Raw genomic sequence first — 57,671 nt, forward strand, 5'->3', positions numbered from 1 at the left:
CGCCGCCATCGTCGCCGCGATGGCCTACATGGACCGCAATCCGCCCGCACCGGGCGCCCCCACCGGCCTGTCCTGGAGCCGCTGGTGGAAAACGGTCAAACAGGGCCGCTGAGCCGTTGTGCCGCAGCCGAGTTCCGTGAGCCGGGCGGTGTGGTGCGGGGCCGGAATCTCGTTGACGGGCGCTGGAATCGCGCTCTGCAACCGGGTTACGGTGCGGCAGTTGGTGAATACCGCGGTCGAGGTGATCGAGCCGGTCACCGTGTGTGTTCCGGCTCGTGACGAGGCCACGCGGCTGCCCGGGTTGATCGCGGATCTGCGGGCGCAGCGCGGAGTCTCGCGAATGAGTGTCGTGATTCTCGATGACGCGTCGGGCGATGACACTTTTGTGACGGCGATCGATGCGGCCGGTGGGGATCCCCGAATCACGGTGTTGCGCAACGACACCGAACCACCATCCGGATGGACCGGCAAAGCCGCCGCATGTGCGCGATTGGCCGAATCGGTGGATACGCCGGTGTTGGTGTTCGTCGACGCGGATGTGCGGCTGGCACCGGGAGCGGTCGCCGCGGCCGTCACCGAATTACGCAGGCAGCGAGTCGCGTTGGTGTCACCGTGGCCCGTGCAACGGGCCGAGTCGGTGGCCGAGACCTTGGTGCAGCCGTTGCTGTGCTGGTCTTGGGCGGCCACGCTGCCGATCGCACTGGCCAATTGGAGCCTGCGGCCGTCGACTTCCGTTGCCTGTGGCCAGTTTCTGGTGTTCGATACCGCCGCCTACCGAGCCGTCGGCGGACACGCCGCGGTTGCCGCGAGCGCCACCGAAGACCTCGACATCGCCCGAACACTGCGCCGGGCAGGACAACCCACCACCCTCGTCGCTGCGGGCCGCCTGGCGAGCACCCGAATGTACGAGGACGCTGCTCAACTCGACGCCGGATACACCCGCTGGCTGTGGTCCGCCTACGGCGGCACCATCGCGGGCGGAGCCGCCGTGGGAACACTTGCCGCTCTGGCCTATTGGGTCCCGCCCTTGGCGGCGCTAGGCGGTCGTGGGGCCGTCCGCCGTGCCGGTGCCGTCGGCTACGCGGCGGCCGTCACCGGCAGACTGCTGGCCCGCTCCACCGAAACCAGCGGACCACTCTCCCCCACCGATGTCCTTGCGGCCCTGGCCCACCCGTTCTCGGTAGTCGCCTACTTACTGCTGTGGGCCCGCTCCCATCGCGCCCGACGACGCGGCGCGCTGCGCTGGAAGGGTCGCGCGCTCAACACATAACGCCTTCCTATGGAACCTCGGTGATCCCCACCGTCGGCAGGAAGAAGCAGGACTTGCCACCGTTCTCGACGGTCCCGAAGACCGCGGCGAGCACCGTGCCCTGCCCGGTGTCGACGGGCACGGCGCGCACGCCACCCATCGGCAGCGCGGCGAAGAAGAAGTCCTGGATGGCGCGTTCGGCGATGGGGCGCAGGGCGATCGGGACTTCGGCGGGGATCATCGCGCGCAGGATGGTGGACAGCGGGCCCATCGAGGCGAGGCCGCCGCGGCCGCTGGTCACGTTCAGCCAGGCCACCTGCATGCCGGTGGTGTCCGGTCCGTCCTGGTTCAGGCCGTAGGGGACGAAGGTGAACATGGTCTGTCCGGCCTTGACGGCGGACAGGTCGAGTCCGGGGATGGTGACCGAGGTCTTGGGCCACGGGCCCGGCACCGCCCCGGCCACGGCCGGGGCGAGACCGAGGGAGTTGCCGTTGAGGCAGTACGCGGCCGCGGTCGGGTAGAGGAAGGGCTGCATGCCGAACGCGCGCAGGCCGTCGATCGCGGTGTTGTAGACGCCGAACAGGTCGCCGGGGGCGACGGTTCCGGTCTGGGTGGGACCGGGCTGGACCGGGGCCGTTGCGGACGGTGTCGGCGCCGCGCCCGCGCTGGGGGCGGCGAGCGCCAGCGCGCAGGTGGCGGCAGCGGACAGCATGGTCAGACGGCGCGGTACGGCCATGGAGACCTCTTCTCATCGTCGACGCGAATCGAAGGCTGACGGTACTCCGGCAAACGCTGTGAACTGGCTGTATTGCCTGCGGCAAGCTCTCGGCGTGTCATCGGGCGTCGGCCGTGGCCCCCGGTTGACGGGTTTCACAGGACGAGTTCGTGGGGTCCGCACATCGAGGCTTGCGCTAAGCCGTATGCTGCTTCCCGGCGGAGCCGCCCGAGTACGTGAGCGCCCGCCCCATGAAGTCGACACCTGACAGGCCGCCTTCGATCAGGCTGAGCCAGCGCATGTCCGGCTATCCGAAATACCCGGCGAATCGAGCCGAGACAAGATCTACGCTCACGATGATCGCTTCCCTTGTCTAAGGGTTCCCCTGCTGGGCATGATAATTCGGCTCGACCCTGACATCATCCGGTGTCCGGATCGGCGACAACCATCCAGAGCGACCGAGAGACCTGGCTCGTCGACGTCGCAGCAACCCCCCGGCTCACCGGGTGCGGGTGCTTCCGCCGGGACCGATGGAGGAACCGAAGTGATCATCTCCGCTGTCCGAGGCGCCCGTTGGGGCCGCCGACATATCGACCAATGCAAGGTGACGACCGCGAGCTGTCGGGGCTGACCCGCAGCCAGTCTGTTGCACCCGTCGCTGGCCGGGTGATGTGACCGCGGCCCGAGGTGGCGCGGTCTCGTTCGTTCTTCCGAAGGACCCCGACCATGAGTGAGCGCAGCGAGCGAACACCAGGCACAGCTGCAGTCATGACGGAGCCGAGCGCCGACGAGGCGCAGTCATGACCGCGTCCACCGCACCCGATGCCGCCGCTGTCCCCAGCACTACCGACGGCGATCCGGTCGCTACCGAGACTCGCGCAACCACCGCGTTCGACCTGGTGCCGGACGGATCCGCCACCGGCTCAGGCGATTCCGCGCCGACTGTCGCCAAAACCTGGCACCCGTGGCGCTGGGTGATCAGCGCCGTCGCGCTCATCCTGCTCGCCCAGTTCATCCACGGCCTGGTCACCAATCCCGGTTGGGATTGGCCGACTTTCGCGAAGTACATCACCGCGAAGTCGGTGCTGGCCTCGCTGAAGGTGACCCTGGAACTCACCGCGTGGGGTACCGCGCTCGGCTTCCTGCTCGGCACCGCGCTGGCCATCGCGCGGCTCTCGAACAATCCGGTGCTCCGGGTCATCTCGTGGAGCTATATCTGGGCGTTCCGGTCGATTCCGCTCATCGTGCAGCTGCTGTTCTGGTTCAACATCGCCTACCTGTACAACACGCTGTCGATCGGAATCCCGTTCGGTCCTTCGTTTTTCACCTTCGAGGTGAACGGCGTGATCAGCGGATTCAGCGCGGCGGTGATCGGTCTCGCGCTGCATCAGGCGGCGTACTCGGCCGAGATCATCCGCGCGGGCATCATCTCCGTCGACGCCGGTCAGCTGGAAGCCGCTGCCGCGCTGGGTATTCCGAAGGTGCGCCAGTTCCGCTCCATCGTGGTCCCGCAGGCCATGCGCTCGATCCTGCCCAATGCGACCAACGAGGTGATCAGCCTGTTCAAGGGCACCTCGATCGTGTCGGTGATGGCGATCGCGGAGCTGTTCTACCAGGTCCAGGTGATCTACGGCCGCAACGGCCGGGTGGTGCCGCTGCTGCTGGTCGCGACCGCCTGGTACATCGTGCTCACCACCATTCTCTCGGTGGCGCAGTACTACATCGAGCGCCACTACGCCAAGGGCACCCAGCGCACGCCACCACCGTCACCGGCCCAGCGGGCCTGGCAGAAGCTGCGCGAGGTCGCCGAATCCGGTTCCACCGCACCGCGAGGAGCGACCCGATGACCACCGCACTCGCCGTCGAAGTCCGCGGCGTCCGTAAAGCCTATGGCGCGCACGAGGTGCTGCGCGGCGTCGACCTGACCGTGCGCTCCGGCGAGGTGGTCACGGTGATCGGCCCGTCCGGTTCCGGCAAGTCCACGCTGCTGCGGGTGGTCAACCACCTGGAGTCGCTGGACGCGGGCACCGTGCACATCGACGGTGAGCTCATCGGATATCGGCTGCGCCGCAACACCTTGCACGCGCTGCCCGACCGTGAGGTGCGTAAGCAGCGCTCCCGCATCGGGTTCGTCTTCCAGCAGTTCAACCTGTTCCCGCATCTGACCGTGCTCGACAACGTCACCATCGCACCGCTTTCCGCGCAGCGCCGGGACCGCAAAGAGGTCGAGGCCGAGGCGCGGGTGCTGCTGGACCGGGTCGGCATCGGCGAACTGGCCGACGCGTACCCGCGCAGGCTCTCCGGTGGCCAGCAGCAACGCGTCGCGATCGCGCGGGCACTTGCCCTGCGCCCCAGGGTGATTCTGTTCGACGAACCCACCTCCGCGCTGGATCCCGAACTCGTCGGCGAGGTCCTGGATGTAATCCGCGACCTCGCGCACGGCGGCACCGCGTTGGTGATCGTCACCCATGAGATCGGCTTCGCCCGCGAGATCGCCGACACCGTGGTGTTTCTCGATGCGGGCGCCATCGTCGAACAAGGGCCGCCCGAGGCCGTCCTCGACAATCCGCACCACCCGCGCACCCGCGCGTTCCTTTCCCGAGTCCGTTGATGAACAGGTTCCCGATGAAGCTCTCCGCCCTGGCCACCGCCGCCGCGACCGCGGTCGTACTGCTGGCCACCGGCTGCACCGATCCCGAAGCAGAGTCCGCGGCCCAGCCCGCCGGTGCGATCACCTTCGACCTCTCCGCCGCCCAGACCGGCCGGGTGCGCACCACCAAGGTGGACAGCATCGCCGCCGAAGTGCCGCAGGCCATTCGGGATCGCGGCACCTTCGTGGTGACCGGCGCGTCCGGTACCGCGCCGCCGCTGCGCTTCTACGCCGACGACGACAAGACCGTGGTCGGCTCCGAGGTCGATTTCGCCTCGCTGGTCGCCGACATCCTCGGCTTGAAACTCGAACTGCAGGTGGCGGATTGGTCACAGAACTTCGTACGCATCGATTCCGGTGAGGTCGACGCCTTCATCGCCAATGTGACGGTGACCGAGGAGCGCAAGGAGAAGTACGACTTCGCCACCTACCGCAATGACACCGTCGCGCTGGAGGTGCCCAAGCAGAGCACCCTCGAATACAAGGATCGTAAGAGCCTGGCGGGCAAGCGGATCGGCGTCGGCAGCGGCACCAACCAGGAACAGCTGCTGGTGAAGTGGAACGAGCAGAACCGCGCGGAGGGCTTGGCGCCCATCGACATCGCCTACTTCCAGCAGACCAGCGACTACTACCTGGCGCTCGCCTCGCAGCGGCTGGACGGCTACATCGGCCCGAACCCGACCGCGATCTACCACTCCGCCACCGCGAACCAGACCAAGATCCTCGCCACCTTCTCCGGGGCGGGCGACGCGCTGCAGGGCGAGATCGCGGTGCTCACCAAGAAGAACAACGGGCTGATCACCGCGGTCCAGCACGCGCTGAACTACGCCATCCAACACGGCACCTATCAGCAGGTGATCGATCGGTGGGGCCTGAAGACCGAGCAGGTCACCGAGTCGCGGATCAATCCGCCCGGCCTACCGAAGCAGCGGTGAGCCGGTGACCCAACAACTTTCGCGTCCCGACCTACGGGTGCACCAGGTAGCACAGGACGATCCGCTGGCCGCGCCGCTACTGGCCGAGCTCGCCGTCGAATACAGCACCCGCTACGGCCGCAGCCCCGGTGAGATGCACGCGTCGCTCCGTGACTATCCGGCAACGGAGTTCGCGCCGCCACACGGCGCCCTGTTGGTCGTCACCCGTGACAGCGAACCGGTGGCGGGCGGCGCGTTCCAGCGCTACGACGCGGAAACGGCTGAGCTCAAACGGATCTGGACCTCCCGCGAGCATCGCAGGCAGGGGCTCGGGTTGTTCGTTGTCGAACAGCTCGAAGCCGAGATCGCGCGACGCGGCTACCGGCGCATCTACCTGACCACCGGTCCACGCCAACCCGAGGCCGTCGGCCTCTATCTGGCCGCCGGATACACCGCGCTCTACGACCCGGCCGTGCCCGCTGAGGAGATCGGTCCGCATCCCTTCGAGAAGTACCTGCCCGCGCTCACCGACGAACTAGGAGCAACCGCATGAAGTTCCTACTGTTCACCCTGGTCACCCGGGTGCCGGATCCGACGACGGGCCGCCTGCCCGGCACCAGGGAGCGGCTGCTGAACGTCGTCGAACAGGCAAGGCTGGCCGAGGATCTCGGTTACGACGGGTTCGCCGTCGGTGAGCGGCACGAGGATCCGTTTCTGTCCGCCGCACCGCCGGTGATCCTCAGCCACATTGCCGCGGTCACCTCGCGCATCGCGCTGTTCACGGCGGTCACCACGCTGAGCCTGCTCGACCCGGTGCGCGCCTTCGAGGACTATTCGACGCTGGACAATCTGTCCGGCGGCCGCCTGGAGCTGATCATCGGCAAGGGCAACGGGACCGCGCAGGCCGAGCTGTTCCACGTCACCACCGACGACCAGTGGGACCGCAATCGCGAAGGCTACGACCTGTTTCGGGCGCTGTGGGCCAGCGACAGCGTCACCTGGTCGGGCCGGTTCCGGCCGGAACTGCAGAACGCCAAGGCACTGCCGCGGCCGTGGCAGCCGAAGATTCGGATCTGGCACGGCAGCGCGACGAGTCGAGATTCGGTGGAACTGGCCGCGCGCCACGGTGATCCGTTGTTCTCGGCGAACGTCACCAACCCGATCGAGCCGTACGCCGAACTGGTCCGCCACTATCGGGAGCGCTGGGAGTTCTACGGGCACAACCCGGCCGACGCACTGGTCGGGGCGGGCACCGCTGGATTCCATGTCGCCCGCAGCTCCCAGCAGGCCCTGGAGACTTACCGGCCGATCTTCGAGGCGCGACTCGCGTTGGCGCGCAAGCTCGGCCTGCCGGTGGTGTTCGAGACCCTGGACGACTTCGTCACCCGCAGTTCGGCGCTGGTCGGCAGCCCTGAGCAGGTGATCGACAAGGTCGGCAGGCAGCACGAGCAGTTCGGCCACGAGGTGATCCACCTGTCCGCCGAGCGCGACGGCCGCCCCGAGATCGACTATCTCGACAGCCTCGCGCTGTTCCAAACCGAGGTGGCGCCGGAGCTGCGCCGCCGAATTCCCAGCCGTCCGTTGGCAACTGGCGCCGATACCGCCGAGCTCGATCCGCGCGACGAACCCGTCCGCACCGAAACATCTGGAGTTACCTCGTGATCCGAACCCGCCACCGAATCGTCGCGCTGGCAGGCGCGCTCGCCGCGGCCACCACCGTGGCCGCCTGCGGCACCGATTCGGCCGCACCCGGCGGCGACGCCGGACCGCCGAAGCCGGGCGGCGCCCTGCGCTACGGCCTGTCGCAGGCGCCGACCTGCTCGGACCCCGCACAGTCGAGCACCAACCAAACCCTGTACGTGACAAGGCAGATCGTCGATTCGCTGACCGATCAGGATCCGAAGACCGGCGAGCTGAAGCCGTGGCTGGCGCAGAGCTGGGAGGTCTCGCCGGATGCGAAGGTATTCACCTTCCACCTGACCGACGGCGTCACCTTCAGCGACGGCACGCCGCTCACCGCGGACTCCGTGCAGAGGACCTTCGATTCGGTCATCAAGCTCGGCGCGGCCAAAGCCGCGCTGGCCTCGAGCTACCTCACCAACTATGTCGGCACCACCGCCGTGGACAAGCTGACCGCGCGGGTCGAGTTCAGCAAGCCCAATGCGCAGTTCCTACAGGCCTCCTCGACCACCCAGCTCGGGATTCTGGCCGATGTCACCACCGCCAAGCCCGCCGAGCAGCGCTGCCTCGGCGACAACATCGCCAGCGGGCCGTTCACCTACGCGAACTACCGCCAGGACGCGTCGGTGACGCTGGCCAAACGCGCCGGTTACCACTGGGGTTCGGCGGTGTTCGCGCATCGCGGCGAGGCCTACCTGGACAAGATCGAATTCACCGTGGTGCCCGAATCCGGTGTGCGCACCGGCAGTCTCGCCTCGGGGCAGCTCGACGCCGTCAGCGACGCGCTGCCGCAGGACGCGCCACAGATCGAGGCCGCGGGCGGGCGGGTGCTGAGCACCGCCAATCCCGGTGTGCCGTTCGGCTTCCAGACCAACGTGACCCGCGGACCGCTGCGCGATCCCGCGGTGCGCCAGGCGCTGCTGCCCGCACTCGACCGTAAACAGTTGGTGGACACCGTGCTCGGGCCGCAGTTCAAGCCCGCGACCAGCCCGCTGGCCAGCAGCACGCCCGGCTACCAGGATCTTTCCGCGCGACTTGGCTACGACCCGGCGAAGGCCAAGGGCATTCTCGACCAGGCGGGCTGGACGCCCGGCGGTGACGGCATCCGGGCGAAGAGCGGTGAGCGGCTGTCCTTCTCGGTGGTGTTCAGTCAGGTATTCGGCGGCAATCAGGCGATCATCGAGCTGGTGCAGCAACAGCTGCGACAGGTCGGGGTCGAGCTGAAGCTGAATCTGGTGTCGACCGCCGAGCAGACGGCACGGCAGGGCACGAAGGACTTCGACACCACCTACGGCAACACCACCCGCGCCGACGGGGACATCCTGCGCACCTCGTTCGGCCTGGATGGCCGCAACCTCAATGCGCGGGAGGGCATCCCCGCGCTCGACGACGCGCTGAACGGACAGCTGAGCACGACCGACGCCGGCATCCGCACCGGCCTCATCCATACCGCACAGCAGCAGGTGCTCGACGCCGGACTGCTGATTCCGACGGTGGAGCTGTCCCAGGCCATCGGCGCGGGCAGCACCACCCAGGATCTGAAGTTCGAGGCCTCGGCGCGACTACAGTTCTTCGATACCTGGCTGAGCGGGCGGTAACGATGGCGCGCTATCTGGCTCTGCGGGTCCTGCAGGCGATCTGGGTGCTGTGGGCGGCGTTCACCATCTCCTTCGTGGTGCTGTACCTGCTGCCCGCCGACCCGATCTCCATCGCGGCCGACGGCGGCGGTATCGGCACACCGGTGGACAAAGCTGCCATTGCCGAGCTGCAGGCCCGCTACGGGCTGGATCGTCCGCTGTGGGAACAATATTGGACCGCACTCGGCCATGCGGTGCGTGGCGATCTCGGTCACTCGATCTCCACCGGGCAGCCGGTGACCGGTGCCATCGGTGACGCGCTGCCCGGGACGCTCGGATTGGCTGGGCTCGCCCTGCTTTTCGCGACCGTCGGCGGTGTGGCACTGGCCTTCGCCTCGACGTATACGAGGCGGCCGTGGCTGCGCACCGCACTCACCACGCTGCCCTCGCTCGCGGTGTCGGTGCCGACGTTCTGGACCGGATTGCTACTGCTGCAACTGTTCTCGTTCCGATTGCGGCTGGCCCCGGCCTTCGGCGGTCATGGCTTCTCCGGCACGGTGCTGCCCGCACTGACCCTCGCGCTGCCCATCGGCGCAGTGATCGCGCAGGTGCTGACCGCCGGGCTGGCGTCGACCTGGCGGCAGCCGTACGTCGATGTGGCGCTGTCGAAGGGTGGTTCGCGCTGGTGGGTGCAGCGTAAGCACGTGCTGCGCCCGGCCAGCGTGCCCACCTTCACGATCGCGGGGGTGCTGGTCGGCAACATGCTCGCCGGATCGGTGGTGGTGGAGACGGTCTTCGCCCGGCAGGGTGTCGGTCGTCTCACCCAGACCGCCGTACTGGCCCAGGACATTCCGGTGGTGCAGGGCATCGTCCTGCTCACCTCGGTCGTCTTCGTCACCGTGAATCTCGCGGTGGACCTGCTGTATCCGCTGCTCGACCCGCGCATCGTCACCCGATCGCGCCGGGCGGCCGCGGACGAGGAGACCGAGGATCGGATCGGCGGCACTGCCGAAGGGGTGGCAATTCATGGTTGACGTCATCGATGAGCGGCGCGGCACGGTGCCGCGCCTGCGCACACCGGTGCCTCGGTGGAAGTGGTTGCGCGACAACGCGGTACTGGTCCTGTCCGGTGTGGTTGTGCTGCTCGCAGTCGGATGGGCGTTGTTCCCTTCGGTGTTCGCCGGCGGCGATCCGTTGGTCGGGGTGCCCGCGCAGAAGTTCCAAAGTCCCAGTGCGCAGCACTGGTTCGGCACCGACAATCTCGGCCGCGACCTGTACACGCGCATGGTGCACGGTGCCGGGCTCTCGCTGACCGCCACGCTCGCCGCAGTAGGCATCGCGCTGATCACCGGGTCGGTGCTCGGCCTGCTGTCGGGCGCGGCCGGTGGCATCGTCGACGCCGCCGTCATGCGCGTCGTCGATGTGCTGCTTTCGATTCCGGCGCTGCTGCTGTCGCTGGCCCTGGTGACCGCGCTCGGCTTCGGCACCCGGAATGTGGCGATCGCGGTGGGTGTTTCACTCGTCGCCAACTTCGCGCGCGTGATGCGATCGGAGGTCTTGCGGGTACGGCACGCGGTATTCGTCGAAGCGGCGCAGGCTTCGGGAGTCCGCTGGTACACGGTGCTGCTGCGGCACGTGCTGCCCAACTCCTACCAGCCGGTGCTCGCGCTGGCCGCCGTCGAATTCGGCATGGCCGTGCTCTCCATCTCGGCCCTCAGCTTCCTCGGTTATGGCGCGAAACCGCCCACCCCCGAGTGGGGTTCGCTCATCTCCGAGGGCCGCAACTATCTCGCCACCGCCTGGTGGATGACCACCCTCCCCGGACTGGTCATCGTCGCGGTTGTCGTGGCCGCCCAGCGCCTCGGGCGCGCCGTAGGAAGGAACGAATAGCTGATGACCACCACCGCTTCTTCGCCGCGCGCGGCACCCACCGACGAACGGTCCGACGCGCTCTCGCGGGCCGAAACCGCAGGGCCGGAATCAGGTCCGCTGCTGCGGATCGACAACCTGCGCGTGCGCTACCGGTCCGATTCCGGCGACGTCAACGCATTGGCCGGCGTCTCGCTGAGTGTGGCCCGCGGTGAGGTGGTGGCCCTGGTCGGTGAATCCGGTTCCGGCAAGTCCACTCTCGCGCAGGCGGTGATCGGCCTGCTCGGGGCGAACGCCGACATCACCGGCGGAACCATCGCGTTCGACGGGCACGTCATCGACACCCGGTCCGACCGGGCGTTGCAGCGGCTGCGTGGTGCGCGGATCGGTTTCGTGCCGCAAGATCCCGGATTGTCGCTCAATCCCGTGCGGCGCGTCGGCGATCAGGTAGCCGAGTCGCTGCTGGTCCACCGGCTGGCCGACAAGCGGTCGGCGCGCGAGCGCGCGATCGAGCTGCTGGCCGAGGCCGGTATCGATCGACCGGAACTGCGGGAAGTGCAGTACCCCCACGAACTTTCGGGCGGGCAACGGCAGCGGGTGCTCATCGCGTCCGCGCTGGCCTGCCGGCCGGAGCTGGTGATCGCGGACGAGCCGACCAGTGCGCTGGATGCCACGGTGGCGCGGCGGGTGCTCGATCAGCTGGCGGCCCAGATCGCGGCCAAGGGCACCGCGGTGCTGTTGATCACCCATGATCTCGCGGTGGCCGCCGAGCGCGCCGATCGGATCGTCGTGCTGAACGGCGGCGAGATCGTGGAGAGCGGACCGACGGCGACAGTGCTTGCCGAACCACGGCATCCGTACACCAAACGGCTGCTGGCCGCGTCGCCGAGTCTCGCGCCCGCGGGCGCCTATCGGACGCCCAAGCCGCGCGAGGGCGCGCCGCTGCTGGCGCTGCGCGAGGTGCACAAGCGGTTCCGCGCGCAGGCCGGTGGGTCGGTGACGGCGGTCGCCGGGGTCGGGTTCGAACTCGGCCGCGGCGAAACCCTGTCGCTGGTCGGCGAATCCGGCTCGGGTAAGTCGACCACGGCGCGAATCGCGTTGCGGCTCACCGAACCCGACAGCGGCGGAGTCACCTTCGACGGGCACGAGCTGACCCGGGTGCGCGGCACTCGGCTGCGGGCACTGCGCAAACGGTTCCAGGTGGTGTACCAGAACCCGTACTCCTCACTGGATCCCCGGTGGCGGGTCGGCACGATCATCGAGGAACCGTTGCGCGCGTACGGGGTCGGCGACCGCGCGGCCAGGCAGGCCCGCGTCGCCGAACTGCTCGACCAAGTGGCGCTGCCCGCGCACTTCGCGCAGCGCCGCCCCGCCGAATTGTCCGGCGGACAGCGGCAACGCATCGCCATCGCCCGCGCGCTCGCCCTGCATCCGGACCTACTGGTGCTGGACGAGCCGGTCTCCGCCCTCGACGCCTCGGTGCAGGCGCAGATCCTGGAGCTGCTCGACCGCTTGCAGGCCGAATTGTCGCTGAGCTACCTGTTCATCTCGCACGACCTCGCGGTGGTCCGCCGGATCAGCGATCACGTCGCCGTCATGCGGCACGGCCGCATCGTCGAATCCGGGCCGACCGCCGCGATTTTCGACAACCCGCAGCACGAGTACACCCGCGAGCTGCTGTCGGCCATCCCCTCCCCCGCCGTCGCGAAAGGACCATCCTGATGTCGGAATCGACCTATCGGCACAGCCGGATACTCGTCCGCACCGACCGGCCCGCGCACTGCCGGAGCAGGCCGGAGCGGGGTTCGCTGCCCACTCGGGCGAAGCGTTGGTGGCGCACGCATCTGCACGTGCCGGAACACACCGCGGCCACCGACCTGTGGCAGCACGCGTTCTTCTTCGCGCCCGACGCCGCCGGTGTGCACCCGGCGGCGCGACAGTGCCTCGACTGGAAGGAAACCTACTGATGGCCGAATCCGAGTTCTTCCTCGGCCTGGAACTCGCCGGGACCGGGATCCACCCGGCGTCCTGGCGGCGCGACGACTCGCGGGCCGAGGATCTGTTCACCGGCGAGTACTGGGTGGACGCGGTCACCGCGGCCGAAAAGTCCGGTGTCGATGCGGTATTCGTGCCGGACTCGTTCGGGCTGCAGCCCGGCGGGCCCGGTGTCGCGCGCGGCAGGCTCGACGCAGTGGCGATCGCCGCCAGGGTCGCGGCGGCCACTCGGCACATCGGTCTGCTGCCGCAGGGCGCGGTGACGCATACCGAGCCGTTCCATCTGGCCAAGGCCATCCAGAGTCTCGATTTCGCCTCGTTCGGGCGCGCCGGTTGGGAGGTCACCGTATCCGAAGGGGTGGAGCAGGCACGGGCATTCGGGCGCAAGGGCGAACAGGACGCGGTGGCGCTGTGGCATGAGGCGGACGAGGCGATCGAGGTGGTCGCCCGGCTGTGGGACAGCTGGGAGGACGGCGCGGAGATCCGCGATGTGCCCACCGGGCGCTTCATCGATCGAGACAAGCTGCATTACATCGACTTTGCCGGGGACAACTTCTCGGTGAGGGGGCCATCGATCACACCGCGCTCGCCGCAGGGGCAGTCGATCGTCGCGGTGCGGGCCGATGCTGACGCGAGCACGGGTGTCGCGGTGCGTCGTGGCGACCTGATTCGGATCACCGCAGGCAATCTCGACGCGGCGCGGGTCTTGCGCACGGCGCTGCGGACGGCCATCCGAGCCGCGGACCGCGATCCCGACGCCGTGCGAATTCTGCTGGATGTCGACGTCCATCTCGCCGAGGCACCGGACGCCGCGCAGGCTGAGGTGGCCCAGTTGGATCAATGGTCCGACGCTGCCCCGACCGGCCTGCGCCACATCGGAACTCCGGCAGCGCTGCGCGAATTGCTGGGTGCCATCGGCGCTTCCGGCGCGGCCGACGGTGTCGTGCTCCGCCCGCTCGCGGTATCGGCGACCGTTGGCCACCTTGCCGCGTTGGCACGTAAGCCGCTGTCCGCCAGCACGTTGCGCGACCGGCTCGGCTTGCCGCGGCCACGCAGCCGCTACGCCGACACCACCACGATCCAGGAAGGTACGCCGTCGTGACCGGCAAACCACGCAAGCAGATCCATCTCGCCGCCCACTTCCCCGGCGTCAACAACACCACCGTGTGGGCCGACCCGGCGTCCAAGAGCCAGGTCGATTTCGAATCGTTCGTGCACCTGGCGAAGACCGCCGAGCGCGGCCTGTTCGACTTCTTCTTCCTCGCCGAGGGGCTGCGGCTGCGCGAACACCTCGGGCGCATCCACGATCTCGACGTGGTCGGCAGGCCGGACACCTTCACGGTACTCAACGCGCTGGCCGGGGTGACCGAGAAGCTCGGCCTCGCGGGCACCATCAACAGCACCTACAACGAGCCGTTCGAGCTGGCCAAGCAGTTCGCCTCGCTGGACCACCTGTCCGGCGGCCGCGCCGCCTGGAACGTCGTCACCTCCTCCGACGCGTTCACCGGCGCAAACTTCCGCCGCGGTGGCTATCTCGAGCATGCTCAGCGCTACCAGCGCGCCGCCGAGGTGGTCGAGGTGACCCGCAAGCTGTGGGACAGCTGGGCCGCCGACACCCTGGTGGTCGATCGGGCCGCGGGGGTGTTCGCCCGCGAGATCCCCGAAACCTGCCATCGCGGTGGGCAATTCGATATCGCCGGCCGCTTCGTGCTGCCGCCGAGCCCGCAGGGGCATCCGGTGTTGTTGCAGGCGGGCGATTCCGGCGACGGCCGCGAGTTCGGCGCGGCCGCCGCCGACGCGATCTTCACCGGGCACGGCACGCTCGAAGCGGGACAGCGCTTCTACGCGGACGTCAAGGGCCGGTTGGCGAAATACGGCCGGACACCGGACGAGCTGAAGATCCTTCCCGCCGCCACCTTCGTGCTCGGCGACAGCGCACAGGACGCCGAGGATCGTGCCCGCCACATCCGGCGCCAGCAGGTCGGCCCGCAGACCGCCATCGCGTTCCTCGAACAGGTCTGGGGCCGTGACCTTTCCGGCTATGACCCGGACGGTCCGCTGCCCGACGTCGAACCGACCGACAATGTCACCATCACCCGCGGCCGGGTGCGCCACGCCAAGGACCCGCGCGAGGTCGCCGACGCGTGGCGGGCCAAGGCCGAGGCCGAAAACCTCAGCATCCGTGAGCTGATCATCGAGGTCACCGCGCGCCAGCAGTTCGTCGGCACGCCCGCCGCCGTCGCCGAGCAGATCGACACCTACGTCCAGTCCGACGCCAGTGACGGTTTCATCCTGGTCCCGCATCTCACCCCGGCCGGGCTGGACGAATTCGTCGACCGGGTCGTCCCGGAACTGCAGGAGCGCGGCAGTTTCCGCACCGAATACACCGGCACAACCCTGCGCGAACATCTCGGGCTGCGCCATCCGCACCAGCACACCACCGCCCACGAAGGAGCACGAGCGTCATGACGACAAGCATCAGCACCGTTTTCGAAACCGAGTGGGCGCATTGGCATCACGCCAGGGAGGACCAGTTGCGTGACCCGCTCGGCTTCCTCAGCCTGACCGGATTGCATTGGCTCACCGACCAACCCGAGCGGCTGCCGGACGTGCCGGGCACCTGGTGGGTCACCGACGACAAGGTGTTCATCACCGCGCAGCCGGCCGACCGGCTGGAGTTCGACGGCGTCGGCATCGCGGGTGTGCAGATCATCACGCCCGCCGAGGGGGCGCCGGGACTCAGTGTGCTGCACGAACATCGGGTGCTCGAGGTGATCCGGCGCACCGGGCTGTACGCGGTGCGCGTGCACGATCCGGCCGCGCCGACGCTGTCGAGTTTCGACGGCATCCCTACTTACGCTCCGGATCCGCGCTGGGTGGTGCAGGGCCGGTTCACGCCGTTCGACGAGCAGACCACGGTGACCACCGGTGCCGTGGTCGACGGGCTCGAACACCACCACACTGCTTCCGGCACCATCGAATTCACCATCGGCGAGGCCACCGAGCGGGTCATCGCGTTCGGCGATCCGAGCGACCTTCGCCTGCTGTTCACCGATGCGACCAGCGGCATCACCACCTACCCGACGGCACGCGCGCTCGCGGTCGGCGCACCGGACGCGGATGGCACGGTGCGCCTCGACTTCAACCGCGCGGCCAACTTGCCTTGCGCCTTCACCGATTTCGCGACCTGCCCGCTCGCGCCCGCCGAGAACCGGCTGCGCGTGGCGATCGAGGCGGGCGAGCAGCATCCACGGCTAGGGAGGAATTCATGACCGTGCCACTCTCGATCCTCGACCTGTCTCCGGTCAGCGCCGGGTCGACCGCGCAGCAGGCGCTGCGCAACACCATCGATCTGGCGCAGCACGCGGAACAGTGGGGCTACCACCGCTATTGGCTGGCCGAGCACCACTTCGTCTCGGTGGCCAGTTCCTCGTCGATCACCCTGATCGGCCTGGTCGCGGCGGCCACCTCGCGAATTCGGGTGGGGTCGGCGGCCGTTCAGGTCGGCCACCACACCTCGGCGTCGATCGTGGAGGCGTTCGGCACCATCGACGCGCTGTATCCCGGCCGGCTCGACCTCGGTCTGGGGCGGTCCGGTCACCGGCGCAGCCAGTACGGCTCGGAGCCGTCGCACTCCAAGGGCAGTCACCCCAAGGTGGACACGGCCACCGGACGGACCGAGGTCAGGGACGGTGTGGTGGTTCCGCCGCCGTTCGATCCCGGCCGGATCGCGGACCGGTCGAAGTTCCTCGCCTCGGCCGCCGCGCTCCAGCAGGAGGGCGCGCAACCGCTGGACTTCGCCGAACAGGTCGACGAGGTGCGCGCACTGCTCGGCGGCCACTTCGTGAGCAAGGACGGCGTTGCGCTGCATGCCGTTCCGGGTGAGGGCGCACAGGTCGAGCTGTGGCTGTTCGGCAGCTCGGGCGGGGAAAGCGCCGTGCTGGCCGGGCAACTCGGACTGCCGTTCGCGGCGGCCTACCACGTGTCGCCCGGCACCGCCCTGGACGCCGTCGAGTCCTACCGCGCCGCCTTCCGCCCCTCCGCACAGCTGGCCGAACCGTACGTGGTGATCTCGGCCGACGTGGTCGTCGCCGGCGACGACGCCACCGCCCAGCACCACGCGTCCACCTACGGCCACTGGGTACACAGCATCCGCAGCGGCGCAGGCGCAGCCGACTACCTCGACCCCACCACCGCCGCCCCACTCACCCCGGAGCAGCACCGCCTGGTAGCCGACCGCCTGGCCTCCCAATTCGTCGGCGCACCAAGCACCGTCGTGGAACGACTCGAGGCACTCCAACGAGTCACCGGCGCCGACGAACTCCTCATCACCAGCATCACCCACCACCACGCCGACCGCCTGGAGTCCCACCGCCTCCTCGCCGACGCCTGGGGCCTACGCGCCGCCCGCGCCGCCTGACCCCGCACCCCCGGCCCGCTGTCGGCGAAATCTGCACTTTCTCTTGGGATCTGCACTCGGAATAGGGCCCTATTTCGAGTGCCGATCCCGAGAGAGAGTGCGGCTGGTGTTGGGCTCAGTCGGGGGGCGTTGGTTGGTGTAGTCGGCAGGGCGCACAGGTTGTGGGGGTGGGCTTGGGCATATCGACATACTTCTGCCAATCGGCCGGAAACATACAAGCGTGCATGTATATTTCTGGCCGATCAGGAGAGGGAGGATATCGATGAGGATTGCTCCAGGCCGCCGGTGGATCAGGGGTTTTGTCGGAGTGCTTGCGCTGCTTACGGTTTCGCAGGTGCTGGTGGCACCTGGGGTGCCGGCCGCACCTGAGGGGGCGGTCGCGTGGACGGCGCTACATGATGGTCCGCAGCAATATCCGGCGATGCATATCGACTGGGACGTGCCGATCACCATGAGCGACGGCACCGTACTCAAGGCGAATGTGTATCGCCCGGCGGATGCGAACGGACCGGTCAGCACGCCGCTGCCGACGATCGTGAATCTGACGCCCTACACCAAGCTGTTGTCGATGGTCGCGCAGACGGCGCTATCGGTGCCGGTGCTGTCCGACGCGGTGGTCGGGTTCCTGCGTGACTTCCAGTTGCCGGGTACGCCTTTGGAAGCGCTCACCGACGCGACCCGGGTGGCGGGCGGCGGGTTCGGGCGTGCTTTCGCGGTGGACCCCAACCTGATTCGCAGTGGGTACACCCAGGTGGTGGTCGATGTGCGTGGAACCGGGTTCTCCCAAGGGATCTGGGAGCCGTGGGGTCCGAAGGATCAGCAGGACACCCCCGAGGTCATCGCCTGGGCGGCGGCGCAACCGTGGTCGGACGGCAAGGTCGGGATGACCGGCGCCTCCTACTCCGGGATCAATCAGGTGCAGGCGGCCGAAAAGCAGCCGCCAGCACTGAAAGCCATCGTTCCGGTGGTGCCGGGCAACGATCTGGTGCGCGACATGATCGCGCCGGGCGGCGCGGCCATCGGGATCTTGCTCCCCTACCTGCTCGCGGTGAACGCGCTCAAGCTCATGCCGGATCTCGTGTCGCTGGTGCAGGGCAAGTTCGATATGCAGTGGCTGGCCGACCGGCTGGCCAGCCCGATGTCGTTCATGGACGTGGGTATTCAGACCGTTGGCACCGATTCGTTCGACGCGATTCAGCCACAGCTGCACAGCGTCCTCGACCCGGACAGTCCGCTCCGCCAGGCCTGGCTCGGGCATCCCGAACGCATCACCGTGCCCACCCTGGTGATCGGCGGCTGGCACGACAACTTCGCCAACGGCGAACCCCGTATCTACCAAGACATTCCGCTGCCGCCCGGCCAGAAGCAGCTGATCATGGGCAACAGCTACCACGTGAACGCGGGCTTCGACATGCGCGGCAGGTCCGGCGAGCCGCCGCGCATCGATGTGCTCACACGTGCCTGGTTCGACAAGTGGCTCAAGGGCATCGACAACGGCATCGATGGCTACGGCCCGGTGACGATGTGGCAGCAGGGGGCGGGCTGGACCAGCAACGAGCAGTTCCCGCGGGCCGAGGCGAGCCATCGGCGACTGTATCTGTCGGCGGCACCGAGCGGTACTACGAACACCAGCGTGCATGACGGAAGTCTCACGGCCGAACCGACTTCGGAGACGTCCCGGCTCACCGTCGCACCAGGTCTGGCCAGCCTCTGCTCGTCCGATTCGGTTCAGGGCACCGCGGGCATCCTCGTCTTCACCGGCTGCGGCAAAGACGCCAGGGTGCAGGAGCTCAGCGGGCTGACCTTCACCAGCCCGCCGGTGGCCGAGCCGACGACCATCTCCGGACCGATCGCGGTGCACCTGAACACCGTGCACGACGCCACCGACGGCTACTGGACCGCGACGCTGAATGATGTTGCCCCCGATGGCCGTTCGGTGACGTTGACCACCGGTCAGCTGATGTCCTCGATGCGCGCCGTCGACGACGACAAGAGCCGCCGCTCACCCGACGGCGCCTACACCGATCCGTTCCCGCTGATGTCCCTCGCCGCCCGGCAGCCCATGGTCCCCGGCCGGCCCACCCAGCTCGACCTCGGCCTCGCCCCGACCGACGCGATACTGCAACCTGGACACCGGCTTCGGGTGGATATCTTCGCGGGCAACTACCCGAAGGGCCTGCCCATCCGACCAATGCTGGACGCGACCGAGCTCAAACCCCAACACCTGCAACTGGATCCGGCAGCACCCAGCTACGTCAACGTCCCGCTCGCCGGAACCCCCGGCTGGTAATCCCCACCGCCGCACGCCCTTCGGCTTCCCGCACCTGGAATCGCATGCGATTTCCGGTGCGGGAAATCAGGAGGCGTGCGGCGGTGTGTGTTCAGCGCTGATCGGGCGGCGGTGACTGTCAGGCGCTGATCGGCGCCGCGGTGACGCCATAACCGAGATTGGTGAGCACCTCGGTGGTCGCCTTGGCGAAGTTCAGCGTGATGAAGTGCAGGCAGGGCGCACCCTCATCGATGAGCCGCTGCGCCATCTCGGTGGCGATCTCGATGCCCACCTCGCGCACCGCAGCCTGATTCCCGTCGGGTGCATCGCCCGCAGCCTTGTTCAGTCGCTCGAGCACCGACGACGGCAGCGCGCGGCCGCACAGTTCCTCGGCCCTGGCCACCGTGCGCAACGAGGTGATCGGCATCAGCTCGGGAATGATCGGCTTGGCGCCCTCGATCGGATCGAACTTCACGATCCGGTCACGCAACCGCAGGTAGTGGTCGACATCGAAGAACATCTGGGTGATCGAATACTCCGCGCCCGCACGCAGTTTCGCGGCCAGGTACGCGGTGTCGGAGTCCAGATCCGGCGACCGGTGGTGGCCCTGCGGGAACGACGCGACGCCGACATGGAAGTCGCCCAGGTCGCGCACGATGCGCACCAGCTCCTCGGCGAAGGCGACACCTTCGGGATGCTGCTGCCATTCGCCGAGCGGATCGCCGGGCGGGTCGCCGCGCAGCACCAGGATGTTGCGGATGCCCGAATCGGCGTAAGAGCCGACCAGCGAACGCAATTCGGACAGGCTGTGCTCCACGGCGGTCAGGTGCGCCACCGGCAGCAGGGTGGTCTGTTGCGCGAGCTCACCGGTGACCCGCACGGTGCGGTCACGGGTGGACCCGCCCGCGCCGTAGGTCATCGAGACGAACGCGGGATGCATCCGCTCGAACTGGCGCACGGCCCGCCACAGCCTGGCCTCGTTGGCTGCGTCGCGCGGCGGATTGAACTCGACGGAGAACGGCACCGAGGCGCTGGAATGGGCCCGCAGACTCTGGACAACCGAAGGTGTGGCAGAGACGTCCGGGTGCGTCCGGGGCGGACGGCCTGGGGTCGAGCGTCCCCGCGCATTGTCGAAAGTCACCGGTTCAGTGTAGTGGTGACCGGCGGCAGGCCTCACTGGTCGTACCGACGAGTACGCGTATTCTTCGGACCGAACCAGTAGCGCTTCGCGCCTACCCACCGCATTACTTTGGAGGCTCCCCTGTCCGCCGGACCTGGTATCCAGACGCCTCACCGCACCTCGGCGGCCGACCTCATCGCAGCGCAGCCAGGGACGCCTGCCTTCGTCACCGCCGTGGAAGACGCGCTGACCAGGTTCTTCGCCACCCGGCGCGGCATGGTCGAGGAGCTCGGCCCGGTCTTCATCGAGGCCGCGGACGCGCTGGAACTGTTCGTGCTGCGCGGCGGCAAGCGCACCAGGCCCGCGTTCGCCTGGACCGGCTGGCTCGGCGCGGGCGGCGACGCCGACGGCCCGGCGGCCGATGCGGTGCTGACCGCGTGCGCGGCGTTGGAACTCGTGCAGGCCTGCGCGCTGATCCACGACGACATCATCGACTCCTCGCGCACCCGCCGCCGCTTCCCGACGGTGCACGTCGACTTCGAGCAGCGCCACCGCGACCGCGGCTGGGCGGGCGACTCCGCGCACTTCGGCGCGAGCGTCGCGATCCTGGTCGGCGATCTGGCGCTGGCCTGGGCCGATGACATGGTGCACGCCTCCGGACTCGACCCGGCGGCGATCGCCCGGTTCGCGCCGGTGTGGGCGAGCATGCGCACCGAGGTGCTCGGCGGCCAGCTCCTCGACATCCACGGCGAGGCGGGTGCCGACGAGTCGGTCGAGGCCGCGCTGCGAATCAACCGGTACAAGACCGCCGCCTATACCGTCGAACGCCCGCTGCACCTGGGCGCGGCCATCGCCGACGCCGACCAGGGCCTGGTCGACGCCTACCGTTTGTTCGGCACCGACATCGGCATCGCCTTCCAGTTGCGCGACGACCTACTCGGCGTGTTCGGCGATCCCGCCGTCACCGGTAAACCGTCCGGCGACGACCTGCGCGAGGGCAAGCGCACCGTGCTGCTCGCCGAAGCGCTGGCCAGGGCCGACAAGGCTGATCCGGCCGCGGCGAAACTGCTGCGCACCAGCATCGGCACCGATCTGGGCGCGGCAGAAGTCGCGAAGCTGCGCGACGTCATCACCGAACTCGGCGCGGTCGACGAGGTGGAACGCCGGATCAGCGAGCTCACCGACGCCGGGCTGGCCGCCATCGAAACCAGCACGGCGACACCGGCCGCGAAAGAGCGGTTGCGGGCCATGGCGTTGGCGGCGACCAAGCGCGCTGCGTGAAAGTGGTTGTGGCGGATCGGGTCACACCGATCGACGCCGAGCCGGCGCGTGCCGCGAAGAGGGGAATCTCATGAAAGACGTTGCCGCATCGACCGATCGGCTGCCGATCGATCAGGGAGTGCCGAACGTCACCTCCGATCAGGTCACTACCCGTCCGATGAAAACCGTTGCCGGACCGACGGATCGCGTGGTCGTGGTCGGTGCCGGGCTGGCCGGGTTGTCCGCCGCGCTGTACCTCACCGGTGCCGGACGCAACGTCACCCTGATCGAGCGGGCCGATCATCCGGGCGGACGGGTCGGGCGCTATCAGGGTCCTGATTACGAGATCGATTCCGGCGCAACCGTGTTGACGCTGCCCGAGCTGATCACCGACGCGCTGGCCGCAGTCGGCCGGACACCAGAGACCTGCAAGCCCGCGCTGCGCATCCAGCAGCTGACACCCAGTTATCACGCCAAGTTCGCCGACGGCGCGACGCTGCGGGTGTTCGCCGACCCCGACGCCATGGCCGAGGAGGTCGCGCGGGTCTGCGGCCCGGCGGAGGCGCGGCGCTATCGGCGGCTGCGGGATTGGCTGGCGCGGATCTACGCGGCCGAGTTCTCCGAGTTCATGGACACCAACTTCGATTCGCCGCTGGACATGGTCCGGATACCCGAAAAGCGCCGTGCGCTAGCGGCTTTGGTGCGCCTGGGCGGGTTCGGCAGGCTCGGTCCCCGGGTCGACCGGATCCTGCGGGATCCGCGACTGGCCCGGTTGTTCACCTTCCAGGCGCTGTACGCGGGCCTGCCGCCCGCCGAGGCACTGGCGGTGTACGGCGCGATCCCGCACATGGACACCTCGCTCGGCGTCTACTTCCCCGAAGGCGGCATGCGGGCCATCGCGACGGCCATGGCCGAGGCGTTCACGGCGGCGGGCGGGACGCTCGAACTGGGCACCGAGGTGACCGGAGTGGATTACGCGAGGCGACGAGCCGAGCGCGTGCGCACCGCCGACGGTCGCACGTTCGACTGCGATGCCCTGGTGCTGACCACCGATCTCGGCTCCATCGACCGCTTCGGCGTGCGGCGTCGGCGCGGGTTGCGGGCCGCGCCCTCCGCGGTCGTCGCGCACGGCACGGTGCCCGCCGAGGTGGCCCGCACCTGGCCCATCCAGGCACACCACACCATCGACTTCGGGGCGGCGTGGGACAAGACGTTCGCGGAGATCGCGGGCCGACGTGGCCGGTTGATGAGCGACCCGTCGCTATTGCTCACCCGACCCGCCCTCACCGACCCCGGCCTCTACATCACCCGTCCGGACGGACAGCACGAACCATTCTCTTTACTGGCCCCCTGTCCGAATCTGGACGCCGCTCCCCTGGACTGGCCCCGAATCGGCCCTGCCTACCTGCGCGAACTGCTCCAAGTGCTGGAAGAACGCGGTTACGCGGGCATTGCCGCGCATTTCGCTGTCGACCATCTCGACACCCCACAAACCTGGCGCGATCAAGGCCTGCTGGCCGGCACACCGTTCTCCGCGGCCCACTTCTTCCGGCAAACCGGACCATTTCGTTCGCGCAATTTTCCGCGCACCAGCGACAATGTAGTTATCGCCGGTTGCGGCACCACCCCGGGCGTAGGGGTGCCGACCACGCTGCTGTCTGGAAAACTGGCGGCAACCCGCATTACCGGCTAGACCCGCCCGCTCGAGATGAAACCGCGCGTACCAGCGAGATAGTGTTCCCGGCGACGCCGTAAACTAGGCGCCGACCTATTCACTCGCGGTTGCGACCGCTGACCATTCGGGGGGACCGACACCAGATGGCTTCCCCCGAAACGCGCGCCGCAGAGGCCACATTGACTGAAATCACCGGCCACGCACCGAACATCGCGGCGAAACGCGAATCGGCCGCCGTCGAGCCCCCGAGTGCGCGGTCATGGATGCGTACCGCCGCCCTCTTCCTGCGCAGCCCGGAAGGGCATGCCGCGATGCTCGGCTGCTACGGCGCGATCATGATCACCTTCGGCGGCTTCGGCGCGGGCAGCACCCGCAAGCGCGACCCGATCCTCGAGGCGCTGCACCTGTCCTGGCTACGGTTCGGCCACGGGTACGCGCTGTCGACGATCGTCATCTGGATCGGCGTGCTGCTGATGATCGTCGCGTGGGTGCGACTCGGCCGCACCACGATCGGGCGGGACGATCGGGTCGACGCCGGCGTGACGCTCAACGAGCTACGCGCGATCGTCGGGATCTGGATCACCCCGCTGTTGTTCGCCGTGCCGATGTTCAGCCAGGACGTCTACTCGTATCTGGCGCAGGGCGCGCTGCTGCGCGACGGCTTCGATCCGTACGTCAGCGGCCCGATCGTGAACCCCGGCGTGCTGCTCGACAACGTGAGCCCGGTGTGGAAGACCACCACCGCGCCGTACGGCCCGATCTTCCTGCTGCTCGGCCGCGGCATCACCAGCATCACCGGCGACAATGTCGTCGCGGGCACCATCGCGATGCGGATCGTCATGCTGCCCGGCCTCGCGCTGATGATGTGGGCCGTGCCCTATCTGACCAAGCACCTCGGCGGCAAGCCGACGGTGGCGCTGTGGCTCGCGGTGCTCAACCCGCTGGTGCTGATCCACCTCTGGGGTGGTGTGCACAACGAGATGCTGATGGTCGGCCTGATGTGCGCGGGCATCGCGCTGGTGCTGGAACGCCACCACGTGGCGGGCATCGTGGTGGTCGCGATCGGCGTGGCGATCAAGGCGACGGCGGGCATCGCGCTGCCGTTCCTGGTGTGGATCTGGATGCTGCACGAACGCGAGAAGCGCGCCGCTCAGCGGGCCGGACGCGACCCGGCGAACCTACCGGAGAGCGAACGGCCGCACGATGCCGCCGAGCCGACCGAGGACATGCCGCATCCGGCGCTGATGTTCGCCAAGATCGCCGGGCTCGGGCTCGCCGTGTTCGCGGCGGTCTTCGTGGCCGCCTCGGCCATCGCGGGCGTCGGCATCGGCTGGCTGACCGCACTGTCCGGCTCGAAGAAGATCATCAACTGGCTCTCGCTGCCGACCATCATGATGCATGCGGTCGGCTGGGTGACCTCGTTGGACTCGGGCAAGGTACTCACCGTGACCAGGGCGATGTGCGCGGTGGCGCTGGTCGCCGTGCTGGTGTGGGCTTGGTGGCGGTTCCGGCACAGTGAGCGCGAAGCGGTGTTCGGCATCCTGATCGCGTTCGTCGGGATCGTCATCCTGTCCCCCGCCGCGCTGCCCTGGTACTACTCGTGGCCGCTGGCGCTCGCCGCCGGGTTCGCGCTGTCGACCACGACATTGATGGTGCTGGTCGGCCTGTGTACCTGGCTGATGCTGGTGTTCCAACCGGACGGCTCGATCGGGTTGTACAACTTCTGGCACGTGGCGCTCGCGACCTTCGCCGCCGTAGTCGCGGCGATGTCACTGCGCAAGGTGGACCCGCTGCGATTGCGGGCCACGCCGCCGAGCATCGACCCGGCCGCGCCCGCTCGGCCATGATCGGCGGCGCGCCGCACGTCGCGGGGCAGTCAGAGCTCACCGTCGCGTATCGCGAATGCAAACGGATCGCGGCAGCGCATGGGCGCACGTATTTCCTTGCGACGCGGCTGCTTTCGGCCGAGCGGCGACCAGCGGTGCATGCGCTGTACGCGTTCGCCAGGCTGGTCGACGATATCGTGGACCACACGGAAACCGATGTCGCACAGCGTTATCACGCACGAGAGCACGAGTGGCTCGAGCACGGCCCCGGCGATGAACTCGATCTGATCGAGAAGCAGCTGCGGATCGCGCTGGAGTCACGGGAGACAACCGACGCCGCCTGGCCGCTCGGGATCTCGCCCGAGTCGCAGCAGACGCCCGACACCGCTCGGCCGCTCAGGATCTCGCCCGAGTCGCAGCAAACGCCCGACGCCACTCGGCCGCTCAGGATCTCGCCCGAGTCGCAGCAAACGCCCGACGCCACTCGGCCGCTCAGGATCTCGCCCGACTCGCAGCAAACGCCCGACACCACTCGGCCGCTCAGGATCTCGCCCGACTCGCAGCAAACGCCCGACACCGCTCGGCCGCTCAGGATCTCGCCCGACTCGCAGCAGACGCCCGACACCGCTCGGCCGCTTGCGGTTTCACTGAGGGCACAGAAGCTGACCGATGCCACCGGATTGCTCGGGATCCCGCCGGAGCCATCGCGCGCGTCCAGGCCGCAAGGTTCGCCGCCGGATGCCGCGAGTCAGTACCAGCGAGGCCTGGTCCTGCTTGCGGTCGCCGACACCATCCGCCGCTATGACATTGCGGCCCAACACTTCTGGACCTTCCTGGACTCCATGCGGATGGACGTCCCCGGCACCCCGCGCTTCCGTGATCGTTACGCCACCATGGCCGATCTATACGAATACATGAGCGGCTCGGCCGCGGCCATCGGTCTGCAAGTCCTACCGGTCCTGGGCACCGTGGTGCCGATCGCCGAGGCCGAACCCGCCGCCGCCGCACTCGGCGAGGCGTTCCAGCTGACCAACTTCCTGCGCGATGTCGCCGAAGACCTCGACCGCGACCGGGTGTACCTGCCCGCCGACGAGCTCGCCGCGTTCGGAGTCGACCACGACCTGCTCGTGCACTGCCACCGCACGCAACGCACCGATCCCCGCGTCCGCCGCGCTCTCGCACACCTGATCGCGCTCAACCGCGACATCTACCGCCACGCTGAACCCGGCATAGACCTACTCGAACCGCGAGTCCGTCCAGCCATCCGCACCGCAGCCGTGCTCTACGCAAGCATCCTCAACCGCATCGAAGCCTCCGACTACGCCATCTTCAGCCACCGCGCAGTAGTCCCCGGCCACCAGCGCCTCGGCGTAGCAGCAATGCAGTTCACCACCGCCGCACTACGCGCCCGCACGCACCGCTGAAAGCAGGCCCACACCCAGCCACCTCGTCGAGTCGAGTCAAATGGTCGCTAAACGATCTTCAACAGCAACCATTTGACTCGACTCGATCACGCCAACGACCAATTGACTCGCCTCGTTTTCCCAAGCCTCTTTCAATCGGACCACAGCCAGTCCTCACACTCCCAACCCGCACCTCCATTACCCAGGCCGCGGTAGAGAAGGTGGGGGACCCCACCTCACGTGCTCAGCACTACTCCGGTCATCCGATGGGTTGTCGAGAACCTCGGGGAGAGCACACCACCGGAGATCTCTCCGCACACCAACTCGGACCAGTACACCTAGAGACCCTCGGAATAGTGGACATATCCGGGCAAGTGCTTCTTAGACCTCCGCACGTGAGCAGTCCATAGAGGCTGAAGGCCTATCCACGTTTTCCCGTGAGTAGTGCTGGGCGCGTCGCCTGCCGTACCCGGCTTTAGGTGTGCGTCAGGTGCGCGGTGTCGCGTTGCGGAGGTGGTCATCTGGCTGTGGTTGCGTGACAAGCGCTTTGGACAACAGCGAGTGGTCGGCGGCGGTTTTGGTGGTCGATCAAGCCCGCGAGGTGCTCGGTGAGTCGGTATTGCCGGGATCTGCACTCTGTCTCGGGATCGGCACTCGGAATAGGGCCCTAAAGCCAGTGCAGGTCCCGAGAGAGTGCGCAGATTCTGGTTTCGGCTTGGGGAGGTGGGGGCTGGCACTCATGGCGGGATGCGCATCCGGTTTCGAGCACAGATCGGCACCCGCTCTCGGAATCCGCCCGGCTCTACGGCCCTAATCTGGGTGCGCGATCCCGACGCGGGGTGCCGATTCCGCTGCCCGCGTGGGGAATTGGAAGCCGCTCACCCTTTGTATAACCTGCACACCCTGTATGCAGGGTGTCCGGCTTACACAAGGGGTGAGCGGTTCAGCGTCGGCCGTGCTGTGCCCGGTTTCACCACAGATCTGCACCCTCACTCGGGATCAGCACTCGGAATAGGGCCCTAGAGCCAGTGCAGATCCCGAGTGGAGAGTGCAGATCTTTGGCGGCGACTGCTTCGTGGGGTGGCGGGCGTTCTTCGCACACCTGTTTGGTCCTTCGCATGCCTCGCGGGGTGCTGAGGGGTATGCGAAGGAAGTAGCAGGTGTGCGACGTTGACCTATCTGTCGCTTGGTCTGTTGTTGCTGTTGAGAGTTGTCAGCGACAGTCAGGCTTGCTTGCGGTGCGCCGTCGGCTCAGAACGGGTCGGCGGCGGCGCGCCGTCGGCTCAGAACGGGTCGGCGGCGGCTCGGCGGATGACCTCGCGGGCGAGGGGGCCGTGCAGGGCGTCGACGGGGGTGCCGGGGAGGCTGTCGTCCTCGGTGAAGATCCATTCCAGGATCTCCTCGTCGGTGTATTTGGCGTCCTTCATCACGGTGATCAGGCCGGGCAGGAACCGGACTACGCCTTCGTGGTCGAAGAACCGTTCGGGGACGCTGACCACGCCGTCGCGGCGGACGGCGAGTAGCTGGTGGTCACGCAGCATCTGATGGACGCGGGTCACCACGAGCCCGAGCTTGTCTGCCACCTCGGGCAGCGGCAGCACTGCCACGGACTCCGGAAGAACATCGTCACTGCAGGGAAAGGCACTCACGCGGATAACGGTAGACGGTCACCCGCAGCAAGTCGTGAGACACCCGGGTGCGTTTCGTCGATACCATCGTGAGGGCCGCACGGGGCGGTCGATCACTTGTGGGATCAACCGCGAGGGGTGAGAACTTTGTGAAAGCCGGAGGACATCAATTGATCGGCCAGATGCTGGAAGGGCGCTATCGCATCGATGCGCCGATCGCCCGCGGCGGCATGTCGATGGTCTTCCGGGGCGTCGACACCCGTCTTGATCGGCCGGTGGCCATCAAGGTGATGGACCCGAAGTTCGCCGGCGATCCGCAGTTCCTGTCCCGGTTCGAGTTCGAGGCGCGCGCGGTCGCCAAGCTGAAGCATTCTTCGCTGGTCGCGGTGTACGACCAGGGCGTTGACGGTGAGTATCCGTTCCTGATCATGGAGTTGGTCGAGGGCGGCACGCTGCGCGAGTTGCTGCGCGAACGCGGTCCGATGCCGCCGCACGCGGTGCGCGCGGTGGCCGAGCCGGTGCTCTCGGCGATCGGCGTCGCGCATTCGGCGGGGCTGGTGCACCGGGACGTGAAGCCGGAGAACGTGTTGATCTCCGACAACGGCGAGGTGAAGATCGCCGACTTCGGCCTGGTTCGTGCAGTGGCGGCGGCCAACACCACTTCTGCCAGCGTGATTCTCGGCACTGCCGCGTACCTGTCCCCCGAACAGGTAACCACCGGCACAGCCGACGCGCGCAGCGATGTGTATTCGTTCGGCGTGCTGATCTTCGAGCTGTTGACCGGAAAGGTTCCGTTCACCGGCGACACCTCGCTCTCGGTCGCGTATCAGCGGATCGAGAACGATGTCCCGAGCCCGAGCCGGTTCATTTCGGGCGTGCCGCCGGAGTTCGACGAACTGGTCGCCAAGGCGACCGCGCGCGAGCCCGCGCACCGGTACGCCGACGCCAACGAGATGGCGGCGGCGCTGCGGCAGATCGGCGCGAAGCTGAACTTGCCGCCGTATCGGGTGCCCGCGCCGCAGGAGTCGGCCGAGCATTTGAGCGCGAGCTATCGGATCGCCACGCCCGCCGCCGCACCCGCGGCGATGCACGCGCCGGAGCCGTACACACCGCAGACCGTGCAGCACACCAAGGTGGTCACCGCGCCGCGGCCGCGGGTGGATTACGGTCCGCCCGACGATTACCAGCAGCAGCCGGTGCGCCAGCAGCATGCGGCGTCGCCGTATCAGGCGTACGCGCCCGACCGCACCAAATCGCGCCGGATGACATGGGTGTGGATCGCCATTGTGGTGATTCTCACGCTGGTCGTCGGGGTCGGCGGCTGGTGGCTCGGTGTCGGCAGATATTCGCCGGTTCCGGCGATCGCCGGGATGGACTCCGACCGCGCGGTCGCCGCGCTGCGGGACGCCGGGTTCGAGACCGAGATCCGGCAGAAGGCGTCGGACATCATTCCCGCCGGCGGGGTGGTCGGCAGCGATCCGTCGGCGGGCTCGCGGGTCACCAAGGGCTCGACGGTCGCTGTCCTGGTGTCCAGCGGTAAGCCGAAGGTGCCCGACGTGCAGCCGGGTGATCCGATCACCAAGGTCAACCAGTTGATTCGCGACGCGGGGCTACAACCGGTGGATTCCGGTGAAGTCGGCAACTCCGCGCCGAAAGGGTCACTGGCCAAGACCGATCCGGGTCCCGGCACCGTCCTCCCGATGGGTGGACAGGTAAAGGTGTACCGCAGCAAGGGTTCTCAGCCGGTGAAGGTGCCCGACGTGCGCGGGAAAACCACCGCCGACGCCACCAAGATCCTCACCGACGCGGGAATCATGGTGCGCGAGAACAGGTCTCAGTTCGACCGCAGCATCGATGCGGACAAGGCGATCGGCACCGATCCGGCCGCTGGCACCACCATCCAATCCGGTGACGGTGTCGCCCTGCTCGTCTCCAACGCCTTGAAGATGCCCGACGTCCGCGGCTGGACCGTCGCCAACGCCAGGGCCAAACTGCAGTCCCTCGGCGTCCAGGTCGAGGTGAAACAGCTTGTCGCGAGCGACAGTTCACTCATCGTCTCGCAAACCCCGGCCGTCGGCGCCAACATCGAATCCGGCAACACCGTGTCCTTGGTCGCCCTGCCTTAAGCGGCACCCCCGTTTGTGCCTACTGCTGGCCAACGTCGTCGGGCCATCGGCAGCAACCTGATTCGGGCATCTAACTCACGCGCTTGACCTGCCGCGATGCTCAGCGTCCTCGGCCCACGCGTGGACAAGCTCGGCCTCAACACACTCGCGGGTTCGGTTCCACCGCATCGCCGCACGCTTTCTGATTTCTCGCACCGAAAATCGCATGCGATTCCAGGTGCCGGAAATCAAAAGGCGTGCGGCGAATCAGTAAGCGTGGGGCTGTTCGCGGCAACGCACAGTCAGCCGAGTGGGTCGCGGTTGGTGAAGGGTGACACGGAGACTTGTGCGCAGCTGCGACACGCAGGTCGGAAACCCTTGTTCAGCGGAGCATTTCGGCGACGAGGAAGGCGAGTTCCAGGGACTGCTGGGTGTTCAACCGGGGGTCGCAGGCGGTTTCGTAGCGGCCGGAGAGGTCGAGGTCGGAGATGTCCTGGGCGCCGCCGAGGCATTCGGTGACGTCTTCGCCGGTGAGTTCGATGTGCAGGCCGCCGGGGTGGGTGCCGAGGGCGTGGTGCACCTCGAAGAAGCCCTGGACCTCGTCGACGATGCGGTCGAAGTGGCGGGTCTTGAAGCCGGTGGAGGCCTCGTGGGTGTTGCCATGCATGGGGTCGCACTGCCAGATCACCTGGTGGCCGGTGGCCTGGACCTTCTCGATGATGGGCGGCAGCACGTCGCGGACCTTGCCGTTGCCCATCCGCGAGACGATGGTCAACCGGCCGGGCTCGTTGTTCGGATCGAGCCGCTCGACGTACTCCACGGCCATATCGGGCGTGGTCGTCGGGCCGATCTTCAGGCCGATCGGGTTGGCGATCAGTTCGGCGAGCGCGATGTGCGCGCCGTCGAGCTGCCTGGTCCGCTCGCCGATCCACAGGAAGTGTGCGGACAGGTCGTACAGCACCGGCTCGCCCGCGGCGTTCTCGCTGAGGCGGAGCATGGCGCGCTCGTAGTCGAGGACGAGGGCCTCGTGGCTGGCGTAGATGCGCGCCGAGCTCAGGCTCGGGTCGTTCACCCGGCAGGCGGTCATGAACGCGAGACCGCGGTCGATCTCCTCGGCCAGCGCCTCGTAACGAGCACCGGCGGGCGACTTGGCGACGAAGTCACGGTTCCAGTCGTGCACCTTGTGCAGGTCGGCCATGCCCGCGCCGGTCAGCGCGCGCACCAGGTTCATCGCCGCGCTGGCGTTGGCGTAGGCGCGCACCAGCCGGGACGGGTCGTGCTCGCGCAGCGCGGCATCGGCGACCAGCGCGTTGACCATGTCGCCGCGGTAGGACTTGAGGCCGAGCGAATCCGTATCGGAGGAACGCGGTTTCGCGTACTGACCGGCGATGCGGGCCACCTTGACCACCGGCAGGCTCGCGCCGTAGGTGAGCACGACGGCCATCTGCAGCAGCGTGCGGATGTTGCCGCGGATGTGCGGCTCGGTGTTGTCGGCGAACGTCTCGGCACAGTCGCCGCCCTGCATGAGGAACGCCTCGCCGCGGGCCACCTCGGCGAGCTGCGCGCGCAGGTCCTCCACCTCGGCGGGCACACAGATCGGCGGCACGCTCTCCAGCACGGTGCGCATCTGCGCGGCCTGCTCTCGATCCCACGACGGCTGCTGTAAGGCAGGGCGGGACAGCGCCTCGTCCAACCGCCTGCGCAACTCGGTAGGCAGCGGCGGCAGTTCCGGCAGGCGATCGATCGGCACGTCCACGGTCCAGTTCACCCGTTCAGAATACGGACCACTCGGACGCGGGCGGTACCCACCACACGGGTGGCACCGGCCACCCCTGGTCATCGCGGTTCGGGATCCGAGCCCGGCTGCGAATCCGGGCCCCCGGCCACCTAGGGTGATTGTTCGGAGGTACCTCCGGCGCCACCTAGGGCGCCGTGCCGAATTGCTGAGGAGTAGACCGATCTCGCTTCGATACTTTTATGACTGCGAATTCATCGAGGACGGGGTCGTCATCGACCTGGTCTCCATCGGCGTCGTGTGCGAGGACGGGCGCGAATACTACGCGGTGTCCACCGAATTCGATCCCGAGCGGGCGGGCCCGTGGGTGCGCAGGCACGTGCTGCCGCAGCTGCCCTCGCCGTCCTCGCCGCTGTGGCGCAGCAGGAAGCAGATCCGCGACGACCTGTACAAGTTCCTGGTGCCGCGCTCGTCGGTGGTGCCGGAGCTGTGGGCCTGGGTCGGCGCGTACGACCACGTGGCGCTGTGCCAGCTGTGGGGTTCCATGGTCGACCTGCCCACCGCCTTCCCCCGCTACACCAACGAGCTGCGCCAGCACTGGGACGCGCACGGCCGCCCCGAACTCCCGCCGGTCCCCCCGGACGCACACGACGCGCTCGCCGACGCCCGACACAACCTGGCCAAGTTCGAGGCCATCGAGGCCTCGCGCCGCAGCACGCCGCGGTTGTAGAACCTGAAAGCGAAGGCCCCGAGTCCAATTCGACTCGGGGCCTTCGCTTTCACCAATGCGGCAACTGATTTCGTCAGCATGCGGGCACAACGCAAAGGCCCCGAGCCGAAACCGACTCGGGGCCTTCGCTTTTCAACTATCAGTGGCTGTGCTTGCCACCATGCTCTTTTTCTTGACGCGCCTGCAGTACCTTGAGCTGCTTGTGCTCTTCGGCATGCTCGATCTCGAAGTGCTGCTCGCTCTCCTGCCACGGGTCCGCCCGCAGGAAGCTGCCGGTGCCGGGCTTGCCGGCCAGGCCGAGCTTGCTCATCTTCTTCGGGACGGTCGCGCCCTGGTACTCCAGCGGGATCGGGTGGCCGTGGTCGTCGACCGGGCCGAGCGGCTGGTGCACCTCGATGTACTCACCGTGCGGCAGGCGCTTGATCACGCCGGTCTCGATGCCGTGCTCGAGCACCGCCCGGTCGCTGCGTTGCAGGCCGATGCAGAACCGGTAGGCGATGAAGTACGCCAGCGGCGGCACGACCAGGATGCCGATGCGGCCCATCCAGGTGGTCGCGTTCAACGAGATGTCGAACTTCAGCGCGACGATGTCGTTGACGCAGGACAGGGTCAGCACGACGTAGAAGCCGATCGACATGGCGCCGATCGCGGTACGCACCGGCACGTCGCGCGGACGCTGCAGCAGGTTGTGGCCAGCGGTGTCGCCGGTCAGCCGCTTCTCGATCCACGGGTACATGATCAGCACCGTGAACACCAGGCCCATGATCAGCGCCACCCAGAACACGGCCGGAACCGTGTAGCGACCCAGGTAGAGCTCCCACGGCGGCATCAGACGCGCCAGGCCGTCGGTCCACATCATGTAGAAGTCCGGCTGCGAACCCGCGGAGACCTGAGACGGGTTGTAGGGACCCAGGTTCCAGATCGGGTTGATCTGGAACAGGCCGCCCATGATGCCGACGATGCCGAGGGTGAAGGCGAAGAACGCGCCCTGGTCCGCGGCGAACACCGGGATGATGCGCGCACCGACCACATTGTTCTCGGTGCGGCCCGGTCCGGGGAACTGGGTGTGCTTCTGGTACCAGACCAGCGCGACGTGCGCGGCGATCAAGGCCAGGATGATGCCCGGCAGCAGCAGCACGTGCGCGATGTAGAGGCGCGGGATGATGATCGTGCCGGGGAAGTCCCCGCCGAAGATCAGCCAGTGCATCCAGGTGCCCGCGATCGGGATACTCATCGTGATACCGCCGAACGCGGCCCGCAGGCCGGTGCCGGACAGCAGGTCGTCGGGCAGCGAGTAACCGAAGAAGCCCTCGAACATCGCCAGGATGAGCAGCAGCGAGCCGATCACCCAGTTCGCCTCACGCGGCTTGCGGAACGCGCCGGTGAAGAAGATGCGGAACAGGTGCACGATGATCGACGCCGCGAACAGCAGCGCCGCCCAGTGGTGCACCTGGCGGACGAACAGACCGCCACGCACCTCGAAGGTGATGTCCAGCGACGTCTCGTACGCCCGCGACATGGTGACACCACGCAGCGGCTGGTACGAGCCGTTGTAGACGACCTCGGTCATCGACGGATCGAAGAACAGCGTCAGGTAGACACCCGACAGCAGCAGGATGATGAACGCGTACAGCGCGATCTCACCGAGCAGGAACGACCAGTGGGTCGGAAAGACCTTGTTGATCGACCGCTTCATGAACGCAGCGGCTTGATACCGCTCGTCCATCTCGTTGGCTTGGGCTGCGACAGAAGGACTCATGCCTGCACCTCGCTGGCGCTCGGTTCCGGCATGTGCCCTGCACGCTGGCACATGATTCGCTCACTTCGTTCGCTCATGAACGACGCTCCCAGTAGGCCGGGCCGAGCGGCTCGATGAAGTCGCCGTTGGCGACCAGGTAGCCCTCGGAGTTGACGGTGATCGGCAGCTGCGGCAGTGCGCGAGCGGCGGGACCGAAGACCGGCTTACCCCATTCGGTCGCGAGGAACTGCGACTGGTGGCAGGGGCAGAGGATCTTGTTGGTCTGCGACTCGAACAGCGACGTCGGGCAACCGAGGTGGGTGCAGATCTTCGAGTAGGCGAAGTAGTCGCCGTAGTTGAAGCTCTCCTGGCCCTTACGCTTGATCGCCTTCTGCGCGTCTTCGGTGCGCAGGCGAATCATCATGACCGCGTTGCGGATTCCGCGCAGCGACTGGAGCGTGGCGTGCTCGTCGCCGCGCCACTTTTCCTTCCACGGGAACACCGTCTCCATGGCGCCCGCGTCCATGTCCTCGGGGCGGACGAGCACGACGTCCTCCGGGCGACCGGTGTCGCGGCGGATGTAGATGGTCTCGCCCTCGAAGTCCGGGGTCCAGCCCGAGACCCACAGCGGCGACTTCTCCCGCTTGGCCCACGGGTTCTTCACCATGCCGCCGACGAACACCAGCAGTGCGCCGACGCCGAGCACACCGACGCCGGCACCGGCGGTGCGGGTGATCAGCTTGCGGCGAGCCAGCGTGGAGGTGTCCAGCGCGTCGGTCAGCTCGGCGACCAGCGTGCGCCGCTCGACCTCGGGCGACGGGCCGTCGTGGCGGTCCTGGATGGACAGCTCGGCGGGGATGAACATCTTGCGGATCAGCACCACCGCGACACCGATGACCAGCACCGCGACGCCGAAGGTGACACCGACCAGCGGGGTGAACAGCGAGTAGGCGGTGTGGCCTTCCTCGTCGGCCGGCTTGAACTTCCACGGCCAGAACAGGTACACGCCGATCAGCGCCGCCGCAGCGATGCCGGAGACGGCGAACCAGAACGCGACCGCGCGCTCGGCGCGCTTCTCGGCACGGGTGCCCGGAACCGGGAACCGCTCGCGCCGGTAGGCGACGTCGACGCCGTCCCGCTCGGTGCCGAGCTTGACCAGCTCGTCACGCGTCATCGCGTCGAGTTCGGCCTCGGTGTAGTCCTTCTTCGCCGCGTGGCTGTCGGACTCCGCTACCGCGTGGCCGTCGGAATCCGCCACGGCATGGCCGTCGGAACCGGCGACCACCTCGTGGGAACCGTGGCCCGTGGATTCCTTCGACGGCACGCCGTCGTGGCCCTCATCCGGCCGACCCATGTCGTTTGGCTCCTTCTCGCTCATGACCGTGACCCGATCCAAATCGCGGCACCGACGACCGTCGTAATACCGATCACCCACATGACCAGGCCCTCGGTCGCGGGACCGAAGCCGCCGAGGTCCCAGCCGCCGGGGGCCTTCTCCTCTTTCGCGTTCATGACGTAGGCGACGATGTCGCGCTTCTCTTCCGGCGACAGCTGCCGGTCGGAGAACTTCGGCATGTTCTGCGGGCCGGTCATCATCGCGTCGTAGACCTGCTGCTCGGAGGCGGGCTCCAGCGGGGGCGCGAACTTACCGGAGGACAGCGCGCCGCCGCGGCCGGTGAAGTTGTGGCAGGACGCGCAGTTCATCCGGAACAGTTCCGAACCGCGGGCGATGTCGTCGCCGCGCAGCGACTCCTGCGCGATCTCGCCGTTCGCGTCGCGCACCACGGTGGGGCCGCCACCGTTGGCCGCCACGTACGCCATCAGCGCGTCGGTCTGGTGCTCGTCGAACTTCGGTGGCTTGCGCTGCGCCTGGGCCTCGTTGCGGGCCATCGGCATGCGGCCGGAAGACACCTGGAAGTAGACGGCGGCCTCACCGACACCGATGAGGCTGGGGCCGCGGTCCTGCACACCCTGCAGGTTCGCACCGTGGCAGGTGATGCAGGACGTGTCGTAGAGCTGGTTGCCCTCGCGGATCAGCGCCGAGGAATCCTCGTTCGCGGTCGCCCGCTGCGGGTCCGGCGTCAAAGCCGCTGCCAGGAAGCCTGCTCCGACGAGGCCCACCAACAGCGCGAGCCCGCCCGCGATGCGACGGCGAACGCGGCGCTGCCTGCGTGTCTTGCTGGCCTCGCCGTTCCCGTTGCTGGCGGGCTCTGGCGCTGACGGGGGAGATGAACTCATCTGTGTCCCTTTGGAGTAGACGGAACCGACGTGTGCAAAAGACTGGGGGTATGCCCGACTCAGCGGACGAAGTAGATCGTGGCGAACAGCCCGATCCACACGATGTCGACGAAGTGCCAGTAGTACGAGACGACGATCGCGGCAGTGGCCTGCGCGGGGGTGAACTTACTGACCTTGGTGCGGATCAGCAGGAACACGAACGCGATCAGACCGCCGATGACGTGCAAACCGTGGAAACCGGTGGTGATGTAGAACACCGAGCCGTAGGCGCTGCTCGAGATCGAGGTGCCTTCCTTGACCAGTGCGTGGTACTCCGTGCCCTGACCCGCGACGAACATCGCGCCCATGATCAGGGTGATGACGTACCAGCGGCGCAGGCCGAACACGTCGCCACGCTCCGCGGCGAACACGCCCATCTGGCAGGTGAACGACGACGCGACCAGCACGGCGGTGACCGGCACGGCGAGCTTGAGGTTCAACTCGGTCGGTTCCGGTGGCCAGACGCCGTGCGCCTGTGCGCGCGCGACGAAATACATCGCGAAGAGGCCGGCGAAGAACATCAACTCGCTGGACAGCCAGATGATGGTACCGACGCTGACCATGTTGGGCCGATTCAGCGAGTGCACACGCTGGGTAATGGCCGATCCGGGGGTCCCTACTGCGGTCGTCACGGGGGTAAGTATGACTCGTCGTAGTACGACACAAGTACCCGGGTGCGAAACTTGTGTCTCCGTGTCGGAAAACCCACGGACAGACGGCCTCTCGACCAGGGCTCGGCGTGTTGAGGTCGGGCTGCCCGCGACGTGGCGGCGTCGGTCGGGACGTGTTTACGTGCCGGGTCCGCGTGCCCTCGGGTAGCTGGACCACAGCATGACAGGTGTGCGTAAGTAAAAGCTGAGATGGAGGCGATGTGGCAGCGCGATGGTTGGGTCGATTGTTCGGGCGTGGCGGGCCGACGCCGTTGGATCCGAGCAGGGCCGATCTGGTGGTGGTCGCGGCGAGTTTCGATGACGCCGAGGCCTGTTCGGCGGCGCTGGCGCGGGCGAGTGAGTTGGTGACGGAGGCGGAGGTGGTGTTGCGGCATCATCTGCGGATTCCGCCGGGTCAGGTCGAAGCGGTGTGTGCGATCGCGGCGCAGGATGGGTACGCGCCCGCGCCGAAGGTCGGTGGGCCGGGGACCGATGCGCTGGAAACGGTGATCCTGCAGCGGGTGCAGGTGCTCGACGCGTTGCACTGTTCGCAGGAGCGTTCGCGGATGGCGGGGCTGGCGCAGCGGCACGAGGGCACTGCGGACGGTTGGGATGCGCTGCAACCTCGTCCCACGACCGAAGAATCCGGGCCTGGTCCCAGGCCGCAGCCGTAAGTTCTCGCGAACTGGGTCGTGCGCGATTTAAGGATGGGCTCTGCCCCGACAGTGGGCAGTAGGCTACTGCGCGACAAACTGGTGTGAAACCAGTGTGACGGGAGAAAGTAAGTTCATGAGCGAGCGCAGCGAGCGAATCGTGACACAGCGCGCCGCGCGCGTGACGGAGCCGAGCGCCAGCGAGGTGGAGTCATGAGCGTGCGCAGCTGGCCTCAGGTGCTCGGAACCCTCGCCGACGGTGGCGACCTGGCCGCGGACGACACGGCATGGGCGATGGACGAGATCATGTCCGACAACGCCACCTCCGCCCAGATCGCGGCGTTCGGCGTCGCCATCAAGATCAAGGGGCCGACCGCCGCCGAGCTGACCGGCCTCGCCACCGGCATGCTCGAACACGCCAGGCTGGTGCACATCGACGGCGACGCGGTCGACATCGTCGGCACCGGCGGTGACCGATCCGGTTCGGTGAACATCTCCACCATGTCCTCGATCGTGGTCGCCGCGGCGGGTGTGCCGGTGGTCAAGCACGGGAACCGCGCGGCCTCGTCCAAGAGCGGCGGCGCCGACGTGCTCGAATCGCTCGGCGTGCGACTCGCACTCGGGCCGGAGGCGGTGGCGCGCTGCGTGCGCGAGGTCGGGATCGGCTTCTGTTTCGCGCCGGTATTCCATCCCGCACTGCGGTTCGCTGGCGCGGCCCGCAAGGAAATCGGCATTCCCACCGTCTTCAATGTGCTCGGGCCGCTGACGAATCCGGCGCAACCGCGCGCCGGACTGGTCGGCTGCGCGTTCACCGACCTGCTCCCGGTGATCGCGGGCGTCTTCGCCGCACGCGGCGGAAGCGCGCTGGTGGTGCGGGGCAACGACGGACTCGACGAGATCACCACCTCCGACACCACCGCCGCCTGGGTGGTATCCGGCGGCCAGCTGCGCGAGACCACGATCGACCCGACCCGCCTCGGCATCCCGCGCGTCGATCTAGAGGCGCTGCGCGGCGGCGACGCCGAAGTCAACGCGGGCGTGGCCCGAAGTGTCTTCGCCGGAACAACCGGCGCGGTCCGAGACGCAGTCCTGGTGAACTCAGCAGCCGCCATCGTCGCCTACGACTTGTCCCAGGGCACAGTCGATTACGAGGCCGACGTGCACGACGCCCTGGCAGGCGGAATCGAACGAGCCGCCGCGGCCATCGATTCAGGCAAGGCAGCCGCGCTGCTCGAACGCTGGACAAAGCTGACCGTCACCCTCGGCGACCGCTGACCCGCACTCGCCACTCCCGCCGCCGCGGGGTAGCCACGTCGCCGCCGCGCACGCATTCGCTCGACGCGCAAACAATCGCCAGCAATTTCAAGCGCAGCGCAACGAAACGCGCGCGGCGCCGACCACCGACGTGCCGCGGGCACAGCGACGAGTCAGTGCCCGCCAGCCGAGTAGACAGCGCCACCCCGCGCATCCAATCGCTCGACGCGCACGTATTCGCTCGACGCGCACGCAATTGCCGGCAATTTCAGGTGCGGCGGGATGAAACGTGCGCGGGGAAGCCAGCGCTCCCCGGTGAGCTCGGCGGCCGGGAGCGGCATGCACCCCGGGCCGGGAGGTGTGGCGGGGGCGCTTGCCCCAACTCGCGCCGCCCGCAGGGGCCGCCGCGGTAGTCCACGTTTCCCGCGCACGCAATCGCTGGCCGCGCACGCAATTGCCTGCAGTTTCGGGTGCAGCGGGATGGAACGTGCGCGGCGCGTTCGGCCTGCGGGTGGTCGGCCGGTGCCCGGCGGGCGTGCCGGAAGTGTCGCGGGCGTGTTCGCCGGGCGGAGGTCAGGCGCATGGGTTCAGGCACGACGGGTGCCGGTTCGTTGGTTCAGTGCGGAACATGCGGCATTGCGATAGCTGATGTGCATAAGATGTGGTCAGCGCGGTAGTTAGATCGGCGACTCCATTACACAGCCGACTCGGTGCGGGGTTTGGGCCGGGCGGCTCGAGCGGCGAGGAGCACAGCATGCGACGCAGCGTTCGTGCAGTTGTCGGGGGTCTTTCGGCGGTAGCTGTCTGTGCGGCCGCGCCGATCGCCGTGGCTGATGGTTGCGGGCTGTTCGTGGACGGCGTGAACTACACCGGTCGACACGGGTGCGTGCTGCTCGGCGAGGACGCGATCCAGGATTTCCAGAACGACTCCGACAGTGTGGTGACCATCTATGCCGACGCCACCTGTCAAGGCGTCTCCAGCGGGGTCCTCTCGCCGCACGACAGCGGCCCGTTCACCGGGAAGTCGATGATCGTCAGCTGATCCGGCTCCCGGCGAGAACCCCGGCTCCGACCGACGAAGGAGCGCAGCATGAAGCACAGCGTTCGGATCGCACTCGGGGTGCTTTCGGTGGTAGCCGTGTACGTCGCTCCGCTGGCCGGGGCGGCGGAGGGCGAATTGCTCGTCGACGGCACCGATTACGGCGGGCAGTCCGGGTGCATCGACCTCGGCCCCAACGCGCCACGCAAGTTCAAGAACAACAGCGACCGCACGGTGACCATATATATGAACGACCATTGCGTCGGTGCCGCCTCCGGCATCCTCGCTGCGCGCGGCAGCGGCACCTACACCGGTAGTTCGATGTTGCGGAGCTGATCCCGTTCACTCCCCCAGCGAGAACCCGGCCTCGGTATCCGCGCTGGCGTAGGACTTGAACGCGATGTGCGTGGTGGTCCGCGCGACACCGGCGACCTTGTCGATCCGGTTGGTCACCACCTCGGCGATCTGCTCGTGGTCGCGCACCCGCACGATCGCGATCAGATCCACGTCACCCGCGCAGGAGTACACCTCGGCAACACCGTCGGTGTCCGCAACGGCCTGCGCGGTCTCGGGAATGCGGCCATTGTCGGCGTCAATCATCACGATCGCGGTAATCATGCGCTCAGCCTAAGCGTTCGACGTACGCCTCCCCAGCGGGTTGGTCGTGCGCCGCCGCATCCGCCACCTCCGCCCACCCCAACCACCGCCCAGCCCCATACATAGGCTCCCGATACCCCTCACTCGTCCGCACGATCCGCACCCCCGCCCGCGCCAACCACCGCACAACAAGCGCCGCCTCTTCCGGCGAGGCCCCCCGCAACGGCGGCACATTCACCGGCACCCAATCCTGCTGCGCACCATCGACCCCCGACAGCACCTCGGCCGCGATACCGCCCGCCACACGATCGCTGGCCGCGTCGCCACCTGTTGCATCGCCACCTGTTGCATCGCCGCTCGCAGCGTCACGGCCCGACGAACCGACACCCGCCATACGATCGCGCGCTGCATCGCCGGCCGCTGCATCACCGCCCGCCGCGTCGCCGGCCGCCGCATCACCGGCCGCCGCATCACCGCCCGCCGCATCACCGCCCGCCGCATCACCGCCCGCCGCATCACCACCAGCCATACCGCCGGCTGCGGCGTCACCAACTGCATCGCCGTCAGCCACGCCACCGCTCGCTGCGGCGCCATCCACCGCACGGACACCCGCCGTACGATCGCGTGCCGCATCACCGCCCGCTGGGTTGACGCCCGCCATACCGCCGGCTGCGGCGTCACCAACTGCATCGCCGTCAGCCACGCCACCGCTGGCTGTGTCACCGCCCGTCGCATGGTTGCCCGCCGCAGTGCCACCAGCCGCTTGGTCGCCCGCCGCGTCGCCGCTCACCGCATCACGGTGTGCCGCATTGCGACCTGCCGAATCTTCGATCCGCCCATCGTCATGCGACGCACTGGAGCGGATTACCTCCGCTGTCGCATTGAAACGGGCGGCGCCCTGCGCAGGCGCCGGTGCGGGTGATCGGGGCGGTGTGGCCGGAATGTCCGTGGCGATCTGGACCTGAGCGGATACGCCGCCCTCGGGGATCACGGTTTCGGCGGCGGCGACGATCTGTTCGACGACGGCCATCGGGGGCACTCCCCGTGCGGCGTTTCCCGCGCCTGCCAGACGTCCGTAGCGGATGACGGCGAACTCCCAGCCACCCGTGCCGTCTGGGTGTGCGGCGATCAATTCCGCGATGCGGGCGATGGCGGTGAGGCGTTGGGTGCGGTGTAGGGCGCGGACGACGGCGGCGGCGCGGTCACGGAGGCGGGCTGCTGCCTCGAAATGTTCGGCGCGGGAATGGGTTTCGATGCGATCGAGCATGGTGCGGAGCGGCGTGTCGGAGTAACCGGCGAAGAGTGCGCGGACGAGGGCCGGGGCGGGTGCGTATTCGTCCGTATTAATAGGAGTGCCGGAGGCGGCCGCCGGGCAGCCGCCGACGATCGCGGGCGGGCACTCGTGCAAGCCGTGCCGAGGCAGGCGGGTACTGCAGGTGCGCAGGCCGGTGTATTCGGCGATTATCACCGCCAGCTCGGTTGCGTCGGCGCGAGAGTTGAAGGGTCCCAGCGCATCCCGGTTCGGGGTGCGGACGATGGAGAATCGGGGGAAGGGCTCGTCGGTGAGCGTGATCCACCAGGCCCGCTTGGGGAACTTGGAGCGGCGGTTGTACGGCGGGGTGTGCGCGACGAGCAGGCGCAGCTCGCGGACACCGGCCTCCAGCGCGTGCGCGCAGACCACGTGGTCGACCCGGGTGGCGAGGGCGACCATCTCCTTCATCCGTCCGCGAGTCTCCGAACCGGTGAAGTAGTTGCGTACTCGGCGGCGCAGATTCACCGCCGTGCCGATATAGAGGACCTCGTCGGTCGGCCCGCGGAACAGGTACACGCCGGGGCTCGCGGGCATGTCGGCGGCGAGGACCCGTTTGGCGCGCTGACGCGGGGTGACGTCGGGCAGGTAGTCGACCAGCTCGGTGAGGCTGTGCACGCCCTGATTGCCGACCCGGGCGATCAACGCGTGCAGCACGTCAACGGTCGCTCGTGCGTCGTCCAGCGCCCGGTGCGTCGGCTGGGTGCTCGCGCCCAGCAGCTGGGCCAGCGCGCTCAGCCGGACCGACGGCGCCTCGTCCCGGCCGAGCACGCGGCGGGCCAGCTTCACGGTGCACAGCACGGTCGCCACGGGCCATGCCATGTCGTTCGCCGCCGCAGCGGCCTTCAGGAACGCCATGTCGAACCGCGCGTTGTGCGCGACCAGCACCGCGCCCGACGCGAATTCGAGGAAACCGGGCAGCACCGACGCGATGGTGGGCGCCGCGTAGACCATGGCGGTGGTGATCCCGGTGACCTGCACGATCGCGGGCGGCACCGCCCGTCCCGGGTTGACCAGCGTGGCGAACTCGCCGAGTACCTCACCGCCGCGCACCTTCACCGCGCCTATCTCGGTGATCGCGTCACCACCGGGACTGGTCCCGGTGGTCTCCAGGTCGACGACCACGAAGGTGGTGTCGAAGAGGGGCGTGTCGAGGTCATCGAAGACCAGCTGCTGAGCGGCGGCCTTGCGCGGCGCGGGGTCGGACACGGGCTGGAGCGTAGGGGGTGGGTCCGACAAGGACGGGCGCACGCGGGCAGAGTTGGGCGCACACGAAAACGCCAGGAAATGTCTGAATTACACCGTGCGTATTCAAGTTCAGATACCCATGAAATGATCTAGAAAGCCAAAAAGTGACGCAGGTCACATTGTTACATAAACCGTATCAATCGCTCGGGCGTGTCGAGCGACGCGGGCCCGCCGCTTGACGCTCGCTGTGACCAATCACAGCCACCGGGCCGATCGGTCGGTACCAGACCTGCGGATGTCCTCGAGATGAACGTAGCGACCTGGGGGAATGTCCAAACGGTGCACGCCGACCCGCCCGGGAAGCATGGCATCGCTGACCGAGATAGCGACCAGGAAGCTTGCCGCCGAGAACGCGTCGTTATCTATTCGTGATTGTTGGGATATATCTCACACTGTTTAAGCGTGAATTCACACCCGCGCACGCATTTCGCAGGAGGCGGACTTTACAAACCCCCGTGATGTGTTCGTAACCTTTTCGAGACCTCACGGAGTCCGACGCACCAACTCGGTGCGAACGACACGAAGTCCGCGGCACCAGTCAGGGTGCGGCGTCGTGGGGCAGATTGGGAGTACCGCATCATGACGACCAAATCCGTCAAGCGTTCGGCGCAGCGTGCCGTCGCCGCCGGGGCCGTCGGCGCTGCCACCATCGGCGCGTTCCTGCTTCCGGCCGCCCCCGCATCGGCCCAGCCGGTGAACATCCCCGGCGTGGGAACCTTCGAGGTGCCGAACGAGATCCAGATCCCGCAGGGCATCCCGGGCATCGAACTGCCGGGCCAGGCGCCGCTGCCGTTCGTCGCCCCGAAGCGGACGATCGGCGAGGAAGCCCTCGACGCCGCCATGAGCAAGCTCGGCGCACCGTACGTGTACGGCGCCGCCGGCCCGAACGCGTTCGACTGCTCCGGCCTGGTCAAGTGGTCCTACGAGCAGGCAGGCCTGGAGCTGCCGCGCACCAGCGGTGCCCAGCTGTCCGCGGGCAGCCCGGTCTCGATGGACGACCTGCAGCCGGGCGACCTGGTGTCGTTCTACGGCGGCGGCCACTCCGGCCTGTACGCCGGTGACGGCAATGTCGTGCACGCGTCCACCGCCGGCACGCCCGTGCAGGTGGCCCCGATCTCCTCGATGCCGGTCGCCGGAGCCCGTCGCTTCTGAGAAACCGCTGGTCGGGCCGTACGTCGCGGCCCGACCGCCGGACGGCTCCTGTGATCATTTCGTTCTCTACTGGACACAGACCCAGGCCGTTCCGTAACCTAATCGAGACCTTCTCGAATTACCCGAGGCGCGCACAGCGCAAACCTCGTTTTTCGTAGACAGGGGCTCGTCGGTTCAGATCGTCGGTTCCAGAGAGATCGTTTCACGAGAGAGCGGGGCACGGCAGGCTGTGGCAACACACCGGAGACATGGCACGCGACGTCTGGTGGGAGGGGCACTGGCTGCTGGCGTCCTGGCCACCACCGCCCTCTACGGTGGCAGTCCGGCCGGAGCCGATCCGGTCGCACTCCCGTCCACGGCCAGCGAGGCCGTGCAGCGAATGATCGACCTCTCGCGACAGTCCGAGCAACTCAACCAGCAGGCGCTCGACGCACAGAACGACCTCGACGCCAAGCAGGTGATCCAGCGCGACGCGGACGCCAAGCTGGCCGCGAGCACCGACGTGGTGAACCGCGCCCGCGACGAGGTGCGCAAGTACCAGCCGATCATCGATCGGACCGCGATCGCCGCCTATCAGGGCGCGCGCACCAACCGGCTGTTCGCCGTGCTGGTCAGCGATTCCCCGCAGCAACTGCTCGACCAGATGTCGACGCTGGACGTGCTCGCCGCGCAGACCTCCGCACAGCTGGACCAATACAAGGTGGCGACCGACTCCGCCAACGCCGCGGAAACCGTCGCGCGCCGAGCCGCCGACGAGGCCCGCGCGGCCGCCGACAAGGCCGACACGGTGCGCGCCGACCTGGAACGCAAACGCAGCGACCTCGGCGGCGCCATCGCCCAGGTGGTGCAGGCGTGGGGCTCGCTGTCCACCAAGGACAGGTCCGCCCTCGCCGGTTCGCCCTTCCCGCCCGGCTTCGACCGCGACAGCTTGCTGCAAGGGCTGGTCCCCGGCAGCGGCACCAGCGCACTGGCCGCGGGCCTCACCCGCATCGGTGACCCGTATGTGTGGGGCGCGACCGGCCCGAACCAGTTCGACTGCTCCGGACTCGTCCAGTGGGCGTTCAAACAGGTCGGCAAGAACGTGCCGCGCACCAGCTCCGCGCAGGCGACCTACGGCACGCCGGTCTCCAAGGACGAACTACAGCCCGGCGACGTCGTGTTCTTCTACTCCGACATCTCCCACGTAGGCATCTACGCGGGCAACGGACTCATGTTGCACGCCTCCACGTTCGGTGTCCCGGTCGCCGTCGCCCCCATGGGCTCGACGCCCTACAACTCCGCTCGGCGATACTGACCAACTATGAATGGACATAACCTGTCCAACCCCTACTGGCTATCTGCGCTGAGCGCGAAGGCACAGCGATGAGTGACCTGCGCGGTCTGCGCGCGTGGTGGTCGGCGCGGCGGCGGTTCGAGTTCTGCTTGACCGTTGCGATGGTGATCGCCTTCACCGGTTTCTGCGGTGCCCTGATCATGCTGCCGAATTCCGCGCTGCCGAAACCGCATACGGCACAGGCGACCGCCGACGTCGTCGGGCAGGGCCCGGCCACCGATCCGCGGCTGGCCGAGGTGCGACGCAGTATCGAACCGTTCGGTCCGATCCTCGCTCGCCAGGTGGCGACCGGCGACGGGCAGCAATCGCTGGTCGTCGGTCATCCCGCGCAGCGCACCGAAATCGACGTGCTGGAGCACGAACTCGCCGCCGCGACCGCTGCGGTCACCGACGTGTGGGGCAAGGACTGGGCGCAGGCCACCACGGTCGTTGTCGCCTCCTCCCCCTCCGAATTCGCCGGACTAGTGCACGCGGGCAGCATGTCCGCCGAGGTCGCCGCCGCCTCGGTGGCCGACCCGTTCGCACCGGGCACCCAGCCGACCGGCCAGCGCATCGTGTTCAGCCCCGACGCGGGCCGCCGCCTCGACCCCGCGGGCCTGCGCACCATGCTGCGCCACGAACTCACCCATATCGCCACCCGCGCCGAGACCCGCGACGGCGCACCCCTGTGGATGCTCGAGGGTTTCGCCGACTACATCGCTCACCGCGGCCAAGGCCAACGCTTCGCCGACATCGCCCCCACCCTCACCGCGCAGGCCCGCCGCCACGACCTCCCCGGCGACTTGCCTGCCGACCCGGACTTCACCGGCCGCAATGCCGCAGGCACCTATGAACAAGCCTGGTCCGTCTGCGCCTATATCGCCGACAAATACGACCAACCCCGACTGGTCGAGCTCTACCGCCAGATCGCCGCGGCCCGTCAATCCCCGGACACCGAAGACCAGATCCTGCAGAACGTGCTCGGCACAACTCGCGCCGATTTCGTCGCCGACTGGCGCAACTGGCTGTCGACGCAAGCGGTCTGAGCCGCCGCGCGAAGCCCCCGCGGATCCAACACAGTAGGTTGTCACCATGGCCCGAACTCTGCTGGTGACCAATGATTTCCCGCCGCGGCCGGGTGGTATTCAGTCCTATCTGCATGCCTTGGCCGGTCAGCTCCCGCCGGACGATCTCGTCGTGTACGCGCCACGCTGGCGCGGCGACAGCCACCTGAAATTCGATGCCAAACAGAAGTTTCAGGTGGTCCGCCACCCCACCACACTGATGCTGCCGACCCCGCTGGTGATGCGCCGGGCCGCGCGGCTGCTGCGCGGCGAGAAATGCGACACCGTGTGGTTCGGCGCGGCCGCACCGCTCGCGCTGATGTCGCCGGTGCTGCGGCGTGCGGGGGCCGAGCGCATCCTGGCCAGCACGCACGGGCACGAGGTCGGCTGGTCCATGCTGCCCGGTGCCAGGCAGGCGCTGCGCCAGATCGGTGAGCACACCGACGTGGTCACCTATGTCAGCAAGTACACGCGCGGCCGTTTCGCGTCGGCGTTCGGGCGCAATGCCGCGCTGGAGTACCTGCCGCCGGGCGTGGACACCGACGCGTTCCGCCCGGACCCGGCCGCGCGCGCGGAACTGCGCGACCGCTACGGCCTCGGCGACCGCCCGACCATCCTCTGCCTGTCCCGCCTGGTCCCGCGCAAGGGTCAGGATGCGCTGATCGTCGCCATGCGCGAGATCCGCGACCGCGTGCCCGGCGCGGTCCTGGTGATCGCGGGCGGCGGACCGTACGAGGAAAAGCTGCGCCAACTCGCCATCGCGGCGGGCGTCTCCGACGACGTCATCTTCACCGGCCGGGTTCCTTCCGGCGAATTGGCCGCCCACCACACTCTCGCCGATGTCTTCGCCATGCCGTGCCGCACCCGCGGCGCGGGCCTCGACGTGGAAGGACTCGGCATCGTCTACCTCGAAGCCTCCGCCTCGGGCGTGCCGGTCGTCGCGGGCCGTTCCGGCGGTGCTCCGGAAACGGTCATCGAGGGCGAAACCGGGCGCGTAGTGGACGGCCGCAACGTTCAGCAGATCACTGATGCCCTGGTAGACATCCTTTCCGATCCCGACGCGGCCGCCAGGATGGGAGCTGCGGGCCGTGCCTTCGTCGAGGAGCGCTGGCGCTGGGATACCCACGGTGCCCGGCTCCGCCAACTGCTGCGGTGACACGGCGGCCGTCTCGGGCCGTACACAGTGAGCGGCACCGCAGCACGGTGCGCAAGAGCGAAGCGCCGTCGGGCCAGGCCATCCATTAGGCTCAGCGCTGTGAGCACTATCCAGGTCGCCGACCAAACCTTCGTCGCCGCGCCAGGGATCGCCGTCGCCGATGTCCTATCGGCACCGAACAACTGGCGCCGCTGGTGGCCGGACCTGACCCTCGTCGTCCGGGAAGACCGGGGCGACAAGGGAATCCGCTGGACCGTCACCGGTGCGCTGGACGGAACCATGGAAGTCTGGTTACAGCCCGCGCTGGACGGCGTGATCGTGCACTACTTCCTGCACGCCGAACCGCAACCCGCGCTGCCGCAGAACCGGATGGCCGCCGCCAACCGGGCCCGCCGCGTCGCGGGCCGCAACATGGCGTTCGAATTGAAATCCCGGCTGGAGGCAGGCCGTCCGGCCGGTGTCGCACCCGCGCACGCCTCCTGACGCGCACCCAGTATTCGCCGGCTCCGCCGGTTGCCATCCCCAAGACCGATGCTGAAAGGAACCGCTGTCCGCCATGGCCGACAGGACCCAGAGGTCGATCATCATCGAGGCCACGTCGCAGCAGGTGATGTCCGTCATCGCCGATCTGGAGTCCTACCCGGAGTGGGTCTCGGCGGCGAAATCGGTCGAAGTACAGGAAAAAGGACCGGACGGCCGGGCGCGCACCGCGCGGTTCGTGCTGGACGCGGGCGTGGTGAAGGACAGCTATGTCCTCTCCTATACCTGGCGACCGGACAACAAGGCGGTCAGCTGGACGCTGGTCAGCGGTGAGCTGCAGAAGGCGCAGAACGGCACCTACGAACTCATCGATCAACCCGACGGCAACACCGAGGTCGTCTACACGCTCACCGTCGACCTGAACATCCCGATGATCGGCATGTTCAAACGCAAGGCCGAGAAGGTGATCACCGATACCGCGCTGAAAGAACTGAAGAAACGGGTCGAAGGCTGACGACGCACACGACCCGGGTCGAACTGTTCATCGGCAAAGGCGGGGTAGGCAAGACGACGCTGGCGTGCGCCACCGCCATGTCCTATGCCAGAGCGGGTAGCCGTGTGCTGGTGGCCTCGCTCGACCAGGCGCATTCGCTCGGCGACGCGCTCGGCTTCCGTTTTCCGCACGATCCCGGCACCGTCACCGGCATCGCGAACGTGCTGCCCGGCCTCGACGTGATCGAGGTGGATTCCCTTGCGCTGCTGGAGGATCGGTTCCGCGACGTGGTCCGGGTGCTGTCGCCGGGCTCCGGTCACGAGCACGGCATCGACCTCGCCGCGCTGGACCCGGCCGAGCTGACCGGCCTGCCCGGCGTGCAGGAATTGCTGATGCTCGTCGAGATCACCCAGTTCGCCAACGAGGACGACTGGGACGTAATCGTCGTCGACTGCCCGCCGTCGGCCGACATGCTGCGCATCATCACCGCGCCGGACACCCTGCTCGGCTATCTCGAGCGGATCTGGCCGCCGCACGCCAGGGCGATGAGCACCGTCGGCACCGACCTGCGGCAGGCGATCCTCGCCGCGACCGTCGAACGGATCGTCAAGGCGGTCACCGAGGTCCGCGATCTGCTCGCCGACCATCAGCGCACCGGCGCGCGGCTGATCACCGTCGCCGAACGGGTCACCCTCGCCGAATCCGAGCGGGTCCGTTCCGCCGCCACGCTGCTCGGGCTGCGGCTGGACGCGGTGGTGGTCAACAAGGTGCTGCCGCCCACCTCCCCGCTCGACACCGAGCATCCCGCGGTGCACTGGTATCTGAACCGGCGCGGCGAACAGCTCGCCGCCATCGCCGAATTAGCGCGCTCGATGCCGGGTATTCCCCTGCTGATCGCCCAGCACACCGGACCGGAGCCGATCGGACTCACCTCGCTCGCGGCCCTGTCGTACGCGGTGGACTCGGACAGGAACACCGACGGCACAGGACCTATGCTGAGCGACAGTCCGGCGGAGGTTGACGCGAGTTCCGGCGAACCGGTGGTTCGATGTGAATCAGGCACCGGTCTGCGCGCGATATACACACTGCGGATGCCCCTGCCCGTTGTCGATGCGGCAACGCTGCGACTTGGCCGAGTGGAGGACGATTTGATCGTGGGAGCGGACGGTGTCCGGCGGCGAGTTCGTCTTGCCCCGGTGTTGCGGCGGTGCACGGTCGACGGTGCGGAACTCGACGGCGGACATCTCGTGGTGCGATTCCGCCCGGATCCGCAGTTATGGCCCGAAGGTAGCGGCGATGAGCGGTGATGGGACTTCCGGGTTCTTCCGACGGGCTGCCGAAGGGCGCGAGGTGAGCGGGTTCTTCGGGCGCGGCGGTAAGGGGCAGCCTGGCGAGGGCCAAGGCGTGCCGGGCGATGGTTTCGGGCAGGATGCCGAGGGCCAGGACGCGGCAAGCCGTGGCGCGCAGAGTGATCGGGTCGGCGGTCCTGCTGGTTGGAGCGCCGAAGACTTCGGTGATCGAGCGGCGGGTGGCTGGGGCCGAAGCGCGGACCGACCCGACGACTCGACTGCCGACGCCGCGAGCCGGAGTACCGGGGCGGCGGACACGAGCGGTGATCGAGCCGAGCACGGCACTGCTGGTGGGCGGCCGAAAGATGCTGCAGGCGAGGGTGATCCGGCCGATGGCATGGCCGAGTTCGTCGCGGAGTTGAAGCTGCTCGCCGAATCGGTGCTGGAGCGGGTGGAGCCGGTGTTGCGCCAGGCCGCCGACGGGCAGGTCGAATGGTCGAGTTGCAGCTGGTGTCCTGTTTGCGCGGCTGCCGCGCTGATGCGTGGACAACACCACGAGGTGCTGCAGACCGTGGCCGATCACGGCACCGCCATCGTGACGGTGCTGCGCGAGGCCTTGGCCGGAGTTCCGGTCGATCCGGTCATGCCGGAATCCGATCCGACCGGCGGACCACAGCACAATCATGCTGTGCCACAGGACTATTCACCCGACACCTCGACCCACGCGGAACCCGGTGCCGGACAACACGCATCGCGGGCGACCAAGCGGTCCCGCTATGTCAGCATCCCCGTGACGATCAAGGCATGACGCACCGCATAGCAGGTGCGCGACCGCTGACCGTCGGAATCGACGTCGGCGGCACCAACATTCGCGCCTCCGTGATCGATACCAGCGGCGAGGTCCTCGACACCGTCCAGGCGCCGACCCCGCATTCGGCCAAGGCGCTCGAGGACGCCCTCGCCCGCTCCGTTCGCGAACTGTGCCAACGGCATCCGATCGGCGCGGTGGGCTTGGCCGTCGCCGGTTTCATCAACGGCGACCGCTCCACCGTCCGCTTCGCTCCGCATCTGCCCTGGCAGGACACCCCCGTCGCGCAGCGGCTCACCGAACGGCTCGAGCTGCCCGTCATCCTCGAGCACGACGCGAATGCCGCTATGTGGGCCGAGTATCGGTTCGGCGCGGCCGCGGGTGGCCACAATGTGGTGCTCGTCGCGATCGGCACCGGCATCGGCGCCGCGCTGCTCATCGATGGGCAGCTGTATCGCGGAACCCACGGCGTCGCACCGGAACTCGGTCACCTGCAGGTCGTCCCGCAAGGCCGCGCCTGCCCGTGCGGCAAACGCGGCTGCTGGGAAAGATATTGCAGCGGAACGGCACTCGCCGACACCGCGATCGAGATGCTGGCCACCGACCCGGTCCGCTCGGTCCTCGCCAAGGACGTCTACCGCGACCCCGGCTCACTCACCGGCCGCCGCGTCGCCAACGCCGCCCAAGACGGCGATCCGCTCGCCGTCCGGGTGATGGAGGATTTCGCCCGCTGGCTCGGCCTCGGCCTGGCGTTCGTCAGCGACATCTTCGACCCCGACCTCGTCGTCATAGCCGGCGGCGTCAGCAGCTCCGCTCCCCTGTTCCTGGACGAAGCCCGCGAGGAGTACGCCCGCTCGGTAACCGGCGCGGGCCACCGCCCCCTCGCCCGCATCCGCACCACCCAACTCGGCGAGGCCGCAGGCATGATCGGCGCCGCCGACCTGGCCCGCGCCGCGCTGATCGAAACCGAACGCAAGTCCTCCCGAGTAGCCCGCAGCCACTGACCCCCGTCAACGAGCCCCGAGCGGCTCAGCGTCTGCTGTTGATCATGAAGCAGCCGTGCCCAACTCGGCCGCAGCGGAGACGTTCGGGGGTGTGCGTCTCCCGAGAAGGCGTGCGGCAGTGCCCGGTCCGGACTCGGGGATGGGCGGATTCTGACAAGGCGGGTAGCTGCGCGGCGGCGTCCGGAGGCGGGCTGATCCCGAGTAGAAGTGGGATTGCTCGGCGAAGCCCGGCCCACATCGTCCGGGTGGATGACGTTTCATCACCTGCGGCAGTGGTATTCGAGGGAGGAACGCTTGCTTCGGTCGCCGATGACCCAATTCCGGTCGCCGAGGAATCTGCTTCCGGTCGCCGATTACGGCATGTCACCTTGCTCATGGCAGAGTGTGGTGAGATTCGCCGCTGCGGTTGGATGTGATCTAGCTCCAGCGGTAAAGTCGGCAACTGACGCAGGTGCCCGCCTCTATCCCGGTCCCGGGGGAAGGACGTCATGTTCTACTGGCTGCTGAAGTACGTGCTGCTGGGACCGTTCATGCATCTCTACAACCGGCCCACGGTCGAGGGTGTGGAGAACATTCCGGCGGACGGTCCGGCGATCATGGCGGGTAATCATCTCTCCTTCGCGGACTGGCTGTTCGCGCCGCTGCTGAGCCCGCGACGCATCAACTATCTGGCCAAGGCCGAATACTTCAACACCCCGGGCATCAAGGGCGCCTTCCAGAAGTGGTTCTTCACCACCTCCGGCCAGTTCCCGATCGATCGCACCGGCGCCGACGCGGCCGAGGACGCCCTCAACGCCGCGCGCAAGCTGCTCGACCAGGGCCGCCTCGTCGGCCTCTACCCCGAGGGCACCCGCTCGCCCGACGGCCGCCTGTACAAGGGCAAGACCGGCCTCGCCCGCCTCGCGCTGGAAACCGGCGTCCCCGTCATCCCGGTCGCCGTCATCGGCACCGACGACGTGAGCCCGCCCGGACCGTTCCGCTGGCGCCGCCGCAAGGTCACCGTCAAGTTCGGCACCCCCATCGACTTCTCCCGCTACGAAGGGATGGGCGGCAACCGTTTCGTCGAACGCGCCGTCACCGACGAGGTCATGTACGAACTCATGCAACTCGGCGGCCAAGAATACGTAGACGTCTACGCCGCCAGCCTGAAGAAGAACATCCCCAACGGCAGCGCCCGCGAAGCAACCCGCATCCCGCACACCGCCGCCAGCTGAGCCGTTCAGCCCGTCGAAACGCCGCTAGCCAGCCGAACAGCTGACTGGCGGCGTTCTTCGTATCCGGAGGATGTCTCCTCCAACGCTCGCCGAGCGCCATCGCGCGCACTGCCATAGCGCACTCGGCATCTCGGCCAAGCGGTGACCGGGCTTGCTACCCACCGGCGGTATCTCACCTGTGGGCGCGCCGAGCGGGGCAATGCCGAGCGTCGTCGGTGAGTTGGCGCGGTCTTGCGCCGTCCGTGGTTACGGCGTGGTGAGGATGGCGGTGGTGAGGTGAGTGACGTACGGGGAGACAGGCTACCCCACAACACATCCCAGCCCAGTGGTCGGCGAATATCGCGTACGGGACCGCCGGGTCCGACTCCACAATTCGAGCAGCTGTTGCCCCACAACAACTTCCACCGTCAGAGCAGCAGCGCTCCCGCACGCTTGATGGTCCTGATGATGGGGGCGGTTTCCATCGAGTTGATGCCTTGCAGCGGCGCGATTCGTTCGGTCAGGAACAAGCTCAGGTCGGTGGTGTCGCGGCAGTTGACCGCCACCAGCAGATTGGTCGACCCGGTGGTCAGCGCGGCGAAAGCGACCTCTGACCTGCGCGCCAGGGCTTCGGCGACATCTACTACGTGGGCGGGCTGAGCGTTGATCCACAGCCGAGCCTCGGTGCGGAACCCGATCGCGGCAGGCGGCATATCGAGGTGGAACTGCAGCACACCCATGTGACGCAGCGACGCCAAGCGACGCCGAACCGTCGACTCCGACCATCCCGTCACCGTCGACAGCTCGGCGTAGGACGCGCGACCGTCCCGATTCAACGCATGCAACAATGCCCGATCCCCGTCGTCCAATTCGACTGGGGCGTTGGACGATTCGACCGGCGCCGGTTCGAGGATCGCCGCCTGCTCCGACGACAGCGCTGCCACACCACCCCATCCCGACGGCAACGCGAACCCACGCAACACGAGATGCGCCGAAACCGACACCACCCGACTGGTACGCGGCAATTTATCCAGCAGCAACGCATCCTGCTCCTGGCTGCTCGCCGCCTGCACATTGCACGACACCTCGGTACCACCGGACAGCAGATGCACAAACGCGGTATCCGGACGATCCGCCAACGCCTTGGCCACCGACATCGCGGCATCAGGCGTGCACCGCACCCGCACCGTCCAGGACACATACCCGAGCCGCCCACCATTGACCATGCCGACCACCCGCACCGTGCCCTCCCCACGCAGCTTGCGATAGCGCCGAGCAACGGTGTTCTCCGAAACCCCGAGCACCGAGGCGATGTCTCGAAACGCGACCCGCCCGTCGATGTGCAACGCATGAATCAGCCCACGATCGACAGCATCCATTGGCTGAGAATAAATCGGTGCCGGTATCCGGCATTCACTCAGTCCAGGATGGCGGCTGCGACCGGCATCAGACAGTCCACCCCGGCCCAATTGCCCGCGGTTCTAGACCTTTCGCGGGGAGTTCAGATGGATAGTTCCTCCTAGCGACGCTGTCGAATTCGACCGGACCTCGGTGGCACCCAGTCGGAATTCGCAGCACCGTCGGTCGGCGTCGCAACGACGCGCGGCCGCTCACACTGGACCGGGCCGGCACTATGTCCAGGATCGGGCCCGCAAGTCCCATCGAGCGGTACATGGGCGCGGCGGACGTCGAGCAGCCCGCTCCATGATGTGCCACTCGCGTTCGACCCGATGACGTGAGCCACGCGACTCGACGCCGACCACCCCGTTACCCAACCGGACCGGACCCGTTCACATTGCGTTGAGATAGCTGGTCCAGGGTGATCCCATGACTGGTTCGACCTTCTCCCGCCGCACCCTGCTGCGTACCTCCGCACTCGGCCTGGTGGCTGCCCCCGCGCTGGCCGCGTGCTCGTCGGACGGACCGGCCCTGGTCAAACAGCGGCCGGTGCTGACACACGGTGTCGCGGTGGGTGACCCGCGCAGCGACGGTGCGCTGATCTGGGCCCGGGCCGATCGGCCCGCGACGCTGATCGTGGAGACGGCGTCCACCGAATCGTTCACGAACGTCAGGCGATTCACCGGACCGTTGCTCACCCCGGATTCCGACGGCACCGGACGGGTGCGCGTCAACGGCCTGCCCGCGGGCGAGCAGGTGCACTATCGGGTCACGCTGGAGGGCGACGACGGCGGTCTCTCCGAACCGATCACCGGCGTGTTCCGCACCGTGCCCATGGGCGCGTCCGATATCAGGCTGCAGTGGTCCGGCGACGTCGTCGGCCAGGGTTACGGCATCAACCCCGACCTCGGCGGCATGAAGATCTTCTCCACCATGGCCGCCCGCGACCCGCACCTGTTCCTGCACTCGGGCGATTCGATCTACGCGGACAACCCGGTCAAGGAATCGGTGACACTCCCGGACGGGCGAATCTGGCGCAACACCGTGTCCGAGGCGAAAAGCGCTCCCGCGCAGACCCTCCAGCAGTACCGCGGCGCCTACGCCTACAACCTGACCGATCAGAACTACCTCCGCTTCAACACCTCGGTCGCGCAGGTGGTGCAGTGGGACGACCACGAGACGGTCAACAACTGGTACCCCGGCGGCCTCGTCCCGGAGTCCAAGGGCTACGCCGAGCGCAGCATGGATGTGCTCGCCACCCGCGCCTGGCAGGCGTTCCACGAGTGGATGCCGGTGGAGCCCAAGGAGGCGGTGGACGGTCGCCTCTACCGCAAGATCTCCTACGGCCCGCTGCTCGATATCTTCGTGCTGGACATGCGGACCTACAAGGACACCAACGACGCCGACAACGGCCCCGAGGGCCGCATTTTCGGTCCGGCACAGACGAAGTGGTTGATCGAGGGCCTGCGCGACTCCAAGGCCACGTGGAAGATCGTCGCCAACGACTTGCCGCTCGGTTTGGTTGTCAAGGACGGTGAACAGCCGAATACCACCGCGTTCGAGGGTCCGGCCAACGGCGACCCCGGCGCGCCGTCCGGCCGGGAAACCGAAATCGCCCAGGTGCTCTCGTCGATCAAGGCGAACAAGGTGACCGATGTGGTCTGGCTGACCGCCGACGTGCACTACACCGCGGCACACCATTACGCCCCCGAGCGCGCGGCGTTCACCGACTTCAACGAGTTCTGGGAGTTCGTCTCCGGACCGCTCAACGCCGGTGCGTTCGGACCGAATCCGCTGGACGGAACGTTCGGACCCGAAGCAGTGTTCGTGCACGCGCCCACTGTGCAGAACGCTTCGCCGCTCGACGCCTTCCAGCATTTCGGCGAGGTACAGATCGACGGCAAGTCAAGGGAACTGACAGTCAATCTGTGCGATGCGAGCGGATCCGTGCTGTTCAGCCAGCGACTCGAACCAACCGTCCGGTAGCACACGAGATCGGGGAGGCGTCGCGGGCCGCGCTGTAGTAGCTTTCGTGCCATGAGCACGCCGCAGTTTGTCTCCGCCGAGGAATACCTACCCCGCGATACGGCGGATGTCGTTCGCACGGTTCGGGATTCACGCGGCCGCGCGGAACCGCTCACCGTGCGCGGCGGCGAGCAACTGGACGATGGACTAACACTGCCCGCACAGCCCACGGTGGTGTCGCTGCGCCGGATGAATCAGGTGCTCGACATCAACCTGGGGCGGCGGACGGTGCGCGTGCAGGCGGGCGCCAAGCTGTCCGACATCGACCGGCGGCTCGGCGCGCACGGGCTCGGGCTGCCGATCGTCGGTGACCATCGCGACATCACCGCGGGCGGATTCGCGTCCGTGGGCGGGGTGAGCGCGGCGTCGCACAAGTACGGCATGTTCATCGACCAGGTCGTCGATCTGGAGTACGTGGACAACGACGGACGCATCGGCACCTGCGGGCGCACCCACCACGCCGAGCGGTTCCACCGCATCCTCGGCGCGGGCGGGCGCGCGGGCATCATCACCGCGCTGACCCTCGACGTGATCGACATCGACAAGGACCGCACCTGGCTCACCACCAACGCCGACCGGTTCCTCGACTTCGACTCGTTCGTCGAGCACGCCTACGCCGAGATCATGCGGCCCGGCAACGCGGCGCTGCAGGTGGGTCGCTGGGTCGACACCGCACCGTTGAAGGTCGCGCGGCCGGGCGGCGTCGGGCATG

49 protein-coding genes, 1 pseudogene and 1 riboswitch (2 of these 51 cut by a window edge) are annotated in these 57,671 nt (G+C 67.9%); of the genes and pseudogenes, 39 read left to right on the plus strand and 11 right to left on the minus strand.

All coding sequences use genetic code 11. The annotated features are described in order from the left end of the window. On the plus strand, positions 1-112 hold the end of the coding sequence (locus tag ACIBK2_RS30405; RefSeq protein ID WP_396972496.1) for an LppM family (lipo)protein. The gene continues 635 nt to the left of window position 1, outside the view; only the last 112 of its 747 coding nucleotides appear in the window; its start codon lies beyond the left edge, outside the window; its stop codon occupies positions 110-112. 24 nt (positions 113-136) lie between these two features. Next, positions 137-1,270, plus strand: coding sequence for a glycosyltransferase (locus tag ACIBK2_RS30410; RefSeq protein ID WP_396972069.1), 1,134 nt, complete (start codon positions 137-139; stop codon positions 1,268-1,270). Between the two features lie 7 nt (positions 1,271-1,277). On the opposite strand, the gene ACIBK2_RS30415 is transcribed toward ACIBK2_RS30410, so the two are convergent. Next, a complete protein-coding gene (locus ACIBK2_RS30415; RefSeq protein ID WP_396972071.1) occupies positions 1,278-1,985 on the minus strand; it encodes a hypothetical protein in 708 nt (235 codons plus the stop codon). Positions 1,986-2,406: 421 nt separating this feature from the next. Continuing rightward, positions 2,407-2,501, plus strand: a riboswitch (SAM riboswitch). Between the two features lie 263 nt (positions 2,502-2,764). Between ACIBK2_RS30415 and ACIBK2_RS30420 the strand changes: the two genes are divergently transcribed. The 15 genes from ACIBK2_RS30420 (at position 2,765) to ACIBK2_RS30490 (ending at position 19,359) form a co-directional block, all read left to right on the plus strand. Beyond that, positions 2,765-3,811 (plus strand): amino acid ABC transporter permease, encoded by a 1,047-nt coding sequence (locus ACIBK2_RS30420; RefSeq protein ID WP_396972073.1) that lies wholly within the window; start codon positions 2,765-2,767, stop codon positions 3,809-3,811. Next, on the plus strand, positions 3,808-4,575 hold the full coding sequence (locus ACIBK2_RS30425) for an amino acid ABC transporter ATP-binding protein (RefSeq protein ID WP_379287096.1): 768 nt from the start codon (positions 3,808-3,810) through the stop codon (positions 4,573-4,575). Before ACIBK2_RS30420 ends, ACIBK2_RS30425 begins: the two co-directional genes overlap by 4 nt. Next, positions 4,575-5,549 carry an ABC transporter substrate-binding protein gene (locus tag ACIBK2_RS30430; protein WP_396972076.1) on the plus strand — a complete coding sequence of 325 codons (975 nt, stop codon included), beginning with the start codon at positions 4,575-4,577 and terminating at the stop codon, positions 5,547-5,549. Before ACIBK2_RS30425 ends, ACIBK2_RS30430 begins: the two co-directional genes overlap by 1 nt. A gap of 4 nt (positions 5,550-5,553) precedes the next feature. Next, complete coding sequence (locus ACIBK2_RS30435) at positions 5,554-6,081, plus strand: GNAT family N-acetyltransferase (RefSeq protein WP_396972077.1); 528 nt, start codon at positions 5,554-5,556, stop codon at positions 6,079-6,081. Further along, the gene (locus ACIBK2_RS30440) at positions 6,078-7,190 is read left to right on the plus strand and encodes an LLM class flavin-dependent oxidoreductase (protein WP_396972079.1); all 1,113 of its coding nucleotides are present in this window, start codon (positions 6,078-6,080) and stop codon (positions 7,188-7,190) included. Before ACIBK2_RS30435 ends, ACIBK2_RS30440 begins: the two co-directional genes overlap by 4 nt. Further along, entirely contained in the window at positions 7,187-8,806 is a 1,620-nt protein-coding gene (locus tag ACIBK2_RS30445; RefSeq protein WP_396972081.1) for an ABC transporter substrate-binding protein, read from the plus strand. Before ACIBK2_RS30440 ends, ACIBK2_RS30445 begins: the two co-directional genes overlap by 4 nt. Before the next feature lie 2 nt (positions 8,807-8,808). Then, entirely contained in the window at positions 8,809-9,819 is a 1,011-nt protein-coding gene (locus ACIBK2_RS30450) for an ABC transporter permease (RefSeq protein WP_396972083.1), read from the plus strand. Further along, positions 9,812-10,675: an ABC transporter permease gene (locus tag ACIBK2_RS30455; protein WP_396972085.1), complete on the plus strand. Its 864-nt coding sequence runs from the start codon at positions 9,812-9,814 to the stop codon at positions 10,673-10,675. Before ACIBK2_RS30450 ends, ACIBK2_RS30455 begins: the two co-directional genes overlap by 8 nt. Positions 10,676-10,678: 3 nt before the next feature. Beyond that, positions 10,679-12,376, plus strand: coding sequence for a dipeptide ABC transporter ATP-binding protein (locus ACIBK2_RS30460; RefSeq protein ID WP_396972087.1), 1,698 nt, complete (start codon positions 10,679-10,681; stop codon positions 12,374-12,376). Then, positions 12,376-12,621, plus strand: coding sequence for a hypothetical protein (locus tag ACIBK2_RS30465; protein WP_396972089.1), 246 nt, complete (start codon positions 12,376-12,378; stop codon positions 12,619-12,621). Before ACIBK2_RS30460 ends, ACIBK2_RS30465 begins: the two co-directional genes overlap by 1 nt. Further along, positions 12,621-13,751: an LLM class flavin-dependent oxidoreductase gene (locus ACIBK2_RS30470; protein ID WP_396972090.1), complete on the plus strand. Its 1,131-nt coding sequence runs from the start codon at positions 12,621-12,623 to the stop codon at positions 13,749-13,751. Before ACIBK2_RS30465 ends, ACIBK2_RS30470 begins: the two co-directional genes overlap by 1 nt. Further along, positions 13,748-15,118: an NtaA/DmoA family FMN-dependent monooxygenase gene (locus ACIBK2_RS30475; RefSeq protein ID WP_396972092.1), complete on the plus strand. Its 1,371-nt coding sequence runs from the start codon at positions 13,748-13,750 to the stop codon at positions 15,116-15,118. Before ACIBK2_RS30470 ends, ACIBK2_RS30475 begins: the two co-directional genes overlap by 4 nt. Then, positions 15,115-15,921 (plus strand): DUF1684 domain-containing protein, encoded by an 807-nt coding sequence (locus tag ACIBK2_RS30480; protein WP_396972094.1) that lies wholly within the window; start codon positions 15,115-15,117, stop codon positions 15,919-15,921. The genes ACIBK2_RS30475 and ACIBK2_RS30480 overlap by 4 nt, the downstream gene beginning before the upstream one ends. Next, positions 15,918-17,069 carry an LLM class flavin-dependent oxidoreductase gene (locus tag ACIBK2_RS30485; protein ID WP_396972096.1) on the plus strand — a complete coding sequence of 384 codons (1,152 nt, stop codon included), beginning with the start codon at positions 15,918-15,920 and terminating at the stop codon, positions 17,067-17,069. Before ACIBK2_RS30480 ends, ACIBK2_RS30485 begins: the two co-directional genes overlap by 4 nt. Before the next feature lie 262 nt (positions 17,070-17,331). Next, complete coding sequence (locus tag ACIBK2_RS30490; RefSeq protein ID WP_396972098.1) at positions 17,332-19,359, plus strand: CocE/NonD family hydrolase; 2,028 nt, start codon at positions 17,332-17,334, stop codon at positions 19,357-19,359. A gap of 118 nt (positions 19,360-19,477) precedes the next feature. On the opposite strand, the gene ACIBK2_RS30495 is transcribed toward ACIBK2_RS30490, so the two are convergent. Next, entirely contained in the window at positions 19,478-20,479 is a 1,002-nt protein-coding gene (locus ACIBK2_RS30495; protein WP_396972100.1) for a methylenetetrahydrofolate reductase, read from the minus strand. A 108-nt stretch (positions 20,480-20,587) separates the two neighbouring features. Between ACIBK2_RS30495 and ACIBK2_RS30500 the strand changes: the two genes are divergently transcribed. From ACIBK2_RS30500 to ACIBK2_RS30515, 4 genes are all read left to right on the plus strand, one after another. Continuing rightward, a complete protein-coding gene (locus tag ACIBK2_RS30500) occupies positions 20,588-21,739 on the plus strand; it encodes a polyprenyl synthetase family protein (protein WP_396972102.1) in 1,152 nt (383 codons plus the stop codon). 157 nt (positions 21,740-21,896) lie between these two features. Next, positions 21,897-23,411, plus strand: coding sequence for a phytoene desaturase family protein (gene crtI, locus ACIBK2_RS30505; protein ID WP_396972498.1), 1,515 nt, complete (start codon positions 21,897-21,899; stop codon positions 23,409-23,411). Positions 23,412-23,536: 125 nt separating this feature from the next. Next, on the plus strand, positions 23,537-25,240 hold the full coding sequence (locus tag ACIBK2_RS30510; protein ID WP_396972104.1) for an alpha-(1->6)-mannopyranosyltransferase A: 1,704 nt from the start codon (positions 23,537-23,539) through the stop codon (positions 25,238-25,240). Beyond that, positions 25,237-26,643 (plus strand): squalene/phytoene synthase family protein, encoded by a 1,407-nt coding sequence (locus ACIBK2_RS30515; RefSeq protein WP_396972106.1) that lies wholly within the window; start codon positions 25,237-25,239, stop codon positions 26,641-26,643. The genes ACIBK2_RS30510 and ACIBK2_RS30515 overlap by 4 nt, the downstream gene beginning before the upstream one ends. A 1,262-nt stretch (positions 26,644-27,905) precedes the next feature. On the opposite strand, the gene ACIBK2_RS30520 is transcribed toward ACIBK2_RS30515, so the two are convergent. Further along, positions 27,906-28,271 carry an Rv2175c family DNA-binding protein gene (locus tag ACIBK2_RS30520; RefSeq protein WP_396972107.1) on the minus strand — a complete coding sequence of 122 codons (366 nt, stop codon included), beginning with the start codon at positions 28,269-28,271 and terminating at the stop codon, positions 27,906-27,908. A 161-nt stretch (positions 28,272-28,432) separates the two neighbouring features. Between ACIBK2_RS30520 and pknB the strand changes: the two genes are divergently transcribed. Continuing rightward, positions 28,433-30,376 (plus strand): Stk1 family PASTA domain-containing Ser/Thr kinase, encoded by a 1,944-nt coding sequence (gene pknB / locus ACIBK2_RS30525; RefSeq protein ID WP_396972500.1) that lies wholly within the window; start codon positions 28,433-28,435, stop codon positions 30,374-30,376. Positions 30,377-30,737: 361 nt separating this feature from the next. On the opposite strand, the gene ACIBK2_RS30530 is transcribed toward pknB, so the two are convergent. Further along, positions 30,738-32,123 (minus strand): class II 3-deoxy-7-phosphoheptulonate synthase, encoded by a 1,386-nt coding sequence (locus tag ACIBK2_RS30530; protein WP_396972109.1) that lies wholly within the window; start codon positions 32,121-32,123, stop codon positions 30,738-30,740. 175 nt (positions 32,124-32,298) lie between these two features. Here ACIBK2_RS30530 and ACIBK2_RS30535 point away from each other — a divergent pair, with 175 nt between their 5' ends. Further along, a complete protein-coding gene (locus ACIBK2_RS30535) occupies positions 32,299-32,820 on the plus strand; it encodes a polyadenylate-specific 3'-exoribonuclease AS (RefSeq protein WP_396972502.1) in 522 nt (173 codons plus the stop codon). A gap of 139 nt (positions 32,821-32,959) precedes the next feature. Here the strand turns inward: ACIBK2_RS30535 and ACIBK2_RS30540 are convergent, their stop codons facing one another. From ACIBK2_RS30540 to ACIBK2_RS30555, 4 genes are all read right to left on the minus strand, one after another. Then, positions 32,960-34,579: a cytochrome bc complex cytochrome b subunit gene (locus ACIBK2_RS30540; RefSeq protein WP_396972111.1), complete on the minus strand. Its 1,620-nt coding sequence runs from the start codon at positions 34,577-34,579 to the stop codon at positions 32,960-32,962. Between the two features lie 73 nt (positions 34,580-34,652). Next, the gene (locus ACIBK2_RS30545; protein ID WP_396972504.1) at positions 34,653-35,912 is read right to left on the minus strand and encodes a ubiquinol-cytochrome c reductase iron-sulfur subunit; all 1,260 of its coding nucleotides are present in this window, start codon (positions 35,910-35,912) and stop codon (positions 34,653-34,655) included. A 20-nt stretch (positions 35,913-35,932) separates the two neighbouring features. After that, positions 35,933-36,796 (minus strand): c-type cytochrome, encoded by an 864-nt coding sequence (locus ACIBK2_RS30550; protein WP_396972112.1) that lies wholly within the window; start codon positions 36,794-36,796, stop codon positions 35,933-35,935. A gap of 59 nt (positions 36,797-36,855) precedes the next feature. Further along, entirely contained in the window at positions 36,856-37,467 is a 612-nt protein-coding gene (locus ACIBK2_RS30555) for a heme-copper oxidase subunit III (protein ID WP_357381997.1), read from the minus strand. Positions 37,468-37,706: 239 nt separating this feature from the next. Here ACIBK2_RS30555 and ACIBK2_RS30560 point away from each other — a divergent pair, with 239 nt between their 5' ends. The 4 genes from ACIBK2_RS30560 (at position 37,707) to ACIBK2_RS30575 (ending at position 40,767) form a co-directional block, all read left to right on the plus strand. Continuing rightward, positions 37,707-38,159 (plus strand): hypothetical protein, encoded by a 453-nt coding sequence (locus tag ACIBK2_RS30560; RefSeq protein ID WP_396972114.1) that lies wholly within the window; start codon positions 37,707-37,709, stop codon positions 38,157-38,159. Between the two features lie 192 nt (positions 38,160-38,351). Continuing rightward, complete coding sequence (gene trpD, locus ACIBK2_RS30565; protein WP_396972116.1) at positions 38,352-39,413, plus strand: anthranilate phosphoribosyltransferase; 1,062 nt, start codon at positions 38,352-38,354, stop codon at positions 39,411-39,413. Between the two features lie 733 nt (positions 39,414-40,146). After that, complete coding sequence (locus ACIBK2_RS30570) at positions 40,147-40,434, plus strand: hypothetical protein (protein ID WP_396972118.1); 288 nt, start codon at positions 40,147-40,149, stop codon at positions 40,432-40,434. 48 nt (positions 40,435-40,482) lie between these two features. Then, positions 40,483-40,767, plus strand: coding sequence for a hypothetical protein (locus ACIBK2_RS30575; protein WP_396972119.1), 285 nt, complete (start codon positions 40,483-40,485; stop codon positions 40,765-40,767). 6 nt (positions 40,768-40,773) lie between these two features. On the opposite strand, the gene ACIBK2_RS30580 is transcribed toward ACIBK2_RS30575, so the two are convergent. Both ACIBK2_RS30580 and ACIBK2_RS30585 read right to left on the minus strand, forming a co-directional pair. Then, positions 40,774-41,049 (minus strand): Lrp/AsnC ligand binding domain-containing protein, encoded by a 276-nt coding sequence (locus tag ACIBK2_RS30580; RefSeq protein ID WP_357382007.1) that lies wholly within the window; start codon positions 41,047-41,049, stop codon positions 40,774-40,776. A gap of 958 nt (positions 41,050-42,007) precedes the next feature. After that, positions 42,008-43,546, minus strand: a pseudogene (locus tag ACIBK2_RS30585) (DEDD exonuclease domain-containing protein); the annotation flags it as partial. A 618-nt stretch (positions 43,547-44,164) separates the two neighbouring features. Here ACIBK2_RS30585 and ACIBK2_RS30590 point away from each other — a divergent pair. The 10 genes from ACIBK2_RS30590 to ACIBK2_RS30635 all read left to right on the plus strand — a co-directional run bounded on the left by ACIBK2_RS30590 (position 44,165) and on the right by ACIBK2_RS30635 (position 53,557). Then, a complete protein-coding gene (locus tag ACIBK2_RS30590; RefSeq protein ID WP_357382009.1) occupies positions 44,165-44,737 on the plus strand; it encodes a C40 family peptidase in 573 nt (190 codons plus the stop codon). Between the two features lie 265 nt (positions 44,738-45,002). Next, entirely contained in the window at positions 45,003-46,031 is a 1,029-nt protein-coding gene (locus ACIBK2_RS30595; protein WP_396972121.1) for an NlpC/P60 family protein, read from the plus strand. A gap of 68 nt (positions 46,032-46,099) precedes the next feature. Beyond that, positions 46,100-47,095 carry a hypothetical protein gene (locus ACIBK2_RS30600; protein WP_396972122.1) on the plus strand — a complete coding sequence of 332 codons (996 nt, stop codon included), beginning with the start codon at positions 46,100-46,102 and terminating at the stop codon, positions 47,093-47,095. 46 nt (positions 47,096-47,141) lie between these two features. After that, positions 47,142-48,269 (plus strand): glycosyltransferase family 4 protein, encoded by a 1,128-nt coding sequence (locus tag ACIBK2_RS30605; protein WP_396972124.1) that lies wholly within the window; start codon positions 47,142-47,144, stop codon positions 48,267-48,269. Between the two features lie 99 nt (positions 48,270-48,368). Beyond that, a complete protein-coding gene (locus ACIBK2_RS30610; protein WP_396972126.1) occupies positions 48,369-48,752 on the plus strand; it encodes a polyketide cyclase / dehydrase and lipid transport in 384 nt (127 codons plus the stop codon). A 73-nt stretch (positions 48,753-48,825) separates the two neighbouring features. Beyond that, positions 48,826-49,263 carry an SRPBCC family protein gene (locus ACIBK2_RS30615; protein ID WP_396972128.1) on the plus strand — a complete coding sequence of 146 codons (438 nt, stop codon included), beginning with the start codon at positions 48,826-48,828 and terminating at the stop codon, positions 49,261-49,263. Between the two features lie 23 nt (positions 49,264-49,286). Continuing rightward, positions 49,287-50,549, plus strand: a complete 1,263-nt coding sequence (locus tag ACIBK2_RS30620; RefSeq protein WP_396972506.1) for an ArsA family ATPase — start codon at positions 49,287-49,289, stop codon at positions 50,547-50,549. Next, on the plus strand, positions 50,539-51,339 hold the full coding sequence (locus ACIBK2_RS30625; RefSeq protein ID WP_396972129.1) for a hypothetical protein: 801 nt from the start codon (positions 50,539-50,541) through the stop codon (positions 51,337-51,339). Before ACIBK2_RS30620 ends, ACIBK2_RS30625 begins: the two co-directional genes overlap by 11 nt. Then, the gene (locus ACIBK2_RS30630; RefSeq protein ID WP_396972130.1) at positions 51,336-52,343 is read left to right on the plus strand and encodes an ROK family glucokinase; all 1,008 of its coding nucleotides are present in this window, start codon (positions 51,336-51,338) and stop codon (positions 52,341-52,343) included. Before ACIBK2_RS30625 ends, ACIBK2_RS30630 begins: the two co-directional genes overlap by 4 nt. 488 nt (positions 52,344-52,831) lie before the next feature. Then, the gene (locus ACIBK2_RS30635; RefSeq protein ID WP_357382024.1) at positions 52,832-53,557 is read left to right on the plus strand and encodes a lysophospholipid acyltransferase family protein; all 726 of its coding nucleotides are present in this window, start codon (positions 52,832-52,834) and stop codon (positions 53,555-53,557) included. A gap of 407 nt (positions 53,558-53,964) precedes the next feature. Here ACIBK2_RS30635 and ACIBK2_RS30640 read toward each other — a convergent pair whose 3' ends face one another. Then, complete coding sequence (locus ACIBK2_RS30640; RefSeq protein ID WP_396972133.1) at positions 53,965-54,915, minus strand: Lrp/AsnC family transcriptional regulator; 951 nt, start codon at positions 54,913-54,915, stop codon at positions 53,965-53,967. Positions 54,916-55,363: 448 nt separating this feature from the next. Here ACIBK2_RS30640 and ACIBK2_RS30645 point away from each other — a divergent pair, with 448 nt between their 5' ends. Together ACIBK2_RS30645 and ACIBK2_RS30650 are read left to right on the plus strand one after the other, a co-directional pair. Further along, a complete protein-coding gene (locus ACIBK2_RS30645) occupies positions 55,364-56,920 on the plus strand; it encodes an alkaline phosphatase D family protein (RefSeq protein ID WP_396972135.1) in 1,557 nt (518 codons plus the stop codon). A 51-nt stretch (positions 56,921-56,971) separates the two neighbouring features. Then, positions 56,972-57,671, plus strand: the 5' portion of a protein-coding gene (locus ACIBK2_RS30650; protein ID WP_357382029.1) for an FAD-binding oxidoreductase. The gene runs 578 nt beyond the window's last position; 700 of the gene's 1,278 nt are visible here — the first part of the coding sequence; the start codon lies at positions 56,972-56,974; its stop codon lies off the right edge, out of view.

The sequence above is a fragment of the Nocardia sp. NPDC050175 genome, from assembly GCF_044459885.1.
Classification (GTDB): Bacteria; Actinomycetota; Actinomycetes; order Mycobacteriales; family Mycobacteriaceae; genus Nocardia.

Coding starts and splice junctions, on each gene's coding strand:
- ACIBK2_RS30455 (WP_396972085.1), top strand. CDS start 9,812: ATGGTTGACGTCATCGATGAGCGGCGCGGCACGGTGCCGCGCCTGCGC.
- ACIBK2_RS30615 (WP_396972128.1), top strand. CDS start 48,826: ATGGCCGACAGGACCCAGAGGTCGATCATCATCGAGGCCACGTCGCAG.
- pknB (WP_396972500.1), top strand. CDS start 28,433: ATGCTGGAAGGGCGCTATCGCATCGATGCGCCGATCGCCCGCGGCGGC.
- ACIBK2_RS30630 (WP_396972130.1), top strand. CDS start 51,336: ATGACGCACCGCATAGCAGGTGCGCGACCGCTGACCGTCGGAATCGAC.
- ACIBK2_RS30470 (WP_396972090.1), top strand. CDS start 12,621: ATGGCCGAATCCGAGTTCTTCCTCGGCCTGGAACTCGCCGGGACCGGG.
- ACIBK2_RS30645 (WP_396972135.1), top strand. CDS start 55,364: ATGACTGGTTCGACCTTCTCCCGCCGCACCCTGCTGCGTACCTCCGCA.
- ACIBK2_RS30450 (WP_396972083.1), top strand. CDS start 8,809: ATGGCGCGCTATCTGGCTCTGCGGGTCCTGCAGGCGATCTGGGTGCTG.
- ACIBK2_RS30605 (WP_396972124.1), top strand. CDS start 47,142: ATGGCCCGAACTCTGCTGGTGACCAATGATTTCCCGCCGCGGCCGGGT.
- ACIBK2_RS30515 (WP_396972106.1), top strand. CDS start 25,237: ATGATCGGCGGCGCGCCGCACGTCGCGGGGCAGTCAGAGCTCACCGTC.
- ACIBK2_RS30440 (WP_396972079.1), top strand. CDS start 6,078: ATGAAGTTCCTACTGTTCACCCTGGTCACCCGGGTGCCGGATCCGACG.
- ACIBK2_RS30415 (WP_396972071.1), bottom strand. CDS start 1,985: ATGGCCGTACCGCGCCGTCTGACCATGCTGTCCGCTGCCGCCACCTGC.
- ACIBK2_RS30540 (WP_396972111.1), bottom strand. CDS start 34,579: ATGAGTCCTTCTGTCGCAGCCCAAGCCAACGAGATGGACGAGCGGTAT.
- ACIBK2_RS30510 (WP_396972104.1), top strand. CDS start 23,537: ATGGCTTCCCCCGAAACGCGCGCCGCAGAGGCCACATTGACTGAAATC.
- ACIBK2_RS30485 (WP_396972096.1), top strand. CDS start 15,918: ATGACCGTGCCACTCTCGATCCTCGACCTGTCTCCGGTCAGCGCCGGG.
- ACIBK2_RS30460 (WP_396972087.1), top strand. CDS start 10,679: ATGACCACCACCGCTTCTTCGCCGCGCGCGGCACCCACCGACGAACGG.
- ACIBK2_RS30425 (WP_379287096.1), top strand. CDS start 3,808: ATGACCACCGCACTCGCCGTCGAAGTCCGCGGCGTCCGTAAAGCCTAT.
- ACIBK2_RS30580 (WP_357382007.1), bottom strand. CDS start 41,049: ATGATTACCGCGATCGTGATGATTGACGCCGACAATGGCCGCATTCCC.
- ACIBK2_RS30640 (WP_396972133.1), bottom strand. CDS start 54,915: ATGGATGCTGTCGATCGTGGGCTGATTCATGCGTTGCACATCGACGGG.
- ACIBK2_RS30635 (WP_357382024.1), top strand. CDS start 52,832: ATGTTCTACTGGCTGCTGAAGTACGTGCTGCTGGGACCGTTCATGCAT.
- ACIBK2_RS30575 (WP_396972119.1), top strand. CDS start 40,483: ATGAAGCACAGCGTTCGGATCGCACTCGGGGTGCTTTCGGTGGTAGCC.
- trpD (WP_396972116.1), top strand. CDS start 38,352: ATGAGCGTGCGCAGCTGGCCTCAGGTGCTCGGAACCCTCGCCGACGGT.
- ACIBK2_RS30590 (WP_357382009.1), top strand. CDS start 44,165: ATGACGACCAAATCCGTCAAGCGTTCGGCGCAGCGTGCCGTCGCCGCC.
- ACIBK2_RS30570 (WP_396972118.1), top strand. CDS start 40,147: ATGCGACGCAGCGTTCGTGCAGTTGTCGGGGGTCTTTCGGCGGTAGCT.
- ACIBK2_RS30625 (WP_396972129.1), top strand. CDS start 50,539: ATGAGCGGTGATGGGACTTCCGGGTTCTTCCGACGGGCTGCCGAAGGG.
- ACIBK2_RS30490 (WP_396972098.1), top strand. CDS start 17,332: ATGAGGATTGCTCCAGGCCGCCGGTGGATCAGGGGTTTTGTCGGAGTG.
- ACIBK2_RS30545 (WP_396972504.1), bottom strand. CDS start 35,912: ATGGGTCGGCCGGATGAGGGCCACGACGGCGTGCCGTCGAAGGAATCC.
- ACIBK2_RS30430 (WP_396972076.1), top strand. CDS start 4,575: ATGAACAGGTTCCCGATGAAGCTCTCCGCCCTGGCCACCGCCGCCGCG.
- ACIBK2_RS30465 (WP_396972089.1), top strand. CDS start 12,376: ATGTCGGAATCGACCTATCGGCACAGCCGGATACTCGTCCGCACCGAC.
- ACIBK2_RS30600 (WP_396972122.1), top strand. CDS start 46,100: ATGAGTGACCTGCGCGGTCTGCGCGCGTGGTGGTCGGCGCGGCGGCGG.
- crtI (WP_396972498.1), top strand. CDS start 21,897: ATGAAAACCGTTGCCGGACCGACGGATCGCGTGGTCGTGGTCGGTGCC.
- ACIBK2_RS30480 (WP_396972094.1), top strand. CDS start 15,115: ATGACGACAAGCATCAGCACCGTTTTCGAAACCGAGTGGGCGCATTGG.
- ACIBK2_RS30550 (WP_396972112.1), bottom strand. CDS start 36,796: ATGAGTTCATCTCCCCCGTCAGCGCCAGAGCCCGCCAGCAACGGGAAC.
- ACIBK2_RS30420 (WP_396972073.1), top strand. CDS start 2,765: ATGACCGCGTCCACCGCACCCGATGCCGCCGCTGTCCCCAGCACTACC.